This window comes from Aerococcus sp. HMSC062A02 (genome assembly GCF_001809535.1).
Lineage (GTDB): Bacteria > Bacillota > Bacilli > Lactobacillales > Aerococcaceae > Aerococcus.
The window spans coordinates 1-57,671 of record NZ_KV797907.1 but is presented as its reverse complement, the minus strand read 5'-3'; the positions used below and the strand labels follow the sequence as shown (position 1 = coordinate 57,671).

The following is a 57,671-nucleotide window of genomic DNA, read 5'->3' as shown; positions in this document are numbered from 1 at the left end:
AGCTAATTGGATAGCGAGCGCTTCGTCAATCACCGTCTGCATATTGGCTGGTACCATCGGAATCTTAAAGCGATGTTTACCAAATTCAACACTTGTATCGCATTCGCGACGGCTTTTCACAATACATTTAGCGGGAATTAATTGAACCTGTTCGTAATCAAAAGTTTGCACGATTTTCACCTTTCTGCTTGGCTATTCATTATAATTGTCCGCCGAATATTTTACTCTATATTAGCCACAAAAGCAAAGTTTTCCTTAAAACAATCTCATTTTTTCTTCCGACGACTGGGCGGTGGGTTGAGCAAAACTTGCCATTTCAAGCCCTGGCGAATCTCTTGTTTACTTGGACGCCGCTTAGGGTCTGAGTCTCTCTTCGGATTGATCCTCGGAAGATCGACAGCAGCCTGGTCCTGGTCCGCCAAAAGAGCTCGGGCATGGTCATCCAAGTAAGCCTTAAAGTCTTCATGATCTTCATGGAAACGGTCAACTGCATCATCAATCGCTTCGTTGGTCGTATCTGAAGTCATTGGCGCCAAGTCTAGATCTTGGTCCAGGTCATAGGCACCCGCCTTTTCTTCCTGGCCTTCCTCTAATTCAATGGGGGTGTGTGCTTCCTCTTCGCCAACAGTCTCTTCACTTGTTTCAGCTGCTTCCTGACTAGGGCCCAGTGCCTGGATTAGAGCTTTAATGAGACGGTAAATAACATAAGCCAGTAAGACCCACGCCCACATTAGTCGTCACCTGCTGGGCTTTCCTCTTCCCCAAAGGACTGACGCATCTTCGTGTCAGCTTGGAGATTTTCTAATTGATAATGGTCCATCACCCCTAAACGGCCTGAACGCAAGGCTTCAGCCAGGGCAAGAGGCACCTGAGACTGGGCTTCAACGACTTTGGCACGCATTTCCTGGGTCTTGGCGATATTTTCTTGTTCATTGGCCACAGCCATCGCCCGTCTTTCTTCAGCCTTGGCTTGGGCAATCCGCTTGTCAGCTTCTGCTTGTTCGGCTTGCAGTTTCGCTCCGATATTGCGTCCAACATCAACGTCAGCGATATCAATGGAGAGAATTTCATAGGCAGTTCCTGAGTCCAGACCCTTGCGCAGGATGGTTTGTGAGATAGAGTCAGGGTTTTCGAGGACGATGGTATGGGTCTTAGATGAGCCGACTGTCGTCACAATCCCTTCACCAACCCGGGCAATGATGGTTGATTCGCCTGCCCCGCCGACTAAGCGTTCAATATTGGCACGCACCGTTACCTTGGCCTTGGCGCGAACTTCGATCCCATCCATGGCGACCCCAGCAATCACGGGTGTTTCAATGACTTTCGGATTAACCGAAACTTGGACAGCTTCAAAGACATCACGGCCTGCTAGGTCAATGGCAGCTGCCTGTTCGAATTCCAAGTCAATCATGGCGCGTTGGGCTGCAATCAGGGCATCCACCACCATGTTAATATCCCCACCTGCCAAGTAATGAGCTTCCAGGTCGTTGAGGTCCAAGTCAAGCCCCGCCTTAGTCGCCTTAATCAGGGGTTTGATAATACGAGACGGATTCACCCGGCGCAAACGCATGCCCACTAAGTCCCCTAAACCTACCTTAACTCCTGAGAAATGAGCCGTTACCCAAAGGCCCACAGGCACAAAGATAAAGAATAGGATAAGCAAGATAAAGGCTAAAAATACTAGAAAAGCTGCTAACCACACATTAGTCATGATCGATTCTCCTCACTTTCACATCTTTTGTCCGAACTGCAATAATTTCAACGGCTTGGCCACGGTCAACGAAATCTTGCTCACTGATCGCTTCAAGTACCTGTCCGTCCGAGACCCGCACCTTACCAACCGGTCTCAAAGGGGCGACTACCTCAGCCTGCTGGCCCAATAAATCTTCTTGGTCTCCTCCTTTGCCTTGAGAGCCTGGCCGGTCTTCTAAGACAAGTGCTTGAGCTTGGGGACTACTAAGGACCAGGCGGATCATCAAAACAGCAGTCACTAGGCCCAAATAAAGAGCAGCCAAAATTTCAAAGCCTAAAGTGTCGAGGGACAAGCGCTGCTGGAAGAGTTCAAAAGCCAGCATCCCCAGACCTATCAGCCCTAAGATTCCTAAAGAAGGTAAAAAGGCTTCAAAAATCACTAAGGCTAAGCCTAGGGCCAGGACACCGATAAAGGCATAATGGCCCGGGCCCCAGAGATAGAGCGCGATTAAAGCAAAAACTAAACTTAAGGCACTTGCTCCCAACCGGTACTTACCTTGAAAGCCATAGACCAAGCAAAGAACAGAAATGATAAAGATGATAAGCGCCATCTTAAGACCTCCCTCCACCTAACTTCCATTGACGGTTACCTTCTGATACGAGTATACAATACTTGCCAAGTTTCCTGCAATTCACAAACTGACTTATAAGTTCGCCCATACAAAAAAGAGCTGGTCAAAGACCAACTCTCTAAATTTGTATGGGGTGCCTCCATAGCTAAAGTACTGATTTTGCACACTCTACTGCCGGCGCAATTCTTCGGCAAATTGGTTGATTTTGCGGAGGCGGTGGTTGACGCCAGACTTGGAAACCGGGCCGCTCTCCAAGGTCTCACCCAGCTCCTTCAAGCTGGCCCCTGGGTGTTTCAAGCGTGCCTCTGCAATCTCCCGCAATTTGACCGGCAATTCCCCTAAGCCGACTCGGGCTTCGATATAATTAATATTTTCAATTTGCTTACCGGCAGCAGTGACCGTCTTATTCAAATTAGCGCTCTCACAGTTCACAATCCGGTTGATGGAATTGCGCATATCCCGCATCACCCGGACATCTTCAAAGCGGAGGATAGCCTGGGTGGCACCCAGTAAGGCTAAGAAGTCAGAAATTTTTTCCGCTTCCTTAAGATAGGTAATATAGCCGCTCCGCCGTTCAATCTGCCGGGCATTGAGATCATAGGCGTTCATAAGCTCGATAATGTCTTGGTTGTGGGACTGGTGGATGGAATAAATTTCCAGATGATAACTCGACGTCTCTGGATTATTCACCGATCCTGCCGCTAGAAAAGCGCCCCGTAGATAGGCCTTGGCCAATTTGGGATCCGCTTTAATCGCTTGGGGAACCTGGGGGATAATCATTAAGCGGTCTAGGATCTCCATATCAGACAAGATAGCCTGGGCTTCTTGATGGATACGCACAATATAGACATTGTTCTTCTTTAATTTCATCTTCCGGCGCACAATAATCTCGCCAGTTACCTGGTAGGTTTTCTTAAAAAGACTATATATCCGCCGGGCAATGGCCGCATTCTCTGTCTGAACATTTAAGACCAGACCTTGACTCAATAAGTTAATCGAGCCATTCATCCTGACCAGGGCAGAAAGTTCTGCCTGGGCCTCAGCAACACTCACTTCAATCCGGGTTAATTCTTTTTTGACATCTGCAGCAAATGAACTCACGACTGGTATTCCTCTCTACTCGAAACCTTTGTCCGCTTCATAAAGACGTAAGATCGTTTCGACAAGTTTATCTTGATCATGATACACGCCTGTCTCTCTGAGGTCAAGGAAATCAGCTGCAACTATTTGGGCTTCCTCTTGGAGAATCCCTGCCCGGTCTCTTTCCACCTGGACCAAATACTCTGGGGTGAGTTCAGATTCCATGTATTCATAGGGAACCGGGGCCTTGTTGATTAAGGCATAATCAATTCGCTTAGCCTGGAGGTGGTCATTGATCACCCGGACATGGTCCGCATCAGAAAAGTGCTCCGTCTCCCCTAACTGCGTCATAATGTTACAAATATAGACGACCTTAGCTGGGCTTTCTAGAACTGCCTGGCGGATATCTTCAATCACTAAATTAGGAAGGATCGAGGTATAGAGAGAGCCCGGGCCTAAAACAATCAGGTCCGCCTCGCGAATGGCCGAGACCACTTGACGGCCTGCTTGGGGTTCCCGGTCCTGGCAGGGACTGCCTGGCATACAGTGGACACTTACCCGGTCAATTGGCCGGCGCTGGCCAACAATTTCCGTTTCGCCATCGATCGTCTGGCCATCGCTGTAGTGGGCCCGTAAGACAAGCGGCTCTTCAGCTGCCGGGAGTACCCGCCCCTTGACCTTCATCATGGCCGATAAAAGACGGAGGGAGCTAAAGACATCCCCGCGCATCTCGGCTAGGGCAGCAATAATCAGGTTCCCAATCGCATGTCCTGAAAACTCCTGGTCTTCTGGTGCAAAGCGGTATTGGAAAATATCCTTATAGATTTGTTCGACTTCTGATAAGGCCACAATACAATTTCGAATATCACCTGGTGGAATGGTATTGAGGGAGGTCCGGATACTGCCGCTACTTCCCCCATTATCAGAGACTGTAACCACTGCCGTAATCTCACAATTGGCCTGTTTGAGACCGGATAGGAGGATGGGGAGGCCTGTCCCCCCTCCAATGACAGTAATTTTTAGCTTATCGTTCTTGGCTTGGTTAAGCAAGTCGCGGTTAATCATGAATGCTTCACCGCCGCCTGACTCTTACTGGCATCCCGGTGGGAAACATGGACATTGTAGCCCAACGCTTTGATATGGTCTCCAATGCGCTCGGTCAAAGCGACAGACCGGTGCTGGCCTCCCGTACAGCCAATGGCAATCGTCACACTGCTCTTTCCTTCTGCTTCGTAGAGTGGCAGAGTGAAGTCGATCATATCTGTAAATTTATCAAAGAAGGTCTGGGTATCGGACTGGGCCATGACATAATCATAAACCGGTGCATCCTGACCCGTCAGCGGTCTGAGATCTGTCTGGTAATAAGGATTGGGTAGGAATCGGACATCCATGACAATATCTGAATCGATCGGAATTCCATATTTGAAGCCAAAGGACATCACTTCTACCGTAAAAATGGCATCATCTCCGCTATGGAATTCACGTATTAAGGTTGCCCGCAACTCCCTCGGTGACAAGGACGAGGTGTCGATTACTAAATGAGAGTTTTCCTTAACGGCAGCTAATTGCTCGCGTTCACGCTGGATACCGTTTAAAACCGTACCGTCTTGTTGGAGCGGGTGGCTGCGACGAGATTCCTTATAACGCGATACCAACTTGCTGTCGCTAGCCTCCAGGAAAATAATTTGTAATTTCATAAAATCTTTATGGTCCATATTCGTGAGGACTTGGTTGAGTTCGGTAAAGAAATCACGCGAACGCAGGTCAATCACTAGGCAAACCTTACTGATCGTATTCGAACCTTGCAAGAGGTCCCAAAAAGAAGTCAAGAGGGATGGGGGCAGGTTATCGACACAGAAGTATCCCATATCTTCAAAGGATTGCAAGGCGACCGTCTTGCCGGCCCCGCTCATCCCTGTAATTATCACAAGTTTAATATTATTTTTGGTCATTCGATCACTCCTATAAAAAGATGGGACTTTCCAGGTCTTTGACCTAGCTTGGATTCAACTTTTATGCTGTAAATTCTTTCATCGCTGCTTCATATTGGTCGAGAGCTTTTTGAGCAGCTAATTCATTCTCTGCTTCTACGCCAATATAAAACTTAATCTTGGGCTCAGTCCCACTTGGGCGAACAGCAATCCAGGTCCCATCTTCAAGTTCATACTTTAAGACATTTGATGGAGCTTGGTCTAAACTTTCCTGCTTGCCATCCGCATAAGTCTTGGTCTGGTCGGCAAAATCAGAAGTTGCTTTAACTTGAACCCCCGCAATTTCTTTGAGGGGTTCTTCTCTTAAGCCCTTCATCAATTGCTCAATCTTAGCGGCACCTGCCTGTCCAGGTAGTTTAACAGAAATGGTCTTTTCTTTAAAGTAACCATACTCCTGGAAGATTTCTTGCAGGCCATCATAAGGCGTCTTGCCTTGTTTCTTATAATAGGCGGTCATTTCTGATATTAGAAAAATAGCTTGCACGGCATCCTTATCGCGGACAAAGGGCTTAACCAGGTAGCCATAGCTCTCTTCGAAACCAAAGAGGAAGGTCTTGCTTTGGCCTTTTTGATATTGTTTGATCTTATCCGCAATCCACTTAAAGCCAGTCAGGGTATTAACAGTCTCAACCCCGTAAGCCGCTGCGATCTTAGCTGGCAAGTCAGAAGAAACAATCGATTTCAAAATCACGCCATTAGCGGGCAGATCATTCGCTTCCTTCTTGGCTTGGAGAATGTAGTGGGTCATGAGTGCCCCAATCTGATTCCCGGTTAAGATTTGGTACTTGCCATTAGGTAGGCGGACAGCGCCCCCCATCCGGTCAGCATCGGGGTCGGTTGCTAGCAGAATATCGGCTGCTTCTGCTTCCCCGTACTTGATAGCATATTCAAAGGCTGCCGCATCCTCAGGGTTAGGATCTGGCGCATAGGTGAAGTCAGGGTCCGGATTCTTCTGTTCGTCCACAAAGACAACTGACTCGAAACCGGCGTGGTCTAGAGCCCGTGAAACAGGCATCTGGCCGGTCCCATGCAGGGGCGTGTAAACGATGGTCACTTGGTCGCCCATTTCTTTAACCAGGTCTTGGTCAATGGTCACTTCCGCTACCCGGGCCAAGTATTTCTGGTCCAGCTCTTCTCCAATAATGGTTAAGAGATCAGTCGACTTCAGCTCTTCTTGAGACAAGCTAGGGATCGTTAGGAGGTCAACCCCTTCCGTGTGGGCCACCAGGGCATCGGCATCTTCAGGCGTCATCTGGCCGCCATCCGCGCCATAGACCTTGTAGCCGTTATATTCAGCGGTATTATGACTGGCAGTAATCATAATCCCCGCAAAGGTCTCCAGTTCACGCACGGTGAATGAAAGCTCTGGGGTTGGACGCAGGGATTCATAAACATAAGTTGGAATACCATGCTTGGCCAAGACCGCTGCTGACTCATAGGCAAAGCGCTGGCTATCGTGACGGCCATCATAGGCAATCGCCACCCCAGCTTCCTTGGCCTCGGTCCCATAGTCTTCCATTAAGCGGGCCAGGCCTTCTGTAGATAGGCGAACAGTATAGATGTTCAAGCGATTAATTCCTGGGCCCATGAGTCCGCGCATACCTGCTGTCCCAAAAGCAATTCGTTGGTAGAAGGCATCTTCTAAAGCTTCGGGATCTTCTTTTAAAGTGTCTAATTCTTCTCTTAGAGTTGGATCGAGGTCTTCAAAGTCGTCCCAGTGTTTAAAATTTTCTTGCCAAGTCATGATTAACACTCCTCATCATATTCTTTTCCTATATTATAGCAAATTTTACCCGTAAAGGCTTTTAATCTTATCCTAATTTTCAAAAGATGTAAGCCCTTAACAAAAATCAGTCTCTTTTACGGTAGCTATTAGCCTAAGCAAATAAAAACATAGTCAAAAGCCTAGTTACTTAGGCTCTTGACCATGCTTAATCAGGATTTTTTAAACTTCTTCGTCGTGGTAACCGTAACCGTAGTAGGAGTTGATCGCATCCCCTACGGCCCCATTATAGATGGCACCGAGGACATTGGCATTGACGGCATCGAGGAGCTCTTTGGACTTTTGGACATTACGAATCTGGGAGACATTCTCCCGCAATACGAAGATGACATTATCGACCCGTGATGCCATGATCTGGGCATCGGTCACCAAGAGGATCGGTGGCGTATCAATAATCACCAAGTCAAAGAGCTGCTCCAGTTCATCAATGATATCTGCCATCCGCTGGGAACTCAGGAGTTCGGCAGGGTTTGGCGGCTTAGGACCAGCCGGCAAGACATAGAGATTAGCCTCAGGGACATATTGGACATAATTCATGGTCTTCAGCTCTCTTTGGGTCAGCAAACTGGTCAGGCCAGAAGGTTCATCCACATCAAAAGTCTTATGAATCGTAGGCTTACGCAGGTCACAGTCCACAATGCAGACCCGTAAGTTCAGGTCGGCCATTACCGTTGCAATATTGGCTACAATGGTCGACTTCCCTTCCCAAGCTCCCGAGGATGTAAACATAATGGATTTGAATTTCTGTTCTTCCATGGCGAATTGAATATTGGTCCGAATAGTCCGAAACTGTTCCGAGACAATATCATTAGGGCGTTGGAGGGTAATCAAGCTGGAACCTTGGCGCTGTTCCCGGTTCTTTTTGACGATTTCTTTTTGTTTGAAACGAGAAAACATTCTTAACACCTCCTAGATGCGACGTTTATTGTCATCATAGTTAGCTGACCGGCCCTTCCGTTTGAAGCGGGTTTCCCGCACTTCAGTCTGGCTCATTTCGGGTAGGACCCCAATTAAATGCCAACCCATCTCGCTGACAATCTCTTCGCTGCGGACTGTCTTATCGCGGTAGGCCTGCCAGAGGGCCCAAAGCGAGGCGAGAAGGAAGGCTAGCCCACCACCGATCAAGATATCCCAAACGGGTTTAGGACGGATTTTTTTCGTATGGGTTTTAGCATCAGCTACTTGCTTGACCTGGCTATTGGGATAGATTTCATTCACCTGCTTGCCGAAGCTTGAGGCAATCTGGTTGGCTAAGTTGGAAGCCGTGTAGGGCGAATGGTCGACCACTGCAATTTGTAGCACGAGGGACTCCTCATTGGTCGTCACACGCACCCGATCACGCAGAGCCTGGTAGGACAAGTCCTCCTCCGCTCCTTGAGCGACCGGTTCCAGAACCGCTGGTGTTACGATAATTTCCTTATAAGTATCTGTCAGTGTCTTAGCCTGATCAGCTAGGGGCGCAGTCGTTTGTTCCTCCGTATTTTGGTGGACAATCACTTGGGCAGTCCCTTCATACTTGGGCTCAAGAACGAGGAAGGAGATAAGGCTGGCCAGGATCATCCCGATAACCGTTGCCATAATGATAAAGGCCAGCTTATTTTTCATAATTTTTAGAATCTCGGTTAGAGGTTTGCGCTGTTTCTTCGCCATAAGAACCACCTTTCTTCTTACTTTTGGCGCTTGAAGAAGTCAAAAAATGTCCGTTTCTTCTTCAACTGATAATGGGTCACCATGGGATCGCCATTCAATAAACTAATGGCATTTTGTTTTAAATCAAAGCTAAAACTTTCACCATATTTTTCTTCTAAGTATTGGTAAACGCTAGCCAAACTGTCCCCTCGCCAGGAATCGCTAGCACAGAAAGCCCCTGAGGCAATCACATGGAGATAGCGGCGCTCAACTAGGTCCCAGGCCAAACGGTAAGCGGGAGCTGGGCTGGAGGGGAGCAAGGAAGTCGCTGAAGCTTGAATACTGCACCCCTGCTCACAAATATCATAGAGGAGCTGAGGGTTTTTTTGAAAGCAGGCTTGCTTTTCAGGTTGGCTAATAATGGGCCGAATATTATGGGCAAGCAAGCTGAAGAGAACTTCCTGGGTACAGGCGGGCAAATCTTGGTCGGGAAAACGAATGAATAAATAGCGTTGGTTGAGGTCTGCGAAAGAAACTTTACCCGCCAAGACATCATCAGCTAAGCTTGCTTCTAACAAGGCTTCGTGCCCTGGATAAAGAAGGAGGGGCAAGCCTCTGCGGTCGAGCGCCTCCTGGTAGGCCTCAGCGACAGCTTCTAATTTAGCGAGCGGCGCGGTGGTCGTATCGTGCTGGTAGGGAGCTAGCGACAAGACATGGCTAGTGCCTGCTTGTAAGATTTGATTGACCCTGGGTAAGGTATCTTCAAAACGCAGGCCTTCCTCCACTTCCGGAAGAATATGGGTATGAACATCAACAAGCACACGCATCAACTCCTCTCAGTCACTCGGCTACTGGGAGAAATCTTCACAAGCAAGCAAACGGCTCTCCCCATCATAGCTTAATTTCATATCGATATACTGGTCGCTTTCAAATAATTTCTTAAGGAAAATCCGATCCCCTTCCCAGAGTTCTAAATCGGGAATCTGGTCGCGCTTAACCCATTCCAAGTCCCCTTCATAGGTCTGGATCACTTGCCGAGAAGCCAAGCGACCAGTATAGAGGAAGATGTAGAGGGGAGCATCATCCGCAAAGAAAAAAGTGATCACGCCCCGGGCCTGGGCTTCTAGAAGCTCTTGACCCGTTTCTTCCTTCACTTCTCTTTGGGCACATTCTAAAGGGCTCTCACCCCATTCGAACTTACCGCCTACACCTAACCATTTATTATGGTTGATATCATTAGCTTTCTTAGTTCGATGGAGCATAAGGACCTCATCGCCATCAATCAGATAAACTAAACTCGTTAATTGCAAGTCCTGCCTCCTCTTCTTTAATTGGCTTGGTAGCGGCGGGGTAAATTAGGAACGGCAATCACGCCATAAGCATCCCGACCTGCATGGATACCAATTACTGGGGTTAGATAAGTCTTTTCCACCTTAATATGGGGATAGGCAGCTGTAAAAGCTTGCTCTAGGGCTGCCACCCCTTCTGGATTGAGGGCATCCAAAACGATCAGCCGCTCCACCCCATCAGGATAGTCCTGGATCCGCTTCTCGATTTCATCAACAATTGTCGCATAAACACGTTTACGCGACCGCACCTTAGCAAAAACTTCTACCTTGCTATGGACCTCTAGCACAGGGAAGATATTCAATATTTTCCCAATGAGGGCCGAAGCATTACCAGCTCGCCCTCCCTTAACCAGGTAAGACAAGTCTTCAAAGCAACATAAAAGTGCTGTCTGATCAACCATTTTTTCCAGGTGGTCAAGGATCTCTGCTTCACTAGCCCCGGCTTCTTGAAGCCGTATCGTATGGTCAAGCAGGGCTTCAATAGCTAGAGAAATCGACTTAGAATCAATCACATGGACTCTTAAGCGATCATCATACTCGTGCATGACTGAATAGGCGGTTTGATAGGTCCCACTCAAGTCCGCAGACAAGAAAAAACCGTAAACTGCTTCATAGCCTTCCGCCACTAAGTCGTCCATAATATCGTAGAACTGCTGGGGTTGGGGCTGGGAAGTCGTCGGAATCTCTTCTTCTTTGGGTAAGTCTTCGTAGAAACGCTGTAGGGCTTCGGGGTCGGTCGTGTCACGCAAGCTATTGCCATTCGCATAATGAATCGATAGGTAAACTTGATAGACATCGGGATGGTCTTGGTAAGCTTCCGGTAAGGACGCTGTACTGTCAATAATATAAGCTGTTTTCATATCTAACCTTTCCAAGTTATCGCAAAATAACTTCATTCATAGAGTCTCGCTTGCAAGCAAGCGTATATGTTTATTATAACAAATCTGACCTTTAAATGATATGAAAGCGGCGGGTAAAGCCTCTTCCTAAGTCTAGCACAATCTTGTCTTCATGCCTCCTGATTAATTTTTAAAAATATATAAATACTCACTGAGGCAAGTTTTTTCATTGGCTTTCTTCTTCAATTTCAATACAATTATTGTTTTTATTCTCTTAAAAGAGGGCGCTTACACGAGAGAATGCTCCAAATGCCCGTCATGGCAAGGCTTATGCCTTGAATTTATCATACATAAAGATTAAATTAATGAAAAAGGAGGAATTATTTATGCATAGATTTAATCGTTATCTAGGAGCTGGCGACAAAGAAGCCGGCTACAACCTATCATGGGGAGCGATCTTTGCAGGCGTTGTTACTTTTATCGCCTTAATGATCACCCTCGGCTTTATTGGTAATGCCATTGGCTTCGGGACAGTGAGTCCTAAAGCGAGCGACCCAATGTCAGGCGTTGGAACCGGGGTCTTGATTTGGACCGTTATCCAATTAATCCTTTCGTTCTTAGGGGCTGGCTTTGTTTCTGGGATTACCGCCCGTCGCGTGGGTGTGGTTCACGGTTTCTTAACCTGGGCTGTATCAACCATCGCAACCTTTATTTTACTTTCAGTCGCTACCGTGTCGATCCTGTCATCTGTGGGGACTTTCTTTGGCCAAGTAGCACAGACAGCCGGTCAAAGCCTTGAAAGTGTAACTTCCTCAGCAGCTGATAGCGTCTCCAATGGCGTTAATGCCCTCACTGACCAAATTGATGTGAACCAAAGCGACATCCAAAGCCTAGAAAACGATGTCAACGACGTCCTACGTGATACCAATATTAAAGAGCTTCAACCAGAATACTTGAAGGGGCAGCTCCAAGGGGCAAGTGACGACATCAGCCAAGCTGCTAAAGACTTGGTAACGAATCCTGAGAATTCAGATGCTATCTTTGACCAATTAAGTAATCAATTGCAAGCACGGACAGAAAGCATCACGGAAAACGTGGATGAACAAGCCGTTGCCAATGCCATCGAATCTAACTCTGATTTATCCCAAGCGGAAGCTGAACAAACGACTCAAAATATTGTCGAGGGTTATAACCGTGCAGCAAGCGAAGCCCGTCAACAAATTGACCAAGCTAGCCAAGCGCTTGACCAAACCAAGTCTGAGGCTCAAGACGCGATTGCACAATTACGGAATGAAGCCAACAAAGCTTCTGACACGACTGCTCAAGCTTCAATCTGGGCCTTTGTCGGACTCTTACTTGGTGCCATTCTCTCAGCTCTTGGTGGTTACTTCGGGACAAAATTCGTCACAGAAGAAGCCAATGAAAATCATATCTAGTCTAAACTAGCTATTGCTAGGCAGACAAAAAGCGCCTTTAGCCGGGCGCTTTTTTTGTTGGCATTATTTTGTTATAAGCTTTGAATATAATTGTAGGCTTCTTGGCCAGCTTGACCACCGTCACCAACTGCGGTTGAAATTTGCCGCAATTTCTTTTGACGGATATCTCCAGCAGCGAAGATACCAGGAATTTTCGTCAACATGTTCTCGTCAGTAATGACCCAGCCTTCCTCATCGGTGATGCCAAGGTCATCAAAGCCAGCTTGGTTGGGGAGGAGGCCAATATAGATAAAGACCCCATCACAGTCTTCGACATACGAACTCCCATCCTTCTTAACAATTCGAACCCCCGTCACCTTCTGACCGTCGCCTAGAATTTCTTGGACTTGGGCATCCCAGGTGAAATCAATCTTCTCATTAGCAAAGGCCCGCTCTTGAAGAATCGCTTGGGCCCGCAACTGGTCGCGTCGGTGGACAATGGTCACTTGCTTGGCATACTGGGTCAAGTAAGCCCCTTCTTCAACAGCTGAGTCTCCTCCACCTACAACGATCAACTTACCATCCTTGAAGAAAGCTCCGTCGCAAACAGCACAGTAGCTAACCCCGCGCCCAGCATAGTCAGCCTCACCAGGCACATCCAGGAGGCGGTGGGTGGACCCCGTTGCAATCACAATCGCCTTAGCTTGGTAGGTTTCAGTATCGGTTTCAATCGTATGGTAGGGTTGGCCAGGATGAATCGCTTTAACATTCCCGTAGGCATAATCTGCCCCGAAACGCATGGCCCCTTCATACATGCTGGTCGCCAGGTCTGGCCCTTGGATGCTAGGGAAGCCTGGATAGTTTTCCACTTCAGCTGTATTCAAGAGCTCGCCCCCCGGTACACCCCGCTCTAAGATTAAAACCGATAGGGCTGCCCGTGAGGTATAGAGGGCTGCGGTCATCCCCGCTGGCCCACAGCCAATAACTAAGACGTCATATTGTTTAATTTCTTCAGTCATTCTCTCACTCCTTATTTAATTCGTCCTCAAGACTCAGGAGGTAGTCGGTCAGGCCTTGGCGGATACTCTCTTGGCCTAAACCATACTCGATGGTTGTCTTCATATAGCCAAGCTTATCCCCGACATCATAGCGTTGGCCCGTAAATTCGTAAGCAAATACTCGCTGGGTACGATTCAAACGATCAATCGCGTCGGTCAATTGGATCTCATTGCCTGCTCCTGCTTTTTGGGTTTCTAAAAGGCCGAAGATTTCAGGTGTTAATAAATAACGCCCAATAATAGCCAAGTTAGAAGGCGCTACAGAAGGATCCGGTTTTTCGACAAAGCGACGGACATTGTAGATGCCATCACGGAACTTAGCTTCAGGATCGATGATTCCATACTTATCGGTATCTTCCTCGGCAACAGGCATCACGGCAATGTTGGAAGCATGGGTCTCATTATAGGCGCCAATTAATTGCTTGGTTAAAGGTTCCTCATCTACCATCAAATCGTCCCCGAGCATGACCACAAAGGGTTCGTCGCCAACAAAAGCCTTGGCTTGAAGGACCGCATGGCCGAGGCCTAGTGGGTAGGATTGGCGCTTAAAGTAGAGGTTAAGCCCAACGTTCTCCTGAATTAGTTCTAGTAATTGGTCCTCACCCTTCTGCTTGAGGACGCCCTCGAGTTCAATATTCGAATCAAAGTAGTCTTCTAGAGGGCGTTTACTCTTACCCGTGATGATTAAAATATCTTCTATTCCCGACGCTAATGCCTCTTCCACAATAAATTGGATGGTTGGCTTATTGACAATCGGTAGCATCTCTTTAGCCATGGCCTTGGTTGCCGGTAAGAAACGGGTGCCAAAACCAGCTGCTGGAATAATTGCTTTACGTACTTTTTTCATAAGTCCTCCTTAAGAAATTACTTTAAGTTCTTTTCGCCAGATAGTCAATTAATGCGCTTCGTAATTGGGCTTCTTCCTTACCCTCCCGCATCATCAGCTGGGTTAGGGCTTCTTCCACCGGCATGCCTTCATAGAGAATAGCGTAGAGAGCATTGGTAATGGGCATATCGACACCCAAGTCAGCCGCTAATTCATATGCCGCCTTGGTGGTTGGAATCCCTTCGACGACCATACCCATCTTAGCTTCTACTTCTTCAGGGCTAGCTCCCTGAGCAATCTGGTTGCCGGCCCGCCAATTCCGAGAGTGGACGCTGTTACAGGTTACAATGAGGTCGCCCACCCCGCTTAAGCCAGAAAAAGTTAGAGGATCTGCACCCATAGCCAGGCCCAAGCGGGTAATTTCGGCTAAACCACGTGTGATCAAGGCTGCCTTGGTGTTATCCCCATAGTTTAAGCCATCTACCCCGCCGGCCGCGACCGCAATAATATTCTTCAGGGCCCCACCCAATTCCACACCGATACAGTCAGTGTTGGTATAAACCCGGAAATAGCGGTTGAGGAAGACGGCTTGGACTTCCTTGGCCGCTTCTAAGTCTTGGCTCGCTGCTGTGATCGTTGTGATATGGCGGACAGCCACCTCTTCTGCATGACTTGGTCCAGACAGTGCCACGATGCCACGGTAGTCGCAGTCTTCTAGGACTTCTTCGATAATTTGACTGATCCGCAAATGGCTGCCTTGTTCCAAGCCCTTAGAAGCATGGAGGATAAGCGGCGGCTTGTCTGCTTCCGAAGTTTGATCAGAAGCTAAAACTTCCTTCACTTGTTGACTGACAGACCGGATAGCCTTGGTCGGCACCACAAAGCAGACCATATCAGCTTGCTTGAGTGCCTCGCTTAGATCCGTCGTCACTAAGATATCCTCAGCCAGGTGCAGGTCGGGCAGGTAGCCAGCATTAATCCGGGTCTGACGGATCTCTTCTGCTTGCTTTGCATCAATGGTCCAGAGCCGAACCTGGTGTTGGTTGTCATTTAATACCATGGCTAGAGCCGACCCCCAAGAGCCAGCGCCTAGTACAGCAACACGATAACTTTGCATTTAGTTCTCCTCCGTTTTCTTCTGTTCAATCGCATAGAGACTCGCTTCCTGGTAGGGAGTGGGAGCTTTTTTCCAGCGCCGCCAGATAATTGCGCCTAGGCCAATAAGCACCAAGACTAAGGATAAGACTTGAGAGACACGGAAGGGGCCCCAATAGAGGCTATCTGTCCGCAGCCCCTCAATAAGGAAGCGTCCGATCCCATACCAGATCAAGTAGAGGAAGGTCGTCTCCCCTACTCTCAGTCTGCCCCTAATATTACGTAAATACAAGAGAACCGCAACCCCTAAAAGGTTCCATAATGACTCGTAAAGAAAGGTCGGATGGTAGTAAACCCCGTCGATCTGCATACCTTCCACAATAAAATCAGGTAAGTGGAGGCGGTCACGAAGAAATTCTACCGACACGGGGCCTCCATGGGCCTCCTGGTTAACAAAATTTCCCCAGCGACCAATAGCTTGGGCAAGCAGGAGGTAAGGAGCCATCACGTCCGTCAAAAGCAGGAAGCGCCAGCCCTTAGACCGACAATAAAGGTAAATAGTCAATAGGGCTGCTAAAACTCCCCCATAGATGGCAATCCCACCATTCCAAATTTGGATAATCTCATCCAAGTGCTGGCTATAATAATCCCATTCAAAGATCACATAATACAGTCTGGCTCCGATAAAGCCAATGGGAATGGCCCATACCAAGACATCTAAAATTAAATCCTCAGACCAGCCCCGCCGCTTAATTTCACGGCTACCCAATTGAATAGCTAAAAGGATTCCACCAGCTATGATAATCCCATACCAACGAATGGGCCAGCCAAATAGCTCGAAAGCGACGGGATCAATGGCTGCTAAAACATAGTCACTCAACATATTATCCTTCCTCTTGGCTGTTAGTTTCGATTAAATGCGTCAAACGATCCTCAAATTCCTTGGCAGAATTATAGCCAAGATCATTGGCTCGGAAATTCATGGCGGCCACTTCGACGATGCTCGAAATATTCCGCCCCATCTGAACCGGAACAGTAATCTTAGCCACCTTCACTCCAAAGATATCCTCCTCTTCGGCAGCGGTTCCCAAACGGTCATACTTGTCCCCTTTGTGCCAGAGTTTCAACTGGATAATCAAGTTCACCTGCTGCTTCTGGCGAACAGCTCCTGCGCCGTAGAGGGTCATAATATTAATAATACCCAGGCCCCGAATTTCCATCATGTTTTCAAGAATAGCGGGTGCCTCCCCCATAATTGTATACTCATCTCTTTGATAGAGTTCAACCCGATCATCGGCAACCAGGCGGTGTCCATTCTTAACCAGCTCGAGGGCAGCTTCCGACTTACCAACGCCACTCTCGCCCATAATGAGCACACCTAAACCATAAACCTCAACAAAGACGCCATGGCGCGAGGTACGGGTTGCCAAACGTTCCTGAAGATAGGTCGTCAGACGAGAAGAGAGGTGGGTGGTCGAGGTATTGATTCCAATCACCGGAATATGGTTTTCATTAGCTGCCTGGATCACCTCATACTCCGGCCGCAAGTCGCGAGAAAAAACAAAGACCGGTGTCTTATCCCGGGCCAGACGCCGCATCACCAATAAACGTTCTTCACTGGTCATCTTGCTCATAAAAGAATGCTCATTGCGGCCAAAAAGTTGGATCCGTTCTTCAGGATAATAATTAAAATAACCGGTCAATTCCAATCCCGGGCGTGAAATATCTGATACTATGATCTCTCGATCTAGATAGTCCTCGCCAGAAATAATATTCATCTTGAGTGCCTCTACTAGCTCACGAACTGTAACTACCGCCATGTAGAACTCCTTCCATCCTTCGCATCAATGCTGTTTTTCTCCTATTTTACCATAGATTCCCCCAAGAAGCTTCACCGACATCAAGGACCGCTCCTTAGGCAGGCAAAGAAAATAAAAAAGAAGCTGAAACAAATTAGCTTCTTTTTGTTATAGGTTAAAAGTCATTCCAATTTTCCTGTTGATCATCATCAATGTGTTCCGCTTCTTTAATGCGTCCAAAACCTCGGGGGTGGCGGTGGGTTTTCTCAGCTTTGCGCTTAAAAGGCTTTCCTTCACTTGGAATCAAATAAGCCGCCACGATGTAGATCAGGATGAGGAAGGGATTGAAGAAAGTGAAGATGGCGTAAAGCCAGCGAATAAGGGTTGAGCTGACGCCAAAATAAGCTGCCAGGCCCCCTAGTAAGCCGGTTAGAACGCGGTCTGTTTTGGATCTTCTTAATTTTTTTGTCATGATTAGCCTCCTATTGCTTAGCCTCTGCCTTCAACCAGATATCTCCAGAAACGGATGACAGGTTGATTTGGGCAGGGCGTGTCTCGCCTAAATAATATATGCTCTTCGCTTGGTTAAAGCGAGAATCAGCCAAGGTTTCTACCTTAAAGCTTTCTTGCCGCCAACGTATTGTCCCATTATTGGAACGCAGGTCAGCATTCAAACTCGTTGCTGGGTTGACATTGAGCTTGACATCTCCCGAAGTGGTCTGGCAGTTAACGGTCTCTAAGTCTGGGCTTGTCACCGTCAACCGCAAGTTCCCATTCAGGGTGTCCATGGCCAGCTCGCGAACCTCTCCAATAAAGCGCTGGTCCCCATTGGCTGTCTGCGCATCCAGATGGTCAAAGGCAACTTGGTCCAAGACCACTAAACCATTCTTGGTATTCACCCGGCCACTGTTTGCCTGGCACTCAGCGACCCGGATATCCCCATCAATGGTATAAAGATCCAGGCTTTCCGCTTCTAAACCAGTCAGCTGGATGCCTCCTAATAAACTCCTAAAATTCAATTGGCTGAATTTTACTTTGGGCAGGCGCAAGCGGATATTAGTAGACAGCAGGCGGTTATTTAATTCAAAACGTAAACATCCGCCTTGGTTTTCAATCAGGGTTCTTTTTCTAAAGGCCTCTTCAACGCTTTCTTCCTGGTACTTACCTAGGATAGTCCCTGTCACTAAGACTTCCACCTGGTCGATCTCGGCGACTTCAACCAGAATATCTCCCTTAGAGATTGAAAAATCAAAATCCTTGGCGATCTCGTCAAAAGTAAAGCGCTCCTCAAATTGCCGGGTGACTAAGTGGGGACGGGGGATTCCCGACCGGCCCCTGTCAAAGTGAACCGTTCCTTCAACGGCCGTCTTAAGGTCCTTGAACATTTGCCCCAAGCCTGATTTCTCTTCCTGGTCGGTCTTTGCTTTTGGCTCCTCTACTGGCTCGTCTGCTGAGTCGTTATTTGATTGACTAGCTTGGTCCCGCAAGCAAGCCAATTCTGCTTTAAGACCCTTGATCTCTTCTTCTAAGGCCAACTTGGACTCCGCTTCGTCCGCTGATTCAGCCAACCCCAGTTCTTCTAAGGCAGCCTCCTTGACATCTAATTCAGCTTCTAATTTTTCTTCGCGATCTAAATAGTAATTTTTCAGAATAGCTTGGGCTAAGTCATCCTGGCCTTGGTCTTCATAGAATTCCGCCAAGGCTTGTGCTTCTTCAAATGAGAGGCCCTGCTTCTGCTTTTGGCTATCACTTTCTTTAGCTTGGCGCTGTTCTAAAAGCACCAAGGCTTCTTCTCGACTGAGTAAACCTTCTTGAACTAATTTCAATATCCGTTGTTTGTCCTCACTCATCGTGTCGCCTCCTTGTTTATCTTGACCCTATTATCTCAATTTTTTCAAGCTTTAGCATAGGCCCTGAGATGTATTTATCCAGTAAGCCCCCGAAAGGCACAGCGGCTGCCTGCTGGACTGGCTGTCACTGCCAATTGAACTGGCAGCTCCTGCTTCAATTCCTCCACATGGGAAATAATCGCAATCAAGCGGCCACTGGCTTCCTGGAGCTCAATCAAGGTATCCATAGCCTGGTGGAGGGACTCTTCATCTAAGCTGCCAAAGCCTTCATCAATGAAGAGGGTCGAAATTTCTATCCCGCCTGCATGGTTTTGAATTACATCGCTTAAGGCTAGGGCCAGGGAGAGTGAAGCCTTAAAGCTCTCACCCCCTGATAGGGACTGGACGCTGCGGCTGCTACCGGAATAATAATCCATTACTGCCAAGTCTAAACCCTTAGCAGCTATCCCCCCCTTGTCTGTGTGGTCTCGCAAGAACTGGTAGCGACCGCTCGTCATCTGCTTAAAGCGTCGATTGGCCTGCTGGATGATCTGATCAAAGTAATAAGCTAAGATATAGCGCTCAAAAGAAATACGTTGGCTGCCTGACCGTGTCCCGTTAGCGACTTCAGCAAGTAAGACCAATTCCCCGTAATGTTGGGATTGAGCTTGGTAGCGGGCTAAGCGGGCACTGAAGGCCTGGTCGAGCTGATCTAGGCGGGCCAGCTGGGTCAAGCGACTATCCCGGAATTTTTGTTCTTTTTGAACTTGATCGCTTACTTCCTTGAGACGGGCTTGAGTTTGGTCAAGGTCTAGAGTCTCCTCCCTAGTAGCCAAGGCTTGACGGTTCTTGGCTATTTGTTGGTCCAGAGCATAACGGTCTTGTTCATAATTTCGCCAAAATTTCTCCACAGCTGACCAATCTTTATCCGCACGGTGGTAGGTAGAAAGGTCTTCGGCCGTGAGATCAAAATCGGCTAGGCTAGCCTGGAAGTGCGACCAGCCCTCTTGGTAACGCTGGTCTTGCCGTCCCAGGCTCTCTTCCAAGCCATCTTTTTGTGCTTTTAAGCGAACCACTTGGTCACTTGCTGCTTGGAAGCTGGCTTGAGCTTTTTGATAGGCCTCTTTTACCTTTTGAATTTTCTGTTCAAGTTCTTTTTCAGCAGCCAGGAGGGCATCCATTTCCTGGTAGTTTAGCTGGGCAGCCAAAGCCTGCATGTCCTCTTTTAAGTCCTTATACTGACTTTCCTGGTTATCCAAACGTTCCCTGAGCTGACCTTCTTCTTGTTTGACCGCAACTTGTTTTGCTTGGTAGGTCACGAGATCTTCTTGGACCTGGTCATAGTCCCTTTGGCGCTGGGCTTGGGCCTTCTCTTTGGCTAATAGCTGGTCCGCTTGGTCTTTTAGGCGACGGTCTTCTTCTGACAAGTCAGAGGAGAAGCCCCCTTCTTTTGCCTGGTCTTCCAGCTGGTTTATAAGCTGCTGAAATTCTTTTTGGGCATAGCCCAGCTGGCTACCCAGCTGGGTCAAATCCTGGTAGGCCTGGCGCTCCTCAGTTTCTAAACTGGCTATATCTGGCACCGGCCCCTCTTGGTCACTTGTCCCTTCATAAGGTACTGGATGGTCCAAGCTCCCACAAAGCGGACAAGCCTGGCCAGGGACTAAGTCAGCCGCTAACTTGCCCAGATAATCCGCTTGTTCCCTGAGCCGGCCTGCCTCAAGCGCCGACTGAGTCTGCCGCCAAGTCTCTTGAGCTGCTTGGTAGGCTAGCTCAAGCTGGCTAAACTGGTCTGCCTGCTCCTGCTTACTTGCCATTAAGTGGCGGTAAGTCGCATAAGCTGCCTGCTTATTTTCCAATTGGTAGCGCTCCTTAAGCAAGTCGTCAGGATTCAACCAGTGAGCCTGGATCTGCTGAGCTTTTTCTTTAGCTAGGTCAATCTTTTGCTCAAGCCTTGCTTGGTTTTCCTGAAGGGCAAGAAGTTTCTTTTGACTCGCCTGGATGGATTGGTCAAGTGCTTGGATATTTTCCCGTTTTTTCAACCAGGACTTTAAGTCATGTTCCTCCAAACGCATCTGGGCCAGCTCTTCCTCCCAGTCGTCGACTTGGGCATAGGAGTCTTGACTGGCTTCTAAGCTGCTTTGAGCAGCTTCTTTAGCGGCCTGGTATCGGCTAGCTTCTGCTTCGACTTCCCCCAGCCGCTTTCTTTCCTGGCTAATGACTTCCGCCAATTGTTCCAAATCAGCTTGATTCTTAGCTAGGGGCCGCGTTTTTTGATAGAAGTCCCAGTCCGCTTTGGCCTTATGATAGACCGAAGACTTTTGGTCTAGGTCAGCTTGTACTTGGGCCAAGCGGTCCGCTTCTTTTAAGCGTTCTAAATGTTGGTTTAGCGCCTGACTTTCTGCTTGCCCATCTCCGATCTTCTTTTCCGCTGCCTTAACACTTGCTCGCTGGTCTTCCAAAGCCTCCGCCACTTGGTCCCCAAAAGAGGCGAAATCTTCTTGATTAGCAGCTTCTCTTAAAGCTTCTTGACTCGCTTCATCTAACAAGTCCAGGATAGCCGCTTGATCCTCTTTAAGGGCTTGGTAGTCTTGGCCCATTTCTTTCTCTAAAGTTTGTTTCTTGGCTAGGAGGTCATCCTGGAAGTTTTTAAGCTGGTAGGTCGTAAAAATCTTGCGGAAGATGACCTCTTTTTCACGGCTAGGGGCCTCTAATAGCTGCTTAAATTCACCCTGGGGGAGCATCACAATTTGTCGGAACTGGTCGACACTGAGGCCTAATAGTTCTTCTAGGGCCTGGTTAGCTTCTTGGGTCTTTTGGAAGACACGGTCCCCTCGGTCGAAAGTTACATTTGCCTTCAGATTAATCGGGCGTTGGGTTTTAGGACTGGGGCCCTTTTGCTGGGGGATGCGTTTAACGGAATAAGTCTTTCCGCCAAGTTCAAAGCTCAAATAAACATAGGACAGTTCATGGTCACTAGCTAAGTCTGATTTGAGCTCAGCCTCCTGGCGCGAACTGCCGCTGGTCTTCCCATAGAGGGCATAGACAATGGCATCGAATATGGTCGTCTTACCAGCGCCAGTAGGGCCTGTAATTAGGAAAAGCTGGGTCTGGCCTAGGTCCCGGAAATCAATCTGCATCCGCTCACGATAGGGGCCAAAAGCTTGCATCTCTAATATAATCGGTTTCATTAGTCACGTACCTCCTCTCCTCTGCCTTGGGCCTCAGCCATGACTTGCTTAACCACTTGCTCTTGGTAAGCCGTCAAGACCTGACCCGTTTGATCTTCATAAAACTCGGCAAAGACCTGGCCTAAAGCTTCTTTTTGCTGGGCCTGGTAACCCGTTTCAGATTGTGGTTGATCGACTTCTAGGGCCGAGTAGGTCAAGGCCATAATGTGGGGATAGACTTTGCGCAAGCGTGCCATCGCTTCATGGACAGGCTGGGCATCGGTCAATTCCACATAGAGGTAGTCATCGGACTGGTCGGCCATTAAGTCTTCAAAAGTCCCCTTTATCTGCCGCAAATCATATTTAGGATGGATGGGATGGGGGGTAACGGTCAAGTCTTCCTTGGTCAGATCAACTTCCAAAAAGACCTTCCGCTGACGGGCTTCCGATTTTGAGTATTTTAAGGGAGAGCCGCTGTAGTAGATATGCTGGTTCTTAACAAACTGGCGGCCGTGCAAGTGCCCTAGGGCGACATAGTCAAAATCCTCAAAGAGATCAGCAGGCACATAGGCAGAGTTCCCCATGCTCAGGGGACGCTCAGACTCTGTATGCTCTAAATCTGCCCCCGCCTCGTCCAAATCGACATTGGTTACATAGCCATGGAAGACTAAGAGGTTGAGGCGGTCAGGTTGCCAGTCCCCCGCTTTAATGGTTTGGATTTGAGCCGCTAGCGCATCGGCCATCGAGCGGATTGTCTGGTCAGGGTATAACTTTTGGATTTGACCATAGTCACTGTAGGGCAGAAGATAAACATCGGCCTCTTCCAGACAGACACGGCGGATTTCTTTTTTAACCATCCCCTCTAGGTACAGACCCTCCTTTTCTAAGATAGCAGAAGCATAGTCGATCCGCTCCCCGCTATCATGGTTGCCCGAGATAATACAAATAGGGCAAGCGATTTCTTCCGACATCTGGGTCAATAATTGATTGCACAGGTGGACACTCTCGCGATTAGGAAGCGACCGATCATAAAGATCCCCCGCAATAATCACAAGATCGGGCTCCATCTCTGCTACCTGACTGATCCATGCCGTTAAAACTTCCGCCTGGTCATCGAGCAGACTTCTTTCGTTGATCACTTTTCCGATATGCCAATCGGAAGTATGGATAATTTTCATATGGACTCCTCACTCGGTGAAAAAGAGGCTGGTAAATTCGTCCACCCTCTTTGACACAACTTATTCATTTTCCAGCAATGGTTTTAGGTATTGACCGGTGTAGGAAGCTTCCACTTGGGCCACTTCCTCAGGGGTCCCGCAAGCAACGAGCTGGCCACCCTTTTCACCGCCTTCTGGTCCCAAGTCAACAATATAATCAGCAGTTTTAATCACATCTAGATTATGTTCAATAATAATCACCGTGTTCCCCGCATCCACTAGACGCTGGAGGACCTCTAAGAGACGCTTAATATCATGACTATGTAAGCCGGTCGTTGGTTCATCAAGGATATAGACCGTCTTCCCTGTCGCCACGCGCTGGAGCTCACTAGCTAATTTCATCCGTTGGGCTTCACCACCGGAAAGCGAAGGCGCAGGTTGACCCAGGCTAACATAGCCCAAGCCTACATCCACCATGGTCTGCAATTTACGCTTGATCTTTGGCACCGCAGAGAAGAAGTCCAAAGCTTCCTCAGCCCGCATGTCCAAGACCTCCGCAATATTCTTTCCTTTATAAGTGACTTCCAAGGTCTCCGCATTGTAGCGGGTCCCCTTGCAGAGCTCGCAAGGCACATAGACATCTGGCAAGAAGTGCATTTCTACCTTAAGGATACCGTCACCCTTGCAGGCCTCACAGCGCCCTCCTTTGACATTAAAGGAGAAGCGTCCCTTATTGTAGCCACGGATCTTCGCCTCATTGGTTTGGGCAAAGAGTTCCCGAATATCGTCGAAAACAGAGGTATAGGTCGCTGGATTCGACCGGGGTGTCCGGCCGATTGGACTCTGGTCAATATCAATAATCTTGTCTAGGCCCTCATAACCAGAAACACTATCTGCCTTGCCGGGATGAATTTGTGCCCGGTTGAGGTCGCGCGTCAAGGTTTTCTTAAGGACTTCGTTGATCAGCGAACTCTTACCCGAGCCAGAAACGCCAGTCACGACATCCAAACGCCCAATAGGTAGGCGGACATCGATCCCTTTCAGGTTATTCTGGCGGGCGCCCTTAATCTCTAGCCAGCCTTTATCTTCCTGACGACGTTCGGATGGGACTTCAATGGCCAGGTCCCCACTCAGATAGCGGCCTGTCAGCGAATCAGGATTTTGAGCCACTTCTTGGGGTGTGCCGCTAGCCACGACTTCTCCCCCGTGCTCACCAGCACCTGGTCCCATATCGATAAGATAATCCGCTGCCCACATGGTCTCCTCGTCGTGTTCCACTACGATGAGGGTATTCCCTAAATCACGCATTCTCTGCAGAGAACGGATCAGGCGGTCATTGTCTCTTTGATGGAGGCCTATCGAAGGCTCATCTAGGACATACATGATACCCGATAGGTTAGATCCAATCTGGGTAGCCAAACGAATACGTTGGGCTTCCCCACCCGATAAGCTGCCAGCTGAACGATCGAGTGTTAAATAATCAAGGCCAACTTCTTGTAAGAAACCCAGCCGAGACCGTAATTCTTCAAGAATAGGTTCAGCAATTTCACTATCCTGTTCCCCCAAGTGGAGTTGCTTAAAGAAGTGGATCGTTTTCTCAATCGGCATGGCCGTTACTTCGGCTATATCCTCACCTTCGACCTTGACACAGAGGGCTCGCTCATTCAAGCGTTTGCCATGGCACTTGTCACAAGGCAATTCGGCCAGGTATTGCCGCATATTGTCGCGCACCATATTGGAGGAACTGTTATGGTAACGCCGGCTGACATTATTAGCGACTCCTTCAAAGGTCATATCCTTATCTTGGACCTTGCCAAAGTCATTAACATAGTGAAAATGGAAGGTCTCATCCTTAGAGCCATAGAGCAATAAGTCCCTCTGCTCTTCTGTCAGGTCTTCAAAAGCTTTGTCGAAAGGAATATCAAAGGCTTCCGCTGCTTGTTTTAAGAGGGTAGGATAGTAGCCTGACCAATTAGAATTCCAAGCCTGAATGGCGCCCTCTTCTAGACTTTTGGACGGATCAGGTACCAGTAAGTCCAAGTCAACCACCAATTTCTGCCCCAAACCATCGCATACTTCACAACGTCCATAGGGTGCATTGAAAGAAAAGAGTCGAGGTTCCAGTTCCCCTACGGTAAAGCCACACAGGGGGCAGGCATAATGCTCAGAAAAAAGGATCTCTTCCCCATCAATGATATCCAAAAGGGCATAGCCATCCGTTAGGCGGAGGGCGGTCTCCAAAGAATCTGCTAAACGCGTCCGGATACCGTCCTTAATGACTAAACGATCAATCACAATATTAATATTATGTTTCTGATTTTTATTCAGTTCTGGAATGTCCTCGATATCATAGAGCTCGCCATCAATTTGAACCCGGACATAGCCCTGCTGTTGGATCTTTTCTAGCAAACGTTTATGCTGGCCCTTCTTGCCGTAAACCACTGGTGCCATGACCTGGACGCGGGTTCTCTCTTCCAAGGACTCCGCCCGCTCAATCATCTGGTCAATGGACTGACTAGCAATCGGTGTCCCATCATTGGGACAGATGGGGTGGCCTACCCGGGCATAGAGTAAACGTAGGTAGTCGTTCACTTCCGTAATCGTTCCTACAGTCGACCGAGGATTTCGGTTGGTTGTCTTCTGGTCAATTGAGATAGCGGGACTCAGCCCATCGATACTATCAACATCTGCTTTACGAGAATTCCCTAAGAATTGACGAGCGAAGGCTGACAGGCTTTCAATATAACGGCGCTGTCCCTCCGCATAGAGCGTATCGAAAGCTAGAGAAGACTTTCCCGAACCTGATAAGCCTGTTACAACGACCATTTCATTGCGTGGAATTTCAACATCAATATTTTTTAAATTGTGAGAACGCGCCCCACGAACCACTATTTCATCTCTCACAGACTTCACTCTTTCTTTGACAATTTATCCATGTATACAAACAAGTGTTCTAATTCATTATAGCATGGATCAAAGGAATTAACTATATTATACTCCACGCCCCATTCTAAAGCTTTCCTAGTCGATTCTCAAATGATTTGCAAAAAAATAAGCCGGACTCGAGGTCCGGCTGGATAAAATATAATTTGATTAACCAAAACGTCCTGCAACATAATCGGCTGTCTGCTCGTTATTTGGATTATTGAAGATTTGTTCGGTTGGTCCGAATTCAATAATCCGTGAATGACCAGGCGCTCGATCAGGGTCAGCATAGAAGAATGCTGTATAATCAGATACCCGGGCTGCTTGCTGCATATTGTGGGTTACGATAACAATAGTATATTTTTCTTTCAACTCTTGAACAAGTTCTTCAATCTTAAGGGTTGAAATTGGGTCCAAAGCTGAAGTTGGTTCATCCATCAGTAAGATTTCAGGTTTTACTGCAAGGGCACGTGCGATACATACCCGTTGCTGCTGACCACCAGAAATCGCTAAACCAGACTTGTTAAGGTCGTCTTTGACTTCATCCCAGATGGCAGCCCCTTTAAGAGAAGTTTCCACGATTTCATCTAATTCTGCCTTATCTGTAGTCCCGTGAGTCCGTGGCCCATAAGCTACATTGTCATAGATGCTCATAGGGAAGGGGTTAGGTTGTTGGAAAACCATCCCCACCCGTTTTCTCAAGTGGTTAACATTGACATCCTTGGCATAGATATCCTTACCATCTAAAGCAATCTCACCTGTAATTTTGCAACCTTCAATTAAATCATTCATACGATTTAAACTCTTTAAGAAGGTTGATTTCCCTGAACCTGATGGGCCGATTAAGGCGGTTACCTGTTTTTCATAAATATCCATATCGATATCTTCCAAGGCTTGGAAATTGCCATAAAATAGGCTCATATTCCGAGCAGTCATTGTTACTTTGTGTTCTTCTGCCATTTTATTTTTGTCCCCCTTGAGCTCCTAATTTATTGGATAACCAAGTCGATAATCCGTTGATAATTAATACAAATAATAGTAAGACCACACCTGTTGCCATGGCTTGGTCACGGTGCAAGCCTTCTGTTGATAAAATATACATGTGTAAGGCCAGTGTCCGACCAGATGCAAATAAGCTATCGGGCAAGCTAGTTGCGGTCCCTAAGGTGTACATAAGAGCCGCCGTTTCCCCAACAATCCGTCCAATCGCTAAGATAATACCGGATAGGATACCAGGCATAGCCACTGGTAAAACGATCTTGAAGATGGTCCGTAGTTTACCAGCCCCTAAACCAAAGCTCCCTTCACGCATCTTATCGCTGACAGACATCAAACCTTCTTCGGTATTCCGAATAATTAATGGAAGGACCATAACCGCCATGGTCAAGATACCTGCTAGTAATGAATATTGGAAGCCAGCAGCAATAACAAAGGCTAGCATCCCGAACAAACCATAAACAATGGATGGAACCCCTGATAAGGTATCAGAAGCTACCCGAATGGCTTCTACCCATTTATTATTCTTACCAGCATATTCAATCAAATAAAAACCAGCGAATACCCCCAAAGGTACAGCAATTAACAAGGCACCTAGGATCACATAAATAGTTGTGATAATGGCGGGCATCATCGACACATTATCAGTTGTATACTCAAAGGCAAAAAGGTCTGCTGATAGGTAAGGAATCCCGTTAATTAACACATAGCCGATAATATAGATAAGCCAAGCAAAAGTTACGATAGTAAAGAAATAGGTTAGGTACTTTAATGCTTTATCCATTAGCCTTGCACGCCTCCTTTGCGTTTAACAACTGCTAAGATCCCGTTGATCATTAGGACGATGACAAAGAGTACAGCCCCAGTTGCAATGAGAGCGCTCCGGTGGTCGCCAGATGCATAGGCCATTTCTAACATAATGTTAGCTGTCATGGTCCGGGTCCCTTGGAAAAGACCTTTAGGGAAGACAGCTGCGTTCCCGGCTACCATGATAACCGCCATGGTTTCGCCGACAGCCCGGCCAATCCCCATAATAACGGAGGCCAGAATCCCCGAGCGAGCAGCTGGTACCATAATGCGGTAGGCTGTCCGGTCGTGAGTTGCCCCTAAACCAACAGAAGCTTGGTAATAGGACTTAGGAACCGCACGCAAGGATGATTCAGACATGGTAATAATAGTCGGTAAGATCATAATACCCAAAACTAGGCCAGCTGTAAATACACTCATCCCGCTGGAAGGAATTCCCATCGACCGAACTGTCTTACGGATAATCGGAACTAAAACCACCAAACCGAAGTAACCATAGACGATGGATGGAATCCCAGCCATCAAGTTGACCCCTGGTTTAAGGATTTTATGCAATTTGTCAGGGCAGTAGAAAGCCATAAAGACTGCTGTAAAAATGCCTGTCGGAACTCCAAACAAAATAGCCAGGCAGGTTACATAGAAAGATCCAACCAGCATTGGAGCAATCCCATAGATATCATTAGTTGGCTTCCAAGTATCACCAAACAGAAAGCTTCCCAGCCCATAGTCAGCTAAGAAAGGAATACTGCGTGCAAAAATGAAGTAGCAAATTGCTGCTAAAGCAAAGATAGACAGCAAGGCGCAGATGAAGAAAATCCACTTCATTACGACTTCAAGTGTATTATTTTGATTCATTGCTTTCTCCTCTAAAATATACAAGTCTCATAAACATTGGAAAACAGCTACTAGTGTTCAATAGTAGCTGTCCTCCTCTCTTCTTAAGCTAGGTCACTATTTAACTTCTGACCAATCTGTGATTTCACCCACGAAGATACCTTTAACACTTTCTAAAGTAATATCTCCTAAACCATTTTCATTATTTACAATAACAGCAATCCCATCTTGGGCAATTGCTTCTGCTTCAACATCTGTTTCGTCTTCCTTAAGTTCACGGGAAGCCATACCGATATCAGCGGTTCCTTCTTGGGCAGCTTGTACCCCTGCACCAGAACCGTTTTGGGTGATGTTAATGCTTACACCTGGGTTTAACTTTTCATATTCTTCTTTTAATTTTTCCATAACAGGGCCAACAGAAGTGGAACCAGAGATATTGATATTTCCTTCTGCAGAACCGTCGCCGGCATAAGCCTCAGCATCGCTCTTCACTGGTACATAGCCTTCAGCTAAGATAATGTCTTGGCCTTCCTTAGAGAAGATGAAGTCATGGAAGTCTTGAGCTGCGCCTTCTAAGTCGCCCTTGTGAACAATATTAAATGGACGAGCAATCGCATAGTCACCAGAGGCAACATTTTCTTCAGTTGGCTCAACCCCATTGACATTTAAGGCCTTAACGGTATCGTTTAATGACCCTAAAGAAATGTAGCCAATAGCTGCTGGGTCCCCAGCGACAGAAGTCATCACGCCGTCTGTTGAGTTTTGGATATCTGCCACATCCGTTGTGTTATCGTTGTCGCCTTCTTTAACACCTGTAATTTCAACAAAGGCATCACGTGTACCAGATCCTTCTTCACGGCTGATCACTTGGATTAAACCTTCAGGAGCACCAGAAGCGCCACCTGCATCAGCTTCAGAATCACCGCTATCGCTAGCTGAGTTACCACATGCTGCTAATAGAGCCGCACTCCCTAATACAGTGATTAATTTTGAAAACTTCTTCATTTCTACCATGAATTAACCGTCCTTCCTAAACTCTTGGAGTTCATTTGGATTAATAATTTTTGCTATATATTAATCATACACGTTAAATGTAAATTTCTTGTATAGTTTGGGCTAAAAATCCGCGAGTAATGTTAAAGTTTTGTAAATTTTGTGTAAAGTTTGTTATAAATTAAAATTAAAAAAACTATTCTTCTAAAATCTCAATTCCGTCATCATTATCTTCTAAGTCGAGCATAGGCAGATAGACATTGAAACAAGAGCCCTGACCATACTGACTCTCTACATGGATCTTCCCGTTCATGCTATTGACCAAGTTACGAACAATAGATAAACCGAGTCCTGTCCCCCCTGAATTGGTGGACCGATCCTTGCTCACCCGGTAAAAGCGTTCAAAAATACGGGGCAGGTCTTCACGGGGGATCCCGACACCATTATCCTTGACGCTAATATGAACATAACCCTCTGCTTCCATCAGGTCTAAGATAATCCAGACATCGCCACCAGGATTGGTGTACTTGATCCCATTGTTCACGAGATTCGTTAATATTTGATCGATCCGGCCAGCTTCACTATTGAAAATAATCGGCTCCTCTCGAAGATTCACTGTATGGAGTGAGATTCCTTTCCGCAAGGCTAGTTCTTCCGCTTGCACCACAGCACCGTTAGCCAGAACTTCCAGGTCGATACTTTCTACCTTATGACCAATCTGATCCTGTTCAATCTTAGACAAGTCCAAAATATCCGAAATTAAAGAGGTTAAACGATTACTTTCAGAAGCTATGATACCGACAAATTCCTGGGCCAAGTCAGGATCTTCCAAGGCCCCATCCAAGAGGGTTTCAGCAAAGCCTTGGATCGAGGTAATTGGCGTCTTCAGCTCGTGGGAGGCATTGGAAATAAAATCTGTTCGAACCTTCTCTAAGCGTCTAATCTCCGTAATATCATAGATCAGGACAATTACCTGGCTCCCCGTATCAGGACCCGCCGGCGATTCCTCGATATAAATCACATTCACATCTAAGATAACCTCTTTGGGATAGTATAAATAAACCTCATCGTTGTAATTACTCTTGTCTTGAAAACAATTCTCAATCATCTGTTTGAGCCGGTAACCATGGAGCACATTATCATAGCGCTTGCCCCAAATATCATTCGTCTCAATACCTAGTATCGTAAAGAAGGCTGAGTTACTTACCTGGATACGCTGCTGGTCATCAATAAGAAGGACCCCAACAATCAAGTAGTCAATCAGCTGGTTTAAGCGTTTCTGTTGGGTTAGAATCTGTCCCTGCTGCCGTTCTAAATTCTCTGCAAGACCGTTAATATTGCGACCGATTTCATCGAACTCCTCGATCCCCTTACTTTCATAGCGACTCTGATAATCATTATGGGAGAGATCATCAACAATCCTGGTAATAGCCTGGACAGGATTCGATAAACGTTTGAAATAGTAATAAAGCAAGGCTAACAAGACTGCCATAGCCAGTATCGAACAAATAAAAGCAATCCCCATCAAACGTGATTGGGCAGCAGAAAGATCGGACACCGCCCGGATAATTTGAATATAAGCGATGGGATCGCCCTTGCTATTGCGCATAAATTCCGTGTACTGGTAGATGGTATTATCTTCGGAATTGTTATCATGGGTCTTAAAATCTGTCGTATTGGCCCAGGCTCTGTCAAAAGCTTGACTTTCTCGAGGTGCAGCAGGCAAGTCAGCATTCCCCATAGCAATTAATTCCCGCTTATCCATATCATAAATAATGATCCGCTCAGCTGGGTTGAGAACACCAATCAAGTTATTGATCATTCCCACCCATTTGCGGTCACGATTTTGAATATTTTCTTCATCCAAGGACATAAAAGATTTGCGCAAGGTAGCAGCTGTCTCTGTCATCTGTTCCTGCGTTTCCTCACCGACAGCGTGTTCCACCACTAAGTTGGCATTATAGGCAAAGAGAAAACTATAGAGAATAAAAAGTAGGGCAAAAAGACCCGTTAAACGTGCTGTGAGCCGCTTCATGGCTTAGGAACCTCAAACTTATAGCCGAAGCCCCGAACCGTCTTAATATACTGTGGTTTCTTGGTATCCTCTTCAATTTTCTCACGCAAATGGCTGATGTGAACATCCACAATACGTGTTTCAACCGGATAGTCAAAATCCCATATTTTCTGAAGCAATTGTTCCCGCGATAGAGTCCGGTTCACCCGTTTGGACATATAATAAAGCAAGTCAAATTCTTTAGGTGTCATGTCAACAAGCTGGCCGCGCACGCTAACGGAAAAGTCTCCCGTATTGATGATAATATCTCCCACCTTGACCAACTCATCTTCCTCTAAGTCATCCACTGGAACAGGATAAGAATTTTCTGCTACATGTTGGCGCAAGGAGTCAGCCTCTGCTTGGGACTTGGCTTTTTCTTCCGATTGCCGAGTAGAACGGCGCAGGATCGCCTTCATCCGTGCCAAGACTTCGCGTGGACTGAAGGGCTTCGTCATATAGTCATCCGCCCCTAGTTCAAGCCCGATAATCTTCTCCAACTCTTGGTCCTTAGCTGTTAGCATGAGGATGGCTGTTTCGATATTTTTTTGCCGGAGACGGCGGCAAATTTCCATCCCATCAATACCCGGCAACATAATATCCAAGATGATCAAGTCAAAGTCATTGCTTTTCCCTAATTCGTAACCCCGGTTACCATCTTCCGCCGTCGTCACGTCATAGCCTTCCTTCTCTAAGTTAAATTGCAATAACTTACGAATTGACGCTTCATCATCAACAATTAGTACCTTTTTCATTCCTTACACCCCATCTTCATCACGACTTAATTCTCAACTTCATTATCCAACTGAGCCTTAAGATAGGCATCAATAAAGAGATCAATCTCGCCATCCATCACCCCATCGACATCGCCTGTTTCGCAATTCGTTCGGTGGTCCTTGACCATGTTATAAGGATGGAAAACATAAGATCGGATCTGAGAGCCCCAGGCAATCTGAGATTTCTCGCCGCGGATTTCATCCAACTCTTTGGCGTTTTCTTCTTCTAGAATTCGAGCCAATTTAGCTTGGAGCATCCGCATGGCGACTTCCCGGTTCTGGAACTGGGAACGCTGGTCTTGAGAGGCAACAACAATTCCCGTGGGCAAGTGCTTGAGGCGGACAGCTGATGATGTCTTGTTAACATGCTGGCCCCCAGCCCCTGACGCGCGAAAAACGTCCATTTCAATATCATCCGGATTAATCTCAATCTCTGTCTGTTGGTCAATCTCTGGCATCACCTCTACTGAGGCAAAGGAGGTATGCCGGCGACTATTGGAATCAAAGGGTGAAATTCTTACCAAACGATGAATCCCATGTTCAGACTTCAAGAGGCCATATGCATTGTGGCCAAGAATTTCCATCGAAACCGTCTTAATGCCTGCTTCATCCCCAGCTTGATAGTCTAAGTAATTAATCTTATATCCATGTTGGCTCGCCCAACGTTCGTACATCCGGGTCAACATACTCGCCCAGTCTTGGGATTCCGTTCCCCCAGCTCCTGGATGAACTTCAACGATCGCTGAAAGCTTATCATACTCGCCACTGAGCAGCATGTTTCGTTCATACTTAGCCATTGCTTGGGTGAAAGCTTGCATCTTATCCTGCAATTCTGTCCCAAGATCGGGATCATCAGGTTCCTCATTGACCAATTCATAGAGAGTCTCAAGTTCCTCGTACTCTTCCTCCAAGTCATGGAAGGTTTGATAAACAGACTTCGCCTGGTTATTGGCTTGAATCAATTCCTGAGCTTTGTCCGAATCGTCCCAAAAGGATGGATCCAGCATTTTCGCTTCGTTTTCAGCAATCGTCTCTTCCAAACTGTCTAAGTCAAAGAGACCCCCTGAAGCTTTCCAATTGATCGCGGTTTCCATCGAGCGAGTGACGAATTTCGTACAATTCCATTATATCCCACACTTTCTATCTATATAATTAGCTAAAAACCTTCAATTCTAATTATAAAGGAATTTCTAGCAAGCACAAGTTGAATCCTCTTTCGGCCAGCTTGCAAATCCACACAAAAAGAGCCAGCCTGAGACTGACTCTTTAAGATAAATGATTTTTTACAGACTGTCTTAGTCTTTAGTGAACTCTTCTTCAATATCAATTAAACCATATTTGCCATCATGACGTTTATAAACTAAGGCAAAGCTTTCGGTTTCTGCATTTTCAAAGATGAAGAAGTTGTGGCCGAGTAAGTCCATTTGGAGAACAGCTTCTTCTGCTGACATCGGTTTAACTGAGAAAGTTTTTTGACGAACGATTTCAATCCCATGATCGTCGCCCCCAGTTTTCTGCTCATCAGCAGCAATTTCACCGAGTCCTTTTTCCCGAGAGCGGCGGTTCATCCGTGTTTTATACTTGTGAACTTGGCGCTCTAGTTTATCTACCACTAAATCGATGCTCCCGTAGAGGTCTTGTGAAGTAACTTCTGCACGGAGCGTCAATCGTGGGAGAGGAATGGTAACTTCTGCTTTCGCATCATGGTTTTGATAAACCTTAGCATTCACGTATACTGTTGCCTCTGGATCATTATCGAAATATTTCTCTAGCTTACTAATCTTATCTTCCGCATATTGACGGATAGCCGGAGTAATTTCAATATTTTCTCCCCTAACATTATAAGTAAACATAAATACTCATTCCTTTCTAACCAGTTTCCTGGCGAAAGCTCATTCGCTTTCTTGATTCTAATCTTATTATAAAAAATAACGCTTTCTTTTTCAATGAAAAGGCCTTAGAAATTTAATTTGTTCAATCTATCGTGCCAAAGTAAAGCCCGATAAATCCTGATAACCCGCTTGGTTGAGGGCTTGGTAACAAGCAAACATAGTGGCTCCCGTGGTATAGACATCGTCAAAAAGAATAAAAGCCTGGTCTTTGGGATAGGAAAAAGTTGGAGCTAAACGGATACCGCGGTCCACTTGGAGGCGCTCGCGTCGTCCCTTGAGTGCTTGCTTCCCTTCCTTGGACTGGCTAGGTAAGAAAGCTTGTTCATAGGGAAGGCCGACTGCTTCTAGGATACATTCGGTTTGGTGGAAGCCCCGCTTACGGTAATTGGACTCACTCGACGGCAGAGGCAGCCAGATAGCTTCCGGCCGTTCTTGGTGAAAGTCACGCATGACTTGTTCAAAAGAAGCAGCCAATCGCACATCCCCCAAGCGTTTGAATTGGTGGAGCCAGGCCTTAAAGGCTGCGTCGTAATGCAAGAGGGCGCAGTTTTTAAAATGCCAACCCTGGTCCTGCCAGCGCAGGCAGTCCCTACAATAAACACTATCTAGGTCTTCATGGGGGCGCCCGCATTGCTGGCAGGTTTGCCCACTTATCCAAGCAAAACTTTGCCAGCAGGCTGTACATAACTTAGCTTCTGTAATAGGGTGGAAAGCTAAAAAATCCTTGAGTGAGAAATGAGCCGGCATGCTTTCTTGGCACAAGAGGCACCTAGTCATCGAGAAGCCCCCTCTCACGAGCAAGACGGTTCATGCTTCTAATCTGCCTGATTGCTGCCTGGCTGGCCCGCGTTTTTCCCTGGTGGAAGAAGACCACCTCTCCTGTCGCTGCGTCCGCCTTCCGTCCCACCCGGCCGCTGATCTGAACCAGGGCCTGCTGGGTGAAGGTCCGATCTTCCGTGCCGAGAACCGCCACATCAATATTAGGGAAGGTCACCCCTCTTTCGAGAATCGTCGTCGTAAGCAAGAAATCATAGCCATCCTCCCGCATGACCTGGACCTTGGCTGTGCGCTCAGGATCTTTAGCAGATACACTAGCTAGGCGGGCCTGGTCAAAAACGCGGTGTAAGACCTCCTCCAAGGCCAACATCAAAGGAATATGGGGTAAAAAGAGCAAAAAGCGACGTTTGGCCTCTAGCTTGCTGCCTATCCAGTGCTGCAACCGGCGGGGCAATTTAGCTTGACTCAGGGATTGCCGCCAATCGCCAATCCAAACATAGTGGGGAACAGGCAAGGCCTTACGGTGGTAGCGGGCAGGTAGGATAAAAGCAGCCACTTCTTGTTTGTTGATCGCTGCTTCCTGTCGCCGACTAGGAGTTGCCGATAAGAAAATTCGCACGCCCCCTTCAACTAGCGCATGCTCAGCCGCAAAATGTAAAGTTGGGTCATCGACAAAAGGAAAAGCATCCACTTCATCGATAATAATGCCATCAAAATATGCTTGAAAACGGATGAGCTGGTGGGTGGAACAAATGGTCAACGGGCAGTCACGAAAAGACTGGTCGGATTCCCCGTGCAAGAGAGCGATATCAAGCTGGGGGAAGGCCGCTTGTAAGCGGGGGTAGAGCTCATTACAGACATCCAAGCGTGGACTGGCTAAGGCCAGACGTTTGCCGTTCGCCATGGCGACTTGGAGGGCCGAGAATAACATTTCCGTTTTCCCCGCTCCAGTTACTGCCCAAATAAAACAATCTTTCCCCTCTTCGAAGCTCTGCCGGATCTTCTGGGCGCCTTCTGCCTGCTGGTCGGATAATTGCCCCTGCCAGGCCAGACAGACTTCCGCTTCCGACGGCTTAGCCGCCAGCTTACGGGGAAGGTGGTAGAGCTTATCGCAAGAAGAGACTTTGCCAAACTGTAGGCAAGATAGGCAATAATAACAGTCTTCACGTTGGAAACAAAGATTCCGGTAAAAAGCCGCCTGGTCCTGGTTGTGACAACGCTGGCAGCTTAACTGTCCATACTGGCCATTCACCGCCTCTAGGCACTGGGCCCCTTCCAACCCTTCGATCTGCTCAGGAGCTAGCCCCACCTCTTCCGCCGTCAGCAAACGACCGCGCAGGCTATCCATTAAATCTTCTTCCATACATCTTCCTCCTTACTCATATATAAACCAAAACTTTATTTATTCACTAAATGCTTTTATAAAAGTAAAGATACTTTCCTTAAAAAGATAAAAAAGTCGAAATTTGAGTCTCGTTCGCGTAAAATGAAAGTAAGTATAGAAATGAGGTGAAGGCGATGTTAGCTTATCGCACCATACGCCAAGCAGGAGAACATGAAATTGAAATCAAAAAATCCCGCTTCATCTGCCAGGCCAAACGGGTCTTTAGTGAGGAAGAAGCTCAGGATTTCATCCAAGAAATTAATAAAAAACATTGGAAGGCCACCCACAATTGCGTTGCCTTCCAAATTGGCGAACGCAACCAAATTCAACGAGCCATGGACGACGGCGAACCGAGCGGGACAGCGGGTGTCCCGATGCTCGAAGTTCTTAAACAAATGGACTTAAAAAACATCATTGTCATTGTCACCCGCTATTTTGGTGGCACCAAACTGGGAGCTGGTGGCCTTGTCCGCGCCTATAGCCATGCGGTGAGTGAAGCCCTCCAAGCTATCGGTATCGTTGAACGCCAAGTCCAACAAGAAGTCGCTGTTAAAGTGGACTACCCGCTCACCGGACCCATGGAACATTGGATTGAAAACAGTCCCTACCAGCTGCTGGATACGACCTATCTTGCAGATGTTTGCTATCATCTCGGGGTTGCCGAAGACCAAGTAGAAGCCTGCCAAGAAGCTATCACCAATCTCAGCAGCGGCCAGGCCAATTTTGAGCTTGGAGATAAGGTCTATGTCGATGTCCCCGTTAAGGCCTAGGCCATATTCTTGAGAATATGTTTAAGAATCAGCGCTTTTACGCCTTGATGTTGCAGACCGATCCCAGAAAGGGCTATAATACATATAGAATAGAAAGGCGGAGTGCAGATGTTTGACTTCTTTAAACGAAATAAACATAAGGAAAGCCAAGAAGAAACTAGCTATGATGTCAGTATCCAAGAACTCTATGCCATTTCCGATGGTGAGATGGTCAAGTTAGAGGATGTCAGTGACCCCATGTTCCAAGAGAAAATGCTTGGCGATGGCTATGCGCTTAAGGCCAGCCAAGGTGAAGTCTATGCCCCTATTAATGGTGAGATTAAGACCATTTTCCCAACTGAACACGGTATGGGCATTACTACCGAATCCGGCCTCGAGTTCCTTATCCACTTAGGTTTCGATACTGTTGAATTGGAGGGGAAGCCCTTCGAACACCAGGTCCATGAGGGGCAAGTGATTGCACAAGGCGATCTCTTAACCAAGGTCGACTTAGAAGCCATCCGCGAAGCTGGTAAGGATGACACTTTTGTTGTGATTTGTACCAATATGCAAGATGTTGACAACTTAACTATCACAGCCCAAGGCCAAGTCAAACATGACGACGTGGTCGGTCAAATTAGCGCTGGATAAGCCAGTCAAAATTAAAAACTTACCAATGAAAAAGGCTCCCGAACCAGCAGCTGCTGGTCAGGAGTCTTTTTACGCATTCAAGTCCTTATATTTGGCTAACATAGCTTGGGCAACGACTTTAGGTACCGCCGCCTCAACTTCTCCGCCGAAGCTAGCCACTTCCTTAATCATGCTTGATGAATAGGCACGGTATGCCGCATCGGATAAGAGAATCACCGTCTCAATATCAGGGGCTTGGAGCTTGTTAATCTCAGCCATATTCATTTCATACTCAAAATCTGTATTGTTACGAATCCCACGAAGTAGGGCGCTAGCCCCCAAGTCTCGGGCTAAGTCAACTGTCAGACCATCTGTAAACTGCAACACTTGCACATTAGCCAGGTCAGCTGTCACTTCTTCAACTAAGGCTACCTTCTCTTCTGGACTGAACAAGGCTTGCTTAGAGGTATTACTGGCAACCGCGACATAGACTTGGTCAAAGAGCCGGGCGCCCCGTTGGATAATATCGAGATGGCCCCGCGTGATCGGATCAAAACTTCCTGCATACAAGGCTTTTTTGCTCATAAATCCTCCTTAATTCTTTTCAAAATAAGTCAACCAGTCTTCCTGGAAATACTCACTAGCTAGCAGCTCTTCCCAGGTCGGCATACCCGTTTGAGCCCCAAGCTTTTGAACGGACAGGGCACTGGCCCCATTAGCGAAGGCCACCGCCTCTTTGAGGGGCAAATCTTGGCTCAAGGCATAGGCAAAGGCTCCAGTAAAGGTATCCCCTGCCCCTGTGGTATCCACCGCTTGGACTGAAAAAGCCGGCACATGTTGGATTGCACGGTCAACCTGCTGGGCATAGGTCACCCCATCTTTTCCCAGAGTGACTAATAGGCGCTCAGGATAGCGCTGAATCGCCTCTTCGATCGATGCATTGGGGCATAGGTTATTCAATTCGAATTCATTCGGTGTCAGGTAGCTACATTTCTCAACATAGCTTTCATCTAGGACAATCGCTGGAGCAGGGTCATAGATCACTTGCTTGCCATGGCTCTGGGCAAGGTCAATCAGATACTGGATGCTCTCGATAGGAATTTCATTTTGAATAACAAAAAACTCCTCAGCCAAAAGGGCCTCTTGGTGGCGCTCGAGATAAGCCACTGTCACTTCCTGGTTGGCGCCAGGAATATAAATAATCGCATTATCTGCTTGGTAAACAGTAATATGGGCCGAACCCGAAGACTGATTGGGAATAATTTCCACTGCCTGGCTGTCTATTCCCTCTTTTTTAAGATTAGCTAGGATTTCTGCCCCGAAGACATCATCCCCTACGCAGCCAAACATCGTGACTTGCCCACCTAAACGCGCTGCGGCAATAGCCTGGTTGGCCCCCTTACCGCCAAAAAGCGTGTGGAAGTCTCGCCCAGTAACCGTTTCACCACGGTCAGCTAAGATATCCGTCTCCACGACAAAGTCTGTTGATAAACTTCCTATTACAGCAATCATAACTAGCCTCCTCGTTAATAAGCGTATTCTGTCCCTGTCTCTCCTGGACCAGTTGATGGCGCTGTTAAACTAGGGTCAACTAAGCCAGAAGAACCCGGCAAAGCACTCGGTCCTTGGTCAGCTGGTCCTAGGCCCTGGCCCGATTCTAAGGGCACTTGGCCCCCACTTTCTTCCGACGGATCGATCGATCCACCAAAACGGTCGGCACGTTTCAATTGGTCCGCTTGAAGTAGCATCTGATCCTTAGGCGTGTAAAGGACCGACGGTTGCATCACGCCTGCATCATCCATGTAGACATCTTCAAAGTAGTTAATGCCCCGCTTCATCGAGGCCTTGTGAATCCTTTCTTTCAAATCAGCAACGGTATAGTCACTTGCTGAGGTCAAGAGGTCATCATCAGTTATCTGACCGTCTTCATCTTCATCGACCACCCTGAAGTAACGGTTGACTACCCCATAACTAGGAGGGTAAACAATAACTTTTTGCGTCGGTCCTAAGCCCAGATTAGCTCGTAGCTTATTAGACATCTCCCGACGCTCTTTCTCTGGTACCAAGAGATAGTAGCCAAAGTCTAAATTAAGATCTTGGTGGTCTTTGAAGACTAAACGTTCAATAGAAGCTAGGGCTGGAAGATAATTCTTCTGTAAGGCCATCATATCATTTAAACTCAAATCCGTCTTCAGATTATTACCAAGGGCAGCCATAATTTCCCTGAAATTCGTAATCGTATCGAGGGTCAGCACCTTATCAATCACCGCCTTGACCAACTGTTGCTGGCGCTTCTCGCGACCAATATCACCTTCTGGATCGGCCTTGCGCATCCGCACATAGTGAATAGCTTCTTCACCCGTTAAGGTCCGTGTCACCCCTTCTTCAAACTTGGCACCATTCTGGATAAAAGTTTGATTGGGGGTGATCTCAATCCCCCCCATGCCATCGATAATGTCGATAAAGCCCTTCATATTCACTTCGACATAATAATCAATGGGCAGGTCAAGGTAACGCTGCAAGGAGTTAATTGTCCCCTTAATCCCGTAATCCATATAGGCATGGTTGAGCTTATCAAAGTCATCCGTGCGGTCCATGGGGCCAAGCGCATCACGCGGCACGCTCAAGAGCTGGGATTTTTTATTCTCAGGATCAATGGTAATCACCATCATGACATCAGAGCGTCCATCTGGCACATCTTTATAGAAGAGAGCCCCATTATCGATGCCTGCTAAAAGAATCGACACCGGCTCCCCCTTGCGCAAGGATACGTTAGCATCGCGCATATTATCCCGGGCAACACGCTGGTAGATACTATTGGTAAATTGAGAGAGGCTCCCATAGAACTTATAAGCCCCAAAACCTGCTAAAGTGAATAAAATAAGCAATAGGCCAAGCAAAATGAAGCAGCCTGGCCGCTTCTTTTTCAAGCTTTTCGACCGCCGCCTTTCACGACGCGCTAAATACTTATCTTCATCCATGGGTTCGAGTCTCCTTTACCTTAATAACTTTCACTAATACATAGATGAATTATACCATAGCCAAGCAATCACAAGCTAAACTTTAGCATTTCTTAAAGAAGGGAGTGAGAGGATGCGGGAGAAATAAGCCTCTGGAGTAAAAGCCCTGAGAAGACTAGACATCTTCGACGAATCTTTGTAAAGAGGGCTATTTCTGACAGTCTGAACCCAAGTAAAAAGTGCGACAAAAGTCAGTCAGCACTGAACACTTTTTGCCGCACCTTTCTTATTTTTTAATTTGATTGTGGATAATTATAATTAATCTTCAATTGGTCAAGACCTAAAGCATCCTCGCCTGGGACAGGTGACTGCATGGTAAGGATTTTAGGCCCATCTGGTGTAATCGCCAAGGTATGTTCATATTGGGCAGAGAGGCTTCCATCAATGGTTCGAGCCGTCCAACCATTATCATCCATTTTTGACTTCCAAGCGCCTACATTGACCATGGGTTCTACGGTGAGGGTCATTCCGTTTTTCAGGCGGAGACCACGACCAGCTGTCCCATAGTGAGGAACGGCTGGTTCTTCATGCATAGTAGGCTGGATACCATGTCCCACAAATTCACGCACTACGGAGAAACCTTCTGCTTCAACATATTCTTGAATGGCCGCTCCAATATCACCAATACGATTTCCAGCCACACACTGTTCGATACCTAGGTACATAGCCTTCTTGGTTACATCGAGTAGACGTTGGGTTTCAGGATCAATTTCGCCGACCGCAAAGGTGGTACAAGAATCGGTAAAGAAACCATCGATGGATAAAACCGTATCCACTGAGCAAATGTCCCCTGCCTTCAACACCCGCTTACGGTCAGGGAAGCCGTGACAAATTTCATCATTAGTTGATGTACAGGTCGCATAAGGATAGCCTTCAAAACCAACCTCTTCTGGGATGGCCCCTTCCTCGCGAATACGACGTTCCACATACTGGTCAATTTCTCCTGTCGTAATACCAGGCTTCACGACATCTCTTAATTCTTCAAAAATCATGGCAATGATCGACCCAGCACGATCCATTGCTTCAATTTCACGTTCGGATTTCAAAGTAATCATAAAAATTTGACTTCCTTTCTTCATTCTACTACTGTTCCTAGTATACATGAAAATATTAACTTTAACAGGACCTGGATGCAATATTTTTGGATAGCCTAAACCGCTTTTCCATAACCCTATAGTATCGAACGGCATAAAAAACAATATGGTACTTATGCAAAGCTTTAGAGTCAATATTTTCGCATAATTAATGGCTTTAAAAAACATAATAATTGACTTTTATACGATATTCACGCAAAATAAAATTGAATGGGATATATAATTCTTAAATAAAATAAGAACAAAAAAGGCAAAGGGTGATTCATTATGGGTAAAACACAAAAATTTGAGCAAGTAGCCTATTTGTATATTAAGGACCAGATCCTACGCGATAATTGGAAAACTGGCCACCATATCGTTGAAGCTGATATTTCAGATCGTTTGAGTATGAGTCGGAGTCCAATACGGGCTGCTTTGAGCGTACTTGAAGAAGAAGGAATTGTTGAAACGCGGCCTTACCGAGGCTACTTTGTTAAAGAAGCGCCAAATGACGAAAGCATTATTGCCTTAAGAGGGCGTTATGCGCTCATTCTCTGGTTCCGCCTGCTCGACCGCATGGTAAAGAACCAAACAGATGGGGCTGTAATCAAAGAAGAATGTGACCAATTACTAAAAGGATTAAAGCAAGCCTTCAACGACCACAACCGTGAAAATTTTTACAATGGTTTACTAGAAATCCTTAGAACCTTAACCTCACTCGGAGACCACGACTTCTTAGAGGAAGAATGCGTTGAAGCCTGTCGCGCTTTAATTGCTGCGGTCAATGATAGTATGGGCAATGAGGAGAATGATTTCTTCTCCACACAAATTTGGATTCTAATGTATGTCGAGAATATCTCTTACTTAATGACCCACAACCGTTTTGACGATACCCGCGTGATTGCAGAAATGCTTGTCCGCAGTACGTTGAACTGGTTACCAGAAGATATCCAAGACGACTTTGAAAGCCACAGCATCTACGCCTTACGTTAATTCAAACTAGCCCTTGCTTGGCCGAATGCTTCACTCTTGTGACCATTCGGCCTCTCTTATTTATACTTCCTTGTTGAGTCATTGGAAGTCGCAGCTAGAGAGATAATTTGCTATACTTTTAGAGAGAAAGCTTTAATTGAATAATGGAGGAAATGTTATGCCTAAAGCCTTAATAATTTATGCCAGTTTAACTGGTAACACAGAAGAAATTGCCGACGTGATGACTGCCGCCTTTGAAGACCTAGGTGTTGACTGTGAAATGGTCGAATGCACCGATGCTTACGGCGAAGACTTCTTAGACGCAGATATTTGCGTGGTTGCCACCTACACCTACGGCACAGACGGTGACCTGCCCGATGAAATCGTCGACCTCTATGAAGACCTAGAAGAGGTTGACTTGACAGGTAAGGTCTATGCTGCCTTGGGTTCAGGCGACCTTTTCTATGAAAAATTCTGCCAGTCTGTTATTGACTTCGACGAACGCTTGGCAGAAACCGGAGCGACACGCGGAGGTGAATCCGTCAAAGTTGACTTAAACCCAGAAGAAGACGACATCCAAGCTATCGAAAAACTTGCTTCGGAATGCCTTGAATGCTACCAATCTATGAACGCTTAAAAGGAGGCCCTTATGGAGAATTTCAATGAACTACTCGATAAATATGCCCAACTCCTTATCCAAAAAAGTATTCAAGTAGAAAGTCAGGAGAATGTCATGATTTATATTGACATCGACCAAGCTCCCCTGGCCCGTCTACTTGCCAAACATGCCTATGAAGCAGGAGCCAAGCGCGTTTACTTCACTTGGCAAGATGACTCGATAAAAAAAATGGACTACCAATATGTGGCCAGCGAAAATCTAACCACTATCGAAGAGTACACCATCGCTCGCGATAAAGACTTGATTGAAAATAAGAAAATTAGCCGCCTATCCGTCATCTCCAGCGACCCTAACTTGCTAGACGATATCCCTGATGAAAAAATTCACCGAGTTCAAAAAGCCAATAGCCTAGCCTTCAAAGCGCGCAGGGAAGCTACCATGAAAAATGCCATCAAATGGGGAGTTGCTGCAGCCGCTTCTTACGGCTGGGCCCGCCATGTCTTTCCCGAATTAGCGGATGATCCTGAAAGTTGCGTCGACGCTCTCTGGCACGAAATTTTTAAAGCTTGCCGGGTCTATGAAGACGACCCCGTAGCCGCTTGGGACCAACACAAAGATAATTTAGAAAAACGCGCGGCTTATATGAACGACCAACAATTCGACGGCCTCCACTACCTAGCTCCGGGGACAGACCTCTATCTGGGTTTACCTAAGAACCACATCTGGACCTCTGCAGAAAGCCTCAGTCAAGATGGTAAACCTTTTATCGCCAATATGCCGACAGAAGAAATCTTTACCGCCCCAGATACGCGTCGGATGTCTGGCTATGTGCGTTCAACCAAGCCCTTGTCCTATGCCAACACTACCATTAAAGGCATTGAAGTCCATTTTGAAGATGGGCAAATTAGCCAAATTACGGCTGACCAAGGACAAAAGATCCTCGAAGATCTGATTGAAAATAACGATGGAGCGCGTGGTCTGGGCGAAGTCGCCCTCGTTCCTCACCGGTCCCCAATCTCCTTAAGCAATCTCACCTTCTATAACACCTTATTTGATGAGAATGCTTCCAACCACTTAGCTATCGGTGCAGCCTACCCCACCACGGTTAAAAATACGGAAGGAATGTCGGATGAAGAACTTCAAGCTATTGGCTTAAATGTCTCAAATGTCCATGTCGACTTCATGATTGGTTCCGAAGCTATGGATATTTACGGCATCCGCGCAAACGGCGAAGAAGTCCCTATCTTTAAGCAAGGTGAATGGGCCTTCTCAGTATAATCAAGGCTAGTAAAAAGGATGGACAAAAATGACTAAAAAAGCGAAACGCCAAAAATTATATTATCGCTTAAAGGATTTGGAAAATCTCAGTGAACGTGAACGGAAACGTTTGGAGAACCTGACCGTCGATGAAGCCCTCGAGCAATTAGACCACGGCTCACCCAAACTCAATTGGATCTATGTCATTCTTGCAGTGACTGCCATCTTCTTTATTGCTTGGCTCGTTATCGAAAACAATCCACGCCAAGAAGAAATTCCCCCTAATACCATCGATGAAATGACCGAGGAAATCTCAAGTATGCATGAAGAAATCTCATCGCTCGAACAACGAATTTCTGATCTAGAAAGCAAGGCACCTTAAATAATCTAGCCTATAATGAACATAAGCCAGGAAGAAATATTCTTTCTGGCTTTTTCTTTTTGTCTTGCTTTAAGTTTGCGTGTACCGCGTATGCGGAAAGAAGAGGTATTCGTTATCGTTAGGCCTTCACTGTCCAGGATCACCCCCGCATGTGCGGGAAGAAGGGGTTCCTTTTAATTCAGGTAATTTTTGTTCCAGGATCACCCCCGCATGTGCGGGAAGAAGATGCAGTGGAAGAAGATTCAGCGTGAACGTATGGGATCACCCCCGCATGTGCGGGAAGAAGAGGGGACCGGCGAGTGGGACATCAACCGTGATGGGATCACCCCCGCATGTGCGGGAAGAAGTCCTCGTCGTGGATGGTTGCAATATCGATGAGAGGATCACCCCCGCATGTGCGGGAAGAAGGCTCGCAGGTTTTAAGGTGGTAGAGATAAGCAGGGATCACCCCCGCATGTGCGGGAAGAAGGCCGCATAGGTCGACTCACTAGGTGTCATCTGAGGATCACCCCCGCATGTGCGGGAAGAAGCCAAAAGCACCACCAGGGTTAAAAAATTATTCAGGATCACCCCCGCATGTGCGGGAAGAAGGGAATTGTATGTCCCATCTTTTGTCACGGTGGAGGATCACCCCCGCATGTGCGGGAAGAAGTTGACGTAAACCACACCATCGATGAGGACTTCAGGATCACCCCCGCATGTGCGGGAAGAAGTGGTCATAACGATGTGACTCCTAAAATCTTTAAGGATCACCCCCGCATGTGCGGGAAGAAGATGAGAAGGCGCTAAAACGCCGCTACAAGCTAAGGATCACCCCCGCATGTGCGGGAAGAAGCACCCTGTATGCTTCCCACTGAGCTATAGTCTGGGATCACCCCCGCATGTGCGGGAAGAAGACAAGCGTTGAAATTTTAACAGAAATTGAGGAAGGATCACCCCCGCATGTGCGGGAAGAAGTTGCATTTCGGCTACTGTCACGGTTCGTTCCTGGGATCACCCCCGCATGTGCGGGAAGAAGTAAGGTTTGTTGGTTGTCCAAACGTCCCTAAAGGGATCACCCCCGCATGTGCGGGAAGAAGATGAGGAAGCCATTAAGCCGCTAGTCAAAACCAGGATCACCCCCGCATGTGCGGGAAGAAGTCTCCTGCTTCTGGCTTATAATCTGTCTTTATCAGGATCACCCCCGCATGTGCGGGAAGAAGTGTTACAACAACAATTAGCTAATAGTTGGGCCAGGATCACCCCCGCATGTGCGGGAAGAAGTGCTCTTTTGCGACTTCCTTTTCAATTTTGATAGGATCACCCCCGCATGTGCGGGAAGAAGACTAAAGAAAGCCCATCAAATCAGGCTTCTTTTTTGATCCCTCGGCCATTTTCGTTCACTTTAAAAAATCCCCCATAGTTACTATAAGCCATCTTAGTCACTTTAACCAGTGATAACCTCATGCCTTATTCAATCCATAATTTTCTTGAGATAAAGTTCCACGCCATCACAAGGAAGGTAGCTAGGACTTTGGCTAGGAGGTAAAAGATGCCGAGTTTTTCAACGAAGGCCCACATAAAGAACTGGTTGAGGATCAGGCCTACCACTGACAGACTGACAAACAAGAGCAATTCCTGGACCCGCTCTTCCTTAGAAAAACGACTCACAAAAACATAGCGCATGCTGGCAAGATAATTAAAAATCGTAGCGACAACAAAGGCAATCCCCGCTGACAGCAAGTAGTGGACATGGCCCCATTCAGTAAGGCCCGTTAATAGGGCGAAGTCGATCACTGTGGCAAGGACACCGATCAAGCCAAAGCGAATGATTTGTTGGATAATTTTTTGCACGTTAGATCCTCTTTTCTCAAACTTTTACAATAAAGTTATTTTAGCATATCCTTGCTGATCTCTTATGACATTTAGCAAAGTCTTAAAGGAAATTTTGCTATACTTAAGCTTATAGACTAAGTTGGAGGCAGAATTTTCATGATTATTTCTTTTTTCAAAAAGCATAGAGCTCTCAGCCTAAGTTTTACTTTGGCTTTGACCATTCAACTTGCGATTTACTATCGTCTAGGTATCACGCCTTTTGGTGATAAATCTCTCCTGGTGACGGATATGAATGGTCAATATATTGCTTATTTTTCCTATTTGAAGAATGCCTTATTGGGGCAGGATAGCTTTCTTTATTCTTTCTCTAAGACCATGTCCGGCAACATGATTGGGCTGACTAACTACTATCTGCTCAGTCCATTCAACCTCCTCTTCCTCCTCTTTCCGCTCAAGGCCTTTCCCCTGGCAATCACTCTTATTACAAGCTTAAAGATGGCGACAGCTAGCGCCTCGATGACTTGGCTGATGGCGAAGCGCAAACTCCAAACTTGGGCTGCCATTGCCTTGGGATTAGCTTACGGTCTGTCGGGCTACCTCATCGTCTACCAACAGAATATTATGTGGCTCGAGGCTTGCATCCTTTTCCCTCTATTAATTGATGGGCTAGACCGTTTGTTCAGCCAAGGCAGGTGGCACTTTTATACTCTGATTTTGGCCCTAGCCATCCTTAACAACTATTATATGGGGGCCATGCTCTGCCTTTTTTCTCTCTTGTATTTTATTTGTCGACTTTTGAGCGATTTTGCTTTCTCCGGAAGCTGGCAGGAAGCCAAGGTCCGCTTTAAAGCTTTCTTATCAGCTTCTCTCCTAGCTGGCGGTTTATCCTGTCTGACACTTATCCCAAGTTTTTTCTCCCTTCAAGGAGGTAAAGCAGGTCTAGACCCTAGCCAACTGATCGATTTTCATAGTCAGTTTTCTTTTTTAGACTTCGCTAGCAAGTTCTTTATCGGAGCTTTCCAAGCTGGCGATACCAAGTCTGGCTTGGCCAATGTTTTTGTAGCTAGCCTCATTCTTTTAGTCAGTGTAGCTGGGCTATTCAACCCAAGCATTGCCCGCTCTAAAAAAGCCAGAGGGGGGCTTCTACTCTTTAGCCTCTACCTATCCATGAAATATTTCAATCTAAACTTAATCTGGCATGGTTTCAATGAGCCCACCTGGTTTCCCTTCCGCTATAGCTTTCTCTTCACTGGTCTTATAGTCCTAATGGCAGCTGAAGAAATTAAAGCGAGCAACTTTTCTTGGCGACGCTATGTCGCTAGCTTAGCCATCCTTCTTGGACTTGGGCTTCTTATTAGCCGCCAGAGCTACGCATATCTAGAGTCAAGCGATATCTTAACAAGCCTGATCTGCCTAGGAATAGGGCTAGGCCTTCTCTTAGGTCAAGCTTGGCTGCGCTACCGACCAGGTCAGTTATTCTTCAGTTTCGGGCTGGTCCTGCTCGTTGCTTATGAGGTTTTCAGCAATGGCTATTACACACTCAATAAAATGGCCTACCAAGACGCCCAGGATTTTAGCCAGTTCGTTTCACGCTATCAAGAACCTATTCAGCAGCTTCAGTCCCAAGACACCGGCTTTTACCGTCTAGAAAAGAACCGACACTATGCTAACAACGATCCCCTCTTGCTCAACTATCCCGGCCTTTCCCACTATAGTTCTAATGAGACAGCCGAGGTCATCGAGCTCATGGGTAAGCTTGGCTTCCATGACAATGGCAATTGGGCCCGTTTTGCTTACGGGTCAACTTTGGCAGCTAATCAGTGGATGGGCTTACGTTACCTACTCAGCGACTACCCCTTGCCCAGTCTAGGTCAGGGAGAAGAACTGGACCAAGTCCTTATCTATAAAAATCCTCAAGCCTTCCCCCTCGCTTACGAAATCGATTGGCGAAAAACTTTTCATAACCAAAGCCAACCCTTTGCTTTTCAAAATGAACTTTTTGCCTATACCACTGGAATTAGGGACTACTATCAACCCTTAGCAGCTAGACAAGTGACTGTTCATTTGGAGAATGTACACGCTGTTGAAGCAAACGGCCAAGTCAACTACTCCCAAATTGATTCCCATAAACCGGGCAAGATCCACTACCAAATCACCAAGACCCCTGACCAAATGGTGAACTACCAATTCAAAGGTCAGTCTGGTCAAGGCCTGAAAATTTATCATGACCAAGCCTTTAGCCACATCAACCTAGATAAGAAAAATCATACCCTCCACACTTATGACCAGAAAACGGCCAGCGTAGACATCACCGTTAGCTTCAACGATGATATAATTGCAGATCCTAAGCCTGACTTTTATCTCTCTAGCCGGCAAAGCACAGCAGCCATGGCCCAACTTGCTCAAGGTCGAGCACTAGAAATTGAAGCCTTTTCGCCCACTACCATCCGAGGGCGAAGGAAAAACTCAGACGATGCCTCCCGTCTCTTTCTCAGTATTCCCTTCGATAAAGGTTGGCATGCCTTTGTCGACGGCCGCTATACGCCAGTCCACCGGGAAGCCCATTACTTCTTGGGAGTCGGCCTGCCGGCAGGTTCCAAGCTAGTCCAGTTGATTTTTATCCCGAGAGGCCTTATCTTAGCTGGCATCAGCAGCCTAGTCAGCTTCCTAATCTTCTTGAAAACCCTACATGGGAAAAATAAAAATTAATAAACATCAAATGACTAACTCATCCCAGTTATTCATTGTATAATAGAACAAGCTTAACGTATTTATGGAAGGAGATTTATTCATGGTAAGTGCTCACGAGCAAGCCATTATCATTCCCTCACTTGATCCGGACCAACGTTTACTAGACTTGGTCAAAAATATTCGCCAAGGCCACGATAGCCAACTCTTTATTGTCGTTGTCAATGATGGAAGCGACGCCTCCTATGACAACTACTTTGACCAGCTCAAGGACTATCCTCGTCTTAAAGTTTTAAAACATGAGCAAAATTATGGAAAAGGTCGGGCCCTTAAGACGGCCTTTCGTTACTTGTTGGATGAGCAGAGTCAAATCTCTTCCGCAGTGACGATTGATTCAGATGGTCAACACACCTTTGAGGATATGATGGCTTGCCTAGAAGAGGCCCAAAAGCACCCGGAAGCCTTTATCTTTGGCGCCCGTCACTTTGGTGAAGACGTGCCCTTAAGAAGCAAATTTGGTAATATTATGACCCGCAAACTGCTCCGCTTTTTAACAGGGATGAATTTAGAGGATACCCAAACCGGCCTCCGGGTCATTCCCAGCCAGTATTTTGAGCCACTACTCGACGTGGAAGGCGACCGCTTCGAATATGAAATGAATATGATTCTCTTTGCCAAGAAACACCAGATTCCAATTATCGAGGTGGGCATTTCAACCATTTATCTGGACGACAACGCCTCCTCCCACTTCAAGGTGCTCCGGGATTCCTTTGCCATCTATTCTATTTTCTTGAAATATATTGCGGCTTCCCTGGTCTCCTTTGTAATTGACCTAGCTTGCTTTGCACTCTGTTTAGCTGTTATCGGGCACCAGGACTTCACCGCCATCACAACAGCGACCGTCATTGCCCGCTGTATCTCCGCCCTGGCTAATTATTTGATGAACCGACTCGTCGTTTTCAAAGCCAATTCAAGACAGAGCCTGCTCAAGTACGGCCTCCTCGTCATTGTCCAAATGCTGTCGTCTAGTCTACTAGTGACAGCATTTAACCACTGGCTCCCCGCCCTTCCAGCAACACTAATTAAGCTCTTTGTGGACGCTTTCCTCTTTATCCTTAATTACCACATCCAAAAACACTTTATTTTCCCTACAAAGGAGGACGTGAATGGCCTTTAGTTTCTTTATCCTAGCGACTGTGGGGATCTGCCTCAGTTTAAAACGCTGGGCAGGCTTCGCCCTTGAAAGCACGCTGATTTTAACCATTAGTTTGGAGACCTGCCTGTTCTTCCTCTTTGCCCTCTGCCAGGCGCTAAGCCTTGGTTTCTACCTGGTCACCATCCTTGGCTGCCTGACTTTACTGGTCCACCTGATCCAGTATCTCCGCCAGCCAACCATCACTTGGCCGAGGCGCCAGGCCCCACAACTTATCTTTTGGGGGCTTTTTCTTATTTATAGCCTTGCCCTAGTCGGAACGCATTTTACCCATTATGATAATTTCTCTCACTGGGCACGGATTGTTAAATTTATTACTTTAGAAGGTCGCCTAGTTCAAAATGGGGACCAGTTCATGAGCTTCACCTCCTATCCGCCTGGCAGCGCCCTCTACTTGGGCTACTGGATGCAAAGTCTCCCGCTCCGTGACGACCTCATGCTCATCGGCCAAAACTTGATCAATTTTGCCTGCGTTTGGCCCCTGGTCGGCCTGGCGAGTGCTTCTCAGAAAAAACAGGGTCTTGCGAGCAGTATAGCTCTAGTTTTTATTGCCCTTTTGAATGCCTTGGACCAAGGTGCTGGACACATCCTATACACCTCCCTCTTGGTCGACTTCCTCCTACCCCTAGTGGCCTTGGCTGCTGTGACCAGCCTTTACCGCCACCGCCAATATTTCGGTCAAATGAGCCTGATTACTGCAGCGATGACCAGTTTTCTTATCCTGATTAAAAATAGCGGCATCTTCTTTGTGATTGTCATTATCCTCTACTATGCTTACCTCGTTTGGACAAGGCACCGGGCCTGCTTTAAAGTTGGACTCCTTACCAGTCTCTGCCCCTTCCTCCATCTCGGCTTATGGAACCATTATGTGAGCCAGACCTTCAACCAAGTCAGTAAGCACAGTGTTAATTTAGCAGCCTATGAAAAGATCCTTGGAGAGAAGAGCGTAGCTGATATCCAGGCCATTACAAGCCGCTTCCTCCATTATTTCTTAAAGACCGAAGTCGCCAGCAACCAAACCCTCTATCTCTTCCTGGCCCTCTGCGTCTTGGGTCTCTTGCTTGGCTGGTTGAGGCGGAGGCCCACGCAACGGATAATAGGCCTTATGCTGGCGATTCTCATCTTTTATATCGCCAGCCTCTATGCCATGTACCTCTTCTCTATGCCCCTAGCCGAAGCCATGCGCCTAGCCAGTATCCATCGCTATATGGGAACTATCCTTTGCTTCCTCTATGGCCTCCTCTGCTTCAGCGCCCTAACGACATGGTACCAAGAGCCCCAGCTTTTTGCCAAACCTGTCACAAAAAGCCTGGGTTTAATCCTAGTTTTATTAGCCCTTGTAAGTCATGGGCACAAGCTCACAGAAATCTATAACTTAGATGACCAGCTTGTATCGGACACAGTTGCTGTAGTCGGCCAAGGAACCCGCTATCACGAGGGCGACTACCTCCTAGTCGATAGTCGACAGGACACCACCTATTTACAGTTGATGACCTCCTACTATCTCTATTGCGATCAAACAGGAATTAGCCGGCCCTATGACTATCCCAACCAAGAAGCCAGCTTCATCCAAATGCTCGAGGAACCAGAAGCCGTCATCTATCTTAGGGACCTTGATCATTTTGACGAAAAATTCACCAAGGTCTACGGTTTCCGTCCCCAAGCCCAAGTCTACGACCGTCAAGTACTCATTCAAGCCCGCCAAGGCTCCTAAGAGAAAAAGCATCTGCCACTTCTTCAGAAAAAGGCAGATGCTTTTTACTTATCTATGCATTCCCTAGCGGCAAGCCCGGATACTGTCCTTGAACCAAGCTTTGAAGCGGTCCCGGTCAATCCAGGTAGGGACCGTACAGTTCACGGGGCGGTCCGTCTTATGGTCCAAATCTACCACAGTTTGTCCGTAGGTTAGCGAACTTCCTAGTTCCACTTCCACATTACAGTCTACGGTCTTAAACATATCCGGTTGAAGCAGGTAAGCCACTGCGGTTGGGTCATACATGGCCAACTCGCCATCCCGTTCTTGCGACCGGTAGGCTTTGAGCATGCCATAAACCATCCGACCGGTTTCATTGACCTGGGCTAATTCTTCGGCTTCTGCTGCCCCAATAGTTGCGATATAGCCAATGTCTAAGCCAACCATAGTCTTTTTGATCGGCGCATTGAAGACAATTTGAGCCGCTTCAGGATCGGTCCCAATGTTGAATTCATCCATGACATGCTTGTTCCCTCGGGTGAAAGAACCACCCATGATAATCAATTCCGCAATTTTTTCGCGAACTTCTGGAAACATCGTCAAAAGCAAGGCCATATTGGTTTGGGGCCCCACTGCCACAATGGTCACAGGGTCTTCAGCTGCCAATAAGCAATCACGCATGGCCAGGACCGCATGTCCCTCTACTAGCTCATCCATGCTTACCTCAGGGAAGTCGTAACCGTCCATCCCCGATTCCCCGTGCACTTCAGAAGCATCAGTAAAGGCAGTCAGTAATGGTCCTTTATTTCCAGCTGCAACAGGAATCTGCCGGTCAAAGAAGTGAACCAACTTCAGGGCATTACGAGCTGTCTTCTCCCAAGCAACATTACCACCAACCGTTGTAATCAGGTCCACCTCAATATCCTCAGCATTGAGCAAAATTGACAAGGCAATGGCATCATCAATACCCGGATCTGTATCAAAAATCACATGTTTTACCATGATAAACCTCCTCTTAACTTATTTCAGTCCCATTATAACCCAAAATAGAAGCGCTTTCACCATTAGCCTATAAAAAGCAGCCGAACTCCGAATAAAGTTTAGCTGCTTCTTGCTTTATTAGTTTTAAATTATTTTCTAAAACATGCCGGTCCGTCCTTGTCCCAGGTTAACATAGATATTCTTAGCTTGGGTATAGGCATTGAGAATCATCTTATGGGTTTCACGACCAATGCCGGAATCCTTGTAGCCACCGAATGGCGCTCCTGCTTCAAAGGAGTTGTAGGTGTTAATCCAAACCCGACCGGTCCGGACACCGCGAGCTACCTTGAAGGCAGTATTCAGGTTAGTAGTGAAGACCCCGCCCCCTAAACCATAATCTGATTCGTTGGCAATTTGGATAGCTTCATCTACATCCTTAAATTTAATGACTGTAGCAACTGGCCCGAAGATTTCTTCTTGAGCAACCCGCATGTCATTCTTAGCCAGTAAGAGGGTTGGTTCATAGTAGTAACCCTTGTCTAAGTCACCAGAAGTCACAGCCCGGCCGCCGGTTAAGAGTTCTGCCCCCTCATCTAGACCGATTTGAACATACTCATCGACTTTCTTGTGTTGGGAAGGATTAGCTTGGGCACCGAGTTGAGTTTCCTTGTCCCATGGCAGACCAATCTTAACTTGTTTGAACTCTTCAACCAAGCGTTCAATAAATTCGTCGTAAATGCTTTCTTGGACAAGAATCCGTGACCCTGCTGAGCAAACTTCACCCTGATTGAAGAGGATACCCAATTGAGCTCCTTCCAAGGCTTGTTCCATATCCATGTCCTCAAAGAAGATATTCGCAGATTTCCCGCCGAGTTCAAGGGTGGCTGGAATGAGGTTTTCTGCTGCTGCAATCCCGATATCGCGACCAACAGCTGTTGACCCTGTGAAGGCTAATTTATCCAAGCCCTTGTGGTGTTTGAGATAGTCACCAGCCTTAGAGCCACGGCCTGTAATAACATTTAAGACACCCTTAGGCAAGATCGGATTAATTAACTTGGCTAATTCTAGTAAGCTGAGCGAGGTATCAGAAGCCGGTTTGATGACGACCACACAACCTGAAGCTAAGGCAGGGGCTAGTTTCCAAGCAGCCATCAGGAAGGGGAAGTTCCAAGGAATAATTTGACCAACAACCCCAATTGGTTCGCGGATAATCATTGACATGGTGTCATGGGTCAGGAATTTCACTTGGTCTTCTTCGCTCCGGATAACTGAAGCAAAGTAACGGAAGTGGTCAGCTGCAAGTGGGATATCAGCGCCAGAGGTTTCACGGATTGGTTTCCCATTATCCAGGGTTTCAATCAGGGCTAAACGCTCAGCATTTTCATCAATTAAATCCGCAATTTGGTTTAAGATAGATGCCCGTTCTTTAACATCTGTTTGCCCCCAGGTCTTGAAGGCTTCTTGGGCAGCCTCTACCGCACGGTCAACGTCTTCATTGACTGCATCCGTGATTGTCGCAAGGTGTTCTCCGTTAGCAGGACTGATCACATCGATCCGATCCGAGCCTGCCCCCTTCGTCCATTCGCCATTAATGAGTAAACTATAATCTTTTTCTAAGTTTAAATCTTTAATTTCCATTGGCTACCTCCATCTTCAAATTTAAGTAACAAGCTAAGTTTAGTATAAAATAGAAACGCTTTCTTTTCAATCTTAATGCTTAGTCGAAAATTATCCCCCAATTTCTTGCCAGTTGGGATTGACAAATTAGAAATCAGCCCCTATAATATTAAAAAATATAAATATTCTAATTATTTTATCATTTTAGGGAGAGTAAGTCTTTTAAAGGTTCAAGCGAGCAGGAGTTGGTGGAAGTCCTGTCCTTAAGAAGAGTGAACGCGCCTGAAATTATTGGCTCATAAGATAAAGGGCCCGCCTCAGAGCGTTATCTGTTTAAGCTGACCAGGCCCTGGCTTGGTCAATAGAGTGGTACCGTGGATTAGCTCCGCCTCTTTTTTGAGAGGCGGATTTTTTTAATTTGTTAGGAGGAAGGAATAATGAAGGAAAGAAGTCATTGGCTCAAATGGAGCCTTAAAGCCTGTCTAGCGCTCTTAATTTTAATGGCTCCGGTCTTTGGCCCAAAAGCGAGTCCGGTTCAAGCCAGCCAAACGCAAACCAGCACTGTTGGAGATGACCAACTGCTCAAAGAAATCAAGGAGCGCGGGGTCATCCGGATGGGCGTCAACCCCCACTATCCCCCCTTTGAATTTCTGACCCGGGAGAATGGCCAGAATAAGACAGTCGGGGTCGATGTCTCCCTCGGCGAGAAGATTGCCGAAGACTTGGGTGTCAAACTCGAAGTGGTGAACATGGAATTTACCAGCCTCATGTCCTCGCTCGAGGCTGGCAATATTGATATGATCATCTCAGGGATGACCTATACGGAAGAACGGGACAAGTCGGTGGACTTCTCAGACCCTTATGAGAATGACCGGCAAGCTATCATGTTCCGCAAAGAAGACGAAGGAAAGATTAAGGACAAGGATAGCTTCACCGATCAAATGACGATTGGTGTCCAACAAGCGACCTACCAAGAGGACCTAGCCAAAGAGTTCATGCCCCAAGCTAAGATGCTGACCATGCAACGGGTGCCTGACCTGCTCGGTGCCCTGACCACTAAGCAGATTGACGGCATCCTAGTTGATGAGCTCGTTGCCTACAGCCATGCCAATGCCCAAGCCGATATCTCTTACGTAGACGCCGGCTTACCGAGTGGGGAAAAGGATGGCAAGGCGGTCGTCATTCCTGAAAGACAGCCTAGCCTGCAAAAAGCCATCAACCAAAGCGTCGCCGAAGTCAAAGACCAAAACTTAGTGGAGAAATGGACGGATGAACTGGCTCCTCTCCTCATTGAAGGAGAATCCATTAACTGGTTATCTTACTGGCCTTTCTACTGGGATGGTATCAAGCTCACCCTCTTAATCTCAGCTGTTGCGATTATCTGTGGTCTGATTTTGGGTTCCATACTTGCCCTGATGCGGCTTTCAAACTTGGCACTCATGAATTCGCTGGCAACTGCCTATGTCGAATTCCTCCGGGGGACGCCGCTGATGATTCAAGTTCTCTTTATCTTCTTAGGGATCGGCGGCCTCTTAGGCATTGGGCCTTTAGCAGCTGGTCTGATTGCCGTCTCCCTCAACTCGGGGGCTTATATCTGCGAAATCATTCGTGGTGGACTCCAATCGGTTCCCAAGGGGCAAATGGAAGCCGCCCGTTCCCTCGGCCTAAGCTATGGTACCACTATGAAAAAGGTCATCTTCCCCCAATCCTTGCGGGCAATCTGGCCGTCACTCGGCAATGAATTCATTACCTTGATCAAGGAATCTTCCATTGTATCAACCATCGGTGTAGCTGAACTGACCTTTCAAACTCGGGCCGTCACCAGCCAAACCTACCAAGGGATCATCCCTCTCTTCATCTCCATGCTGGTCTACTTTATCCTCACCTTTGCCCTTAGCAAGCTCCTCAATTACTATGAGAAGAAAATGCAAGCCAAATATTAAATGTTAGGCCTTAAAAAGCGTCTCCAAGCAAAAATCAGTTGGAGACGCTTTTTATATTGTGTATTTATCCATTAAACTGGGGAAATTAAACGCTAGCCTTCACACCCTTAGTCGGGCTTGCAGAGGCAGAAGCTTCTCCACTTCACAAGTCTCCGCCGCAGTCTTTCAGACTGCTTTGGTGACTTGCTCCAGTGAAAGGATGCTGAACGCGCTCCCTCACACCCTTTGTAGTCGGGTTCGG

General features: G+C 47.0%; 51 protein-coding genes and 1 CRISPR repeat array (1 of these 52 running past the window's edge). Of the genes, 11 read left to right on the top strand and 40 right to left on the bottom strand.

Annotated features, from left to right (window positions below; genetic code table 11):
* The 13 genes from HMPREF2626_RS00370 to HMPREF2626_RS00310 all read right to left on the bottom strand — a co-directional run.
* Positions 1-171: the beginning of a GMP reductase gene (locus HMPREF2626_RS00370; RefSeq protein WP_067974713.1), read on the bottom strand. It extends 801 nt beyond the left edge of the window; 171 of the gene's 972 nt are visible here — the first part of the coding sequence; the start codon lies at positions 169-171; the stop codon falls past the left edge of the window.
* Positions 172-266: 95 nt separating this feature from the next.
* Complete coding sequence (locus HMPREF2626_RS00365) at positions 267-731, bottom strand: hypothetical protein (RefSeq protein ID WP_070616506.1); 465 nt, start codon at positions 729-731, stop codon at positions 267-269.
* Positions 731-1,711 (bottom strand): flotillin-like protein FloA, encoded by a 981-nt coding sequence (gene floA / locus HMPREF2626_RS00360; protein WP_067974708.1) that lies wholly within the window; start codon positions 1,709-1,711, stop codon positions 731-733. The genes HMPREF2626_RS00365 and floA overlap by 1 nt, the downstream gene beginning before the upstream one ends.
* Positions 1,704-2,303 (bottom strand): NfeD family protein, encoded by a 600-nt coding sequence (locus tag HMPREF2626_RS00355; RefSeq protein ID WP_070616503.1) that lies wholly within the window; start codon positions 2,301-2,303, stop codon positions 1,704-1,706. Before HMPREF2626_RS00355 ends, floA begins: the two co-directional genes overlap by 8 nt.
* 189 nt (positions 2,304-2,492) lie before the next feature.
* Positions 2,493-3,425: a DNA-binding protein WhiA gene (gene whiA / locus HMPREF2626_RS00350; protein WP_070616501.1), complete on the bottom strand. Its 933-nt coding sequence runs from the start codon at positions 3,423-3,425 to the stop codon at positions 2,493-2,495.
* 15 nt (positions 3,426-3,440) lie between these two features.
* Positions 3,441-4,469 carry a gluconeogenesis factor YvcK family protein gene (yvcK, locus tag HMPREF2626_RS00345; protein WP_070616499.1) on the bottom strand — a complete coding sequence of 343 codons (1,029 nt, stop codon included), beginning with the start codon at positions 4,467-4,469 and terminating at the stop codon, positions 3,441-3,443.
* Complete coding sequence (gene rapZ / locus HMPREF2626_RS00340; RefSeq protein WP_070616497.1) at positions 4,466-5,356, bottom strand: RNase adapter RapZ; 891 nt, start codon at positions 5,354-5,356, stop codon at positions 4,466-4,468. Before rapZ ends, yvcK begins: the two co-directional genes overlap by 4 nt.
* 61 nt (positions 5,357-5,417) lie before the next feature.
* Positions 5,418-7,139, bottom strand: a complete 1,722-nt coding sequence (locus HMPREF2626_RS00335) for a phospho-sugar mutase (protein WP_070616495.1) — start codon at positions 7,137-7,139, stop codon at positions 5,418-5,420.
* 201 nt (positions 7,140-7,340) lie between these two features.
* Positions 7,341-8,075 carry a CpsD/CapB family tyrosine-protein kinase gene (locus HMPREF2626_RS00330; RefSeq protein ID WP_083272439.1) on the bottom strand — a complete coding sequence of 245 codons (735 nt, stop codon included), beginning with the start codon at positions 8,073-8,075 and terminating at the stop codon, positions 7,341-7,343.
* Between the two features lie 12 nt (positions 8,076-8,087).
* Entirely contained in the window at positions 8,088-8,828 is a 741-nt protein-coding gene (locus tag HMPREF2626_RS00325; protein ID WP_070616493.1) for a YveK family protein, read from the bottom strand.
* A 17-nt stretch (positions 8,829-8,845) separates the two neighbouring features.
* The gene (locus tag HMPREF2626_RS00320; RefSeq protein ID WP_070616490.1) at positions 8,846-9,628 is read right to left on the bottom strand and encodes a CpsB/CapC family capsule biosynthesis tyrosine phosphatase; all 783 of its coding nucleotides are present in this window, start codon (positions 9,626-9,628) and stop codon (positions 8,846-8,848) included.
* A gap of 27 nt (positions 9,629-9,655) precedes the next feature.
* A complete protein-coding gene (locus HMPREF2626_RS00315) occupies positions 9,656-10,117 on the bottom strand; it encodes an NUDIX hydrolase (protein ID WP_083294261.1) in 462 nt (153 codons plus the stop codon).
* 17 nt (positions 10,118-10,134) lie between these two features.
* A complete protein-coding gene (locus tag HMPREF2626_RS00310; protein ID WP_070616488.1) occupies positions 10,135-11,016 on the bottom strand; it encodes a DegV family protein in 882 nt (293 codons plus the stop codon).
* Between the two features lie 365 nt (positions 11,017-11,381).
* Here HMPREF2626_RS00310 and HMPREF2626_RS00305 point away from each other — a divergent pair, with 365 nt between their 5' ends.
* A complete protein-coding gene (locus tag HMPREF2626_RS00305; RefSeq protein ID WP_070616486.1) occupies positions 11,382-12,431 on the top strand; it encodes a hypothetical protein in 1,050 nt (349 codons plus the stop codon).
* Between the two features lie 71 nt (positions 12,432-12,502).
* On the opposite strand, the gene trxB is transcribed toward HMPREF2626_RS00305, so the two are convergent.
* The 20 genes from trxB to HMPREF2626_RS00205 form a co-directional block, all read right to left on the bottom strand.
* A complete protein-coding gene (gene trxB, locus HMPREF2626_RS00300) occupies positions 12,503-13,429 on the bottom strand; it encodes a thioredoxin-disulfide reductase (protein WP_070616484.1) in 927 nt (308 codons plus the stop codon).
* A gap of 4 nt (positions 13,430-13,433) precedes the next feature.
* Complete coding sequence (galU, locus tag HMPREF2626_RS00295) at positions 13,434-14,315, bottom strand: UTP--glucose-1-phosphate uridylyltransferase GalU (protein WP_070616481.1); 882 nt, start codon at positions 14,313-14,315, stop codon at positions 13,434-13,436.
* A 22-nt stretch (positions 14,316-14,337) separates the two neighbouring features.
* A complete protein-coding gene (locus HMPREF2626_RS00290) occupies positions 14,338-15,411 on the bottom strand; it encodes an NAD(P)H-dependent glycerol-3-phosphate dehydrogenase (RefSeq protein ID WP_070616479.1) in 1,074 nt (357 codons plus the stop codon).
* Entirely contained in the window at positions 15,412-16,272 is an 861-nt protein-coding gene (lgt, locus tag HMPREF2626_RS00285; protein ID WP_070616477.1) for a prolipoprotein diacylglyceryl transferase, read from the bottom strand.
* Position 16,273: 1 nt separating this feature from the next.
* Positions 16,274-17,209, bottom strand: a complete 936-nt coding sequence (gene hprK, locus HMPREF2626_RS00280) for an HPr(Ser) kinase/phosphatase (RefSeq protein ID WP_070616475.1) — start codon at positions 17,207-17,209, stop codon at positions 16,274-16,276.
* Positions 17,210-17,363: 154 nt separating this feature from the next.
* A complete protein-coding gene (locus HMPREF2626_RS00275) occupies positions 17,364-17,660 on the bottom strand; it encodes a PspC domain-containing protein (RefSeq protein WP_070616473.1) in 297 nt (98 codons plus the stop codon).
* 10 nt (positions 17,661-17,670) lie between these two features.
* Positions 17,671-19,038 (bottom strand): DUF4097 family beta strand repeat-containing protein, encoded by a 1,368-nt coding sequence (locus HMPREF2626_RS00270; protein ID WP_070616471.1) that lies wholly within the window; start codon positions 19,036-19,038, stop codon positions 17,671-17,673.
* Between the two features lie 74 nt (positions 19,039-19,112).
* Positions 19,113-22,205, bottom strand: a complete 3,093-nt coding sequence (locus tag HMPREF2626_RS00265; protein ID WP_070616469.1) for an AAA family ATPase — start codon at positions 22,203-22,205, stop codon at positions 19,113-19,115.
* Positions 22,205-23,362, bottom strand: a complete 1,158-nt coding sequence (locus tag HMPREF2626_RS00260; RefSeq protein WP_070616467.1) for an exonuclease SbcCD subunit D — start codon at positions 23,360-23,362, stop codon at positions 22,205-22,207. Before HMPREF2626_RS00260 ends, HMPREF2626_RS00265 begins: the two co-directional genes overlap by 1 nt.
* Positions 23,363-23,422: 60 nt before the next feature.
* The gene (uvrA, locus tag HMPREF2626_RS00255; protein WP_070616465.1) at positions 23,423-26,245 is read right to left on the bottom strand and encodes an excinuclease ABC subunit UvrA; all 2,823 of its coding nucleotides are present in this window, start codon (positions 26,243-26,245) and stop codon (positions 23,423-23,425) included.
* Between the two features lie 189 nt (positions 26,246-26,434).
* Positions 26,435-27,226 (bottom strand): phosphate ABC transporter ATP-binding protein PstB, encoded by a 792-nt coding sequence (gene pstB / locus HMPREF2626_RS00250; protein WP_070616463.1) that lies wholly within the window; start codon positions 27,224-27,226, stop codon positions 26,435-26,437.
* A 1-nt stretch (position 27,227) separates the two neighbouring features.
* Positions 27,228-28,046, bottom strand: a complete 819-nt coding sequence (gene pstA / locus HMPREF2626_RS00245; RefSeq protein ID WP_070616460.1) for a phosphate ABC transporter permease PstA — start codon at positions 28,044-28,046, stop codon at positions 27,228-27,230.
* The gene (gene pstC / locus HMPREF2626_RS00240) at positions 28,046-28,924 is read right to left on the bottom strand and encodes a phosphate ABC transporter permease subunit PstC (protein WP_067974634.1); all 879 of its coding nucleotides are present in this window, start codon (positions 28,922-28,924) and stop codon (positions 28,046-28,048) included. Before pstC ends, pstA begins: the two co-directional genes overlap by 1 nt.
* Before the next feature lie 96 nt (positions 28,925-29,020).
* Positions 29,021-29,917 carry a substrate-binding domain-containing protein gene (locus tag HMPREF2626_RS00235; protein ID WP_070616458.1) on the bottom strand — a complete coding sequence of 299 codons (897 nt, stop codon included), beginning with the start codon at positions 29,915-29,917 and terminating at the stop codon, positions 29,021-29,023.
* A gap of 175 nt (positions 29,918-30,092) precedes the next feature.
* Positions 30,093-31,931, bottom strand: coding sequence for a two-component system histidine kinase PnpS (gene pnpS / locus HMPREF2626_RS00230; RefSeq protein WP_070616457.1), 1,839 nt, complete (start codon positions 31,929-31,931; stop codon positions 30,093-30,095).
* The gene (locus HMPREF2626_RS00225) at positions 31,928-32,704 is read right to left on the bottom strand and encodes a response regulator transcription factor (RefSeq protein ID WP_070616455.1); all 777 of its coding nucleotides are present in this window, start codon (positions 32,702-32,704) and stop codon (positions 31,928-31,930) included. The genes pnpS and HMPREF2626_RS00225 overlap by 4 nt, the downstream gene beginning before the upstream one ends.
* Before the next feature lie 26 nt (positions 32,705-32,730).
* A protein-coding gene (prfB, locus tag HMPREF2626_RS00220) for a peptide chain release factor 2 (protein WP_371325967.1) occupies positions 32,731-33,850 on the bottom strand; the annotation gives its coding sequence in 2 pieces (ribosomal slippage) (positions 32,731-33,789 and positions 33,791-33,850; 1,119 coding nt in all).
* Between the two features lie 170 nt (positions 33,851-34,020).
* Positions 34,021-34,578 carry a ribosome hibernation-promoting factor, HPF/YfiA family gene (gene hpf / locus HMPREF2626_RS00215; protein WP_070616451.1) on the bottom strand — a complete coding sequence of 186 codons (558 nt, stop codon included), beginning with the start codon at positions 34,576-34,578 and terminating at the stop codon, positions 34,021-34,023.
* 126 nt (positions 34,579-34,704) lie between these two features.
* A complete protein-coding gene (locus tag HMPREF2626_RS00210; RefSeq protein ID WP_070616450.1) occupies positions 34,705-35,394 on the bottom strand; it encodes a ComF family protein in 690 nt (229 codons plus the stop codon).
* Positions 35,387-36,757, bottom strand: a complete 1,371-nt coding sequence (locus HMPREF2626_RS00205; protein ID WP_083294259.1) for an ATP-dependent helicase ComFA — start codon at positions 36,755-36,757, stop codon at positions 35,387-35,389. Before HMPREF2626_RS00205 ends, HMPREF2626_RS00210 begins: the two co-directional genes overlap by 8 nt.
* A 155-nt stretch (positions 36,758-36,912) precedes the next feature.
* Between HMPREF2626_RS00205 and HMPREF2626_RS00200 the strand changes: the two genes are divergently transcribed.
* Both HMPREF2626_RS00200 and HMPREF2626_RS00195 read left to right on the top strand, forming a co-directional pair.
* Positions 36,913-37,548 carry a YigZ family protein gene (locus HMPREF2626_RS00200; protein WP_070616448.1) on the top strand — a complete coding sequence of 212 codons (636 nt, stop codon included), beginning with the start codon at positions 36,913-36,915 and terminating at the stop codon, positions 37,546-37,548.
* Positions 37,549-37,656: 108 nt separating this feature from the next.
* A complete protein-coding gene (locus tag HMPREF2626_RS00195) occupies positions 37,657-38,178 on the top strand; it encodes a PTS sugar transporter subunit IIA (protein ID WP_070616446.1) in 522 nt (173 codons plus the stop codon).
* Between the two features lie 69 nt (positions 38,179-38,247).
* Here HMPREF2626_RS00195 and coaD read toward each other — a convergent pair whose 3' ends face one another.
* From coaD to map, 4 genes are all read right to left on the bottom strand, one after another.
* Positions 38,248-38,742, bottom strand: a complete 495-nt coding sequence (gene coaD, locus HMPREF2626_RS00190; RefSeq protein WP_070616445.1) for a pantetheine-phosphate adenylyltransferase — start codon at positions 38,740-38,742, stop codon at positions 38,248-38,250.
* 9 nt (positions 38,743-38,751) lie between these two features.
* Positions 38,752-39,669, bottom strand: coding sequence for a ribokinase (gene rbsK / locus HMPREF2626_RS00185; RefSeq protein WP_070616442.1), 918 nt, complete (start codon positions 39,667-39,669; stop codon positions 38,752-38,754).
* Positions 39,670-39,683: 14 nt separating this feature from the next.
* The gene (locus HMPREF2626_RS00180; protein ID WP_070616440.1) at positions 39,684-41,138 is read right to left on the bottom strand and encodes an LCP family glycopolymer transferase; all 1,455 of its coding nucleotides are present in this window, start codon (positions 41,136-41,138) and stop codon (positions 39,684-39,686) included.
* A gap of 272 nt (positions 41,139-41,410) precedes the next feature.
* Positions 41,411-42,232 (bottom strand): type I methionyl aminopeptidase, encoded by an 822-nt coding sequence (map, locus tag HMPREF2626_RS00175; RefSeq protein WP_070616438.1) that lies wholly within the window; start codon positions 42,230-42,232, stop codon positions 41,411-41,413.
* Positions 42,233-42,538: 306 nt separating this feature from the next.
* On the opposite strand from map, the gene HMPREF2626_RS00170 reads away from it, so the two are divergent.
* The 4 genes from HMPREF2626_RS00170 (at position 42,539) to HMPREF2626_RS00155 (ending at position 45,480) form a co-directional block, all read left to right on the top strand.
* The gene (locus HMPREF2626_RS00170) at positions 42,539-43,243 is read left to right on the top strand and encodes a winged helix-turn-helix domain-containing protein (protein ID WP_070616437.1); all 705 of its coding nucleotides are present in this window, start codon (positions 42,539-42,541) and stop codon (positions 43,241-43,243) included.
* A 157-nt stretch (positions 43,244-43,400) separates the two neighbouring features.
* On the top strand, positions 43,401-43,859 hold the full coding sequence (locus HMPREF2626_RS00165) for a flavodoxin (protein ID WP_067974583.1): 459 nt from the start codon (positions 43,401-43,403) through the stop codon (positions 43,857-43,859).
* 12 nt (positions 43,860-43,871) lie between these two features.
* Positions 43,872-45,119 (top strand): aminopeptidase, encoded by a 1,248-nt coding sequence (locus tag HMPREF2626_RS00160; protein ID WP_070616435.1) that lies wholly within the window; start codon positions 43,872-43,874, stop codon positions 45,117-45,119.
* Positions 45,120-45,147: 28 nt separating this feature from the next.
* The gene (locus HMPREF2626_RS00155; protein ID WP_083294258.1) at positions 45,148-45,480 is read left to right on the top strand and encodes a hypothetical protein; all 333 of its coding nucleotides are present in this window, start codon (positions 45,148-45,150) and stop codon (positions 45,478-45,480) included.
* 136 nt (positions 45,481-45,616) lie between these two features.
* A CRISPR array of direct repeats spans positions 45,617-46,804; the repeat unit is 28 nt; unit sequence GGATCACCCCCGCATGTGCGGGAAGAAG.
* A 125-nt stretch (positions 46,805-46,929) separates the two neighbouring features.
* On the opposite strand, the gene HMPREF2626_RS00150 is transcribed toward HMPREF2626_RS00155, so the two are convergent.
* Positions 46,930-47,313: a GtrA family protein gene (locus tag HMPREF2626_RS00150; protein WP_070616433.1), complete on the bottom strand. Its 384-nt coding sequence runs from the start codon at positions 47,311-47,313 to the stop codon at positions 46,930-46,932.
* 138 nt (positions 47,314-47,451) lie between these two features.
* Here HMPREF2626_RS00150 and HMPREF2626_RS00145 point away from each other — a divergent pair, with 138 nt between their 5' ends.
* The 3 genes from HMPREF2626_RS00145 (at position 47,452) to HMPREF2626_RS00135 (ending at position 52,910) form a co-directional block, all read left to right on the top strand.
* Positions 47,452-50,004, top strand: coding sequence for a YfhO family protein (locus tag HMPREF2626_RS00145; RefSeq protein WP_070616431.1), 2,553 nt, complete (start codon positions 47,452-47,454; stop codon positions 50,002-50,004).
* 82 nt (positions 50,005-50,086) lie between these two features.
* Complete coding sequence (locus HMPREF2626_RS00140) at positions 50,087-51,160, top strand: bifunctional glycosyltransferase family 2/GtrA family protein (protein WP_070616429.1); 1,074 nt, start codon at positions 50,087-50,089, stop codon at positions 51,158-51,160.
* Positions 51,150-52,910, top strand: a complete 1,761-nt coding sequence (locus HMPREF2626_RS00135) for a hypothetical protein (RefSeq protein ID WP_070616427.1) — start codon at positions 51,150-51,152, stop codon at positions 52,908-52,910. The genes HMPREF2626_RS00140 and HMPREF2626_RS00135 overlap by 11 nt, the downstream gene beginning before the upstream one ends.
* Positions 52,911-52,973: 63 nt before the next feature.
* Here HMPREF2626_RS00135 and rihC read toward each other — a convergent pair whose 3' ends face one another.
* Together rihC and HMPREF2626_RS00125 are read right to left on the bottom strand one after the other, a co-directional pair.
* Positions 52,974-53,891: a ribonucleoside hydrolase RihC gene (rihC, locus tag HMPREF2626_RS00130; RefSeq protein ID WP_070616425.1), complete on the bottom strand. Its 918-nt coding sequence runs from the start codon at positions 53,889-53,891 to the stop codon at positions 52,974-52,976.
* Positions 53,892-54,026: 135 nt separating this feature from the next.
* A complete protein-coding gene (locus HMPREF2626_RS00125; RefSeq protein WP_070616423.1) occupies positions 54,027-55,508 on the bottom strand; it encodes an aldehyde dehydrogenase family protein in 1,482 nt (493 codons plus the stop codon).
* A gap of 416 nt (positions 55,509-55,924) precedes the next feature.
* On the opposite strand from HMPREF2626_RS00125, the gene HMPREF2626_RS00120 reads away from it, so the two are divergent.
* The gene (locus HMPREF2626_RS00120; protein WP_070616421.1) at positions 55,925-57,430 is read left to right on the top strand and encodes an ABC transporter substrate-binding protein/permease; all 1,506 of its coding nucleotides are present in this window, start codon (positions 55,925-55,927) and stop codon (positions 57,428-57,430) included.
* Positions 57,431-57,671 lie beyond the last annotated feature (241 nt).

Excerpts from the sequence above, each read along its gene's own strand:
- HMPREF2626_RS00235 (WP_070616458.1), bottom strand. The coding sequence starts at position 29,917 with ATGGTAGAAATGAAGAAGTTTTCAAAATTAATCACTGTATTAGGGAGT.
- HMPREF2626_RS00200 (WP_070616448.1), top strand. The coding sequence starts at position 36,913 with ATGTTAGCTTATCGCACCATACGCCAAGCAGGAGAACATGAAATTGAA.
- HMPREF2626_RS00325 (WP_070616493.1), bottom strand. The coding sequence starts at position 8,828 with ATGGCGAAGAAACAGCGCAAACCTCTAACCGAGATTCTAAAAATTATG.
- HMPREF2626_RS00180 (WP_070616440.1), bottom strand. The coding sequence starts at position 41,138 with ATGGATGAAGATAAGTATTTAGCGCGTCGTGAAAGGCGGCGGTCGAAA.
- HMPREF2626_RS00140 (WP_070616429.1), top strand. The coding sequence starts at position 50,087 with ATGGTAAGTGCTCACGAGCAAGCCATTATCATTCCCTCACTTGATCCG.
- rbsK (WP_070616442.1), bottom strand. The coding sequence starts at position 39,669 with ATGATTGCTGTAATAGGAAGTTTATCAACAGACTTTGTCGTGGAGACG.
- HMPREF2626_RS00275 (WP_070616473.1), bottom strand. The coding sequence starts at position 17,660 with ATGACAAAAAAATTAAGAAGATCCAAAACAGACCGCGTTCTAACCGGC.
- HMPREF2626_RS00195 (WP_070616446.1), top strand. The coding sequence starts at position 37,657 with ATGTTTGACTTCTTTAAACGAAATAAACATAAGGAAAGCCAAGAAGAA.
- HMPREF2626_RS00155 (WP_083294258.1), top strand. The coding sequence starts at position 45,148 with ATGACTAAAAAAGCGAAACGCCAAAAATTATATTATCGCTTAAAGGAT.
- HMPREF2626_RS00120 (WP_070616421.1), top strand. The coding sequence starts at position 55,925 with ATGAAGGAAAGAAGTCATTGGCTCAAATGGAGCCTTAAAGCCTGTCTA.
- pnpS (WP_070616457.1), bottom strand. The coding sequence starts at position 31,931 with ATGAAGCGGCTCACAGCACGTTTAACGGGTCTTTTTGCCCTACTTTTT.
- pstB (WP_070616463.1), bottom strand. The coding sequence starts at position 27,226 with ATGGCAGAAGAACACAAAGTAACAATGACTGCTCGGAATATGAGCCTA.
- HMPREF2626_RS00355 (WP_070616503.1), bottom strand. The coding sequence starts at position 2,303 with ATGGCGCTTATCATCTTTATCATTTCTGTTCTTTGCTTGGTCTATGGC.
- HMPREF2626_RS00160 (WP_070616435.1), top strand. The coding sequence starts at position 43,872 with ATGGAGAATTTCAATGAACTACTCGATAAATATGCCCAACTCCTTATC.
- HMPREF2626_RS00260 (WP_070616467.1), bottom strand. The coding sequence starts at position 23,362 with ATGAAAATTATCCATACTTCCGATTGGCATATCGGAAAAGTGATCAAC.
- hpf (WP_070616451.1), bottom strand. The coding sequence starts at position 34,578 with ATGTTTACTTATAATGTTAGGGGAGAAAATATTGAAATTACTCCGGCT.
- HMPREF2626_RS00225 (WP_070616455.1), bottom strand. The coding sequence starts at position 32,704 with ATGAAAAAGGTACTAATTGTTGATGATGAAGCGTCAATTCGTAAGTTA.
- rihC (WP_070616425.1), bottom strand. The coding sequence starts at position 53,891 with ATGGTAAAACATGTGATTTTTGATACAGATCCGGGTATTGATGATGCC.
- HMPREF2626_RS00365 (WP_070616506.1), bottom strand. The coding sequence starts at position 731 with ATGTGGGCGTGGGTCTTACTGGCTTATGTTATTTACCGTCTCATTAAA.
- hprK (WP_070616475.1), bottom strand. The coding sequence starts at position 17,209 with ATGGCGGTAGTTACAGTTCGTGAGCTAGTAGAGGCACTCAAGATGAAT.
- HMPREF2626_RS00265 (WP_070616469.1), bottom strand. The coding sequence starts at position 22,205 with ATGAAACCGATTATATTAGAGATGCAAGCTTTTGGCCCCTATCGTGAG.
- HMPREF2626_RS00310 (WP_070616488.1), bottom strand. The coding sequence starts at position 11,016 with ATGAAAACAGCTTATATTATTGACAGTACAGCGTCCTTACCGGAAGCT.
- HMPREF2626_RS00305 (WP_070616486.1), top strand. The coding sequence starts at position 11,382 with ATGCATAGATTTAATCGTTATCTAGGAGCTGGCGACAAAGAAGCCGGC.
- HMPREF2626_RS00135 (WP_070616427.1), top strand. The coding sequence starts at position 51,150 with ATGGCCTTTAGTTTCTTTATCCTAGCGACTGTGGGGATCTGCCTCAGT.
- floA (WP_067974708.1), bottom strand. The coding sequence starts at position 1,711 with ATGACTAATGTGTGGTTAGCAGCTTTTCTAGTATTTTTAGCCTTTATC.
- rapZ (WP_070616497.1), bottom strand. The coding sequence starts at position 5,356 with ATGACCAAAAATAATATTAAACTTGTGATAATTACAGGGATGAGCGGG.
- HMPREF2626_RS00270 (WP_070616471.1), bottom strand. The coding sequence starts at position 19,038 with ATGAGTGAGGACAAACAACGGATATTGAAATTAGTTCAAGAAGGTTTA.
- HMPREF2626_RS00145 (WP_070616431.1), top strand. The coding sequence starts at position 47,452 with ATGATTATTTCTTTTTTCAAAAAGCATAGAGCTCTCAGCCTAAGTTTT.
- yvcK (WP_070616499.1), bottom strand. The coding sequence starts at position 4,469 with ATGATTAACCGCGACTTGCTTAACCAAGCCAAGAACGATAAGCTAAAA.
- HMPREF2626_RS00290 (WP_070616479.1), bottom strand. The coding sequence starts at position 15,411 with ATGCAAAGTTATCGTGTTGCTGTACTAGGCGCTGGCTCTTGGGGGTCG.
- galU (WP_070616481.1), bottom strand. The coding sequence starts at position 14,315 with ATGAAAAAAGTACGTAAAGCAATTATTCCAGCAGCTGGTTTTGGCACC.
- HMPREF2626_RS00330 (WP_083272439.1), bottom strand. The coding sequence starts at position 8,075 with ATGTTTTCTCGTTTCAAACAAAAAGAAATCGTCAAAAAGAACCGGGAA.
- HMPREF2626_RS00165 (WP_067974583.1), top strand. The coding sequence starts at position 43,401 with ATGCCTAAAGCCTTAATAATTTATGCCAGTTTAACTGGTAACACAGAA.
- lgt (WP_070616477.1), bottom strand. The coding sequence starts at position 16,272 with ATGTTGAGTGACTATGTTTTAGCAGCCATTGATCCCGTCGCTTTCGAG.
- HMPREF2626_RS00205 (WP_083294259.1), bottom strand. The coding sequence starts at position 36,757 with ATGGAAGAAGATTTAATGGATAGCCTGCGCGGTCGTTTGCTGACGGCG.
- HMPREF2626_RS00335 (WP_070616495.1), bottom strand. The coding sequence starts at position 7,139 with ATGACTTGGCAAGAAAATTTTAAACACTGGGACGACTTTGAAGACCTC.
- coaD (WP_070616445.1), bottom strand. The coding sequence starts at position 38,742 with ATGAGCAAAAAAGCCTTGTATGCAGGAAGTTTTGATCCGATCACGCGG.
- HMPREF2626_RS00125 (WP_070616423.1), bottom strand. The coding sequence starts at position 55,508 with ATGGAAATTAAAGATTTAAACTTAGAAAAAGATTATAGTTTACTCATT.
- HMPREF2626_RS00210 (WP_070616450.1), bottom strand. The coding sequence starts at position 35,394 with ATGACTAGGTGCCTCTTGTGCCAAGAAAGCATGCCGGCTCATTTCTCA.
- map (WP_070616438.1), bottom strand. The coding sequence starts at position 42,232 with ATGATTACTTTGAAATCCGAACGTGAAATTGAAGCAATGGATCGTGCT.
- HMPREF2626_RS00170 (WP_070616437.1), top strand. The coding sequence starts at position 42,539 with ATGGGTAAAACACAAAAATTTGAGCAAGTAGCCTATTTGTATATTAAG.
- pstC (WP_067974634.1), bottom strand. The coding sequence starts at position 28,924 with ATGAATCAAAATAATACACTTGAAGTCGTAATGAAGTGGATTTTCTTC.
- pstA (WP_070616460.1), bottom strand. The coding sequence starts at position 28,046 with ATGGATAAAGCATTAAAGTACCTAACCTATTTCTTTACTATCGTAACT.
- trxB (WP_070616484.1), bottom strand. The coding sequence starts at position 13,429 with ATGACTGAAGAAATTAAACAATATGACGTCTTAGTTATTGGCTGTGGG.